At 47.0% G+C, this 57,671-nt stretch carries 52 protein-coding genes (2 of these 52 only partly in view); 17 read left to right on the top strand and 35 right to left on the bottom strand.

The genetic code is table 11. The features are described 5' to 3' along the window. The 3 genes from ABD744_RS20990 to ABD744_RS20980 form a co-directional block, all read right to left on the bottom strand. Positions 1-589: the 5' portion of an RT0821/Lpp0805 family surface protein gene (locus tag ABD744_RS20990; protein ID WP_344800561.1), read on the bottom strand. It extends 314 nt beyond the left edge of the window; 589 of the gene's 903 nt are visible here — the first part of the coding sequence; its start codon is at positions 587-589; its stop codon lies off the left edge, out of view. Between the two features lie 149 nt (positions 590-738). Next, the gene (locus ABD744_RS20985; RefSeq protein ID WP_344800560.1) at positions 739-1,650 is read right to left on the bottom strand and encodes a DMT family transporter; all 912 of its coding nucleotides are present in this window, start codon (positions 1,648-1,650) and stop codon (positions 739-741) included. Between the two features lie 133 nt (positions 1,651-1,783). Then, entirely contained in the window at positions 1,784-2,734 is a 951-nt protein-coding gene (locus tag ABD744_RS20980; protein WP_344800559.1) for a DUF4382 domain-containing protein, read from the bottom strand. Between the two features lie 333 nt (positions 2,735-3,067). On the opposite strand from ABD744_RS20980, the gene ABD744_RS20975 reads away from it, so the two are divergent. Together ABD744_RS20975 and ABD744_RS20970 are read left to right on the top strand one after the other, a co-directional pair. Next, positions 3,068-3,982 carry a helix-turn-helix transcriptional regulator gene (locus tag ABD744_RS20975; protein ID WP_344800558.1) on the top strand — a complete coding sequence of 305 codons (915 nt, stop codon included), beginning with the start codon at positions 3,068-3,070 and terminating at the stop codon, positions 3,980-3,982. A gap of 35 nt (positions 3,983-4,017) precedes the next feature. After that, the gene (locus tag ABD744_RS20970) at positions 4,018-4,269 is read left to right on the top strand and encodes a DUF2442 domain-containing protein (protein ID WP_344800557.1); all 252 of its coding nucleotides are present in this window, start codon (positions 4,018-4,020) and stop codon (positions 4,267-4,269) included. Between the two features lie 62 nt (positions 4,270-4,331). Here the strand turns inward: ABD744_RS20970 and ABD744_RS20965 are convergent, their stop codons facing one another. After that, positions 4,332-4,976 carry an arylesterase gene (locus ABD744_RS20965; RefSeq protein ID WP_344800556.1) on the bottom strand — a complete coding sequence of 215 codons (645 nt, stop codon included), beginning with the start codon at positions 4,974-4,976 and terminating at the stop codon, positions 4,332-4,334. 411 nt (positions 4,977-5,387) lie between these two features. Here ABD744_RS20965 and ABD744_RS20960 point away from each other — a divergent pair, with 411 nt between their 5' ends. The 4 genes from ABD744_RS20960 (at position 5,388) to ABD744_RS20945 (ending at position 9,917) form a co-directional block, all read left to right on the top strand. After that, on the top strand, positions 5,388-6,107 hold the full coding sequence (locus ABD744_RS20960) for an ABC transporter ATP-binding protein (RefSeq protein WP_344800555.1): 720 nt from the start codon (positions 5,388-5,390) through the stop codon (positions 6,105-6,107). A gap of 2 nt (positions 6,108-6,109) precedes the next feature. Next, positions 6,110-8,695 (top strand): ABC transporter permease, encoded by a 2,586-nt coding sequence (locus ABD744_RS20955; RefSeq protein WP_344800554.1) that lies wholly within the window; start codon positions 6,110-6,112, stop codon positions 8,693-8,695. 58 nt (positions 8,696-8,753) lie between these two features. Next, on the top strand, positions 8,754-9,059 hold the full coding sequence (locus ABD744_RS20950; RefSeq protein WP_344800553.1) for an NIPSNAP family protein: 306 nt from the start codon (positions 8,754-8,756) through the stop codon (positions 9,057-9,059). Positions 9,060-9,122: 63 nt separating this feature from the next. After that, positions 9,123-9,917 carry a hypothetical protein gene (locus tag ABD744_RS20945; RefSeq protein ID WP_344800552.1) on the top strand — a complete coding sequence of 265 codons (795 nt, stop codon included), beginning with the start codon at positions 9,123-9,125 and terminating at the stop codon, positions 9,915-9,917. Between the two features lie 58 nt (positions 9,918-9,975). On the opposite strand, the gene ABD744_RS20940 is transcribed toward ABD744_RS20945, so the two are convergent. The 5 genes from ABD744_RS20940 to ABD744_RS20920 form a co-directional block, all read right to left on the bottom strand. Beyond that, on the bottom strand, positions 9,976-10,875 hold the full coding sequence (locus ABD744_RS20940; protein ID WP_344800551.1) for an immunity 49 family protein: 900 nt from the start codon (positions 10,873-10,875) through the stop codon (positions 9,976-9,978). A 27-nt stretch (positions 10,876-10,902) separates the two neighbouring features. Further along, a complete protein-coding gene (locus ABD744_RS20935; RefSeq protein WP_344800550.1) occupies positions 10,903-11,934 on the bottom strand; it encodes a hypothetical protein in 1,032 nt (343 codons plus the stop codon). 108 nt (positions 11,935-12,042) lie between these two features. After that, the gene (locus ABD744_RS20930; RefSeq protein ID WP_344800549.1) at positions 12,043-13,050 is read right to left on the bottom strand and encodes an LPP20 family lipoprotein; all 1,008 of its coding nucleotides are present in this window, start codon (positions 13,048-13,050) and stop codon (positions 12,043-12,045) included. Between the two features lie 92 nt (positions 13,051-13,142). Further along, a complete protein-coding gene (locus ABD744_RS20925) occupies positions 13,143-14,999 on the bottom strand; it encodes a methyl-accepting chemotaxis protein (RefSeq protein ID WP_344800548.1) in 1,857 nt (618 codons plus the stop codon). Between the two features lie 213 nt (positions 15,000-15,212). Further along, entirely contained in the window at positions 15,213-16,115 is a 903-nt protein-coding gene (locus ABD744_RS20920; protein ID WP_344800547.1) for a permease, read from the bottom strand. A gap of 141 nt (positions 16,116-16,256) precedes the next feature. On the opposite strand from ABD744_RS20920, the gene ABD744_RS20915 reads away from it, so the two are divergent. The 5 genes from ABD744_RS20915 to ABD744_RS20895 all read left to right on the top strand — a co-directional run bounded on the left by ABD744_RS20915 (position 16,257) and on the right by ABD744_RS20895 (position 18,553). After that, the gene (locus ABD744_RS20915; RefSeq protein WP_344800546.1) at positions 16,257-16,559 is read left to right on the top strand and encodes an ArsR/SmtB family transcription factor; all 303 of its coding nucleotides are present in this window, start codon (positions 16,257-16,259) and stop codon (positions 16,557-16,559) included. An 81-nt stretch (positions 16,560-16,640) separates the two neighbouring features. Then, on the top strand, positions 16,641-17,309 hold the full coding sequence (locus ABD744_RS20910) for a LysE family translocator (protein ID WP_344800545.1): 669 nt from the start codon (positions 16,641-16,643) through the stop codon (positions 17,307-17,309). A gap of 33 nt (positions 17,310-17,342) precedes the next feature. Next, the gene (locus tag ABD744_RS20905) at positions 17,343-17,666 is read left to right on the top strand and encodes a low molecular weight protein tyrosine phosphatase family protein (RefSeq protein WP_344800544.1); all 324 of its coding nucleotides are present in this window, start codon (positions 17,343-17,345) and stop codon (positions 17,664-17,666) included. 171 nt (positions 17,667-17,837) lie between these two features. Next, complete coding sequence (locus ABD744_RS20900; protein WP_344800543.1) at positions 17,838-18,170, top strand: hypothetical protein; 333 nt, start codon at positions 17,838-17,840, stop codon at positions 18,168-18,170. A gap of 50 nt (positions 18,171-18,220) precedes the next feature. After that, positions 18,221-18,553: a hypothetical protein gene (locus ABD744_RS20895; RefSeq protein ID WP_344800542.1), complete on the top strand. Its 333-nt coding sequence runs from the start codon at positions 18,221-18,223 to the stop codon at positions 18,551-18,553. Between the two features lie 271 nt (positions 18,554-18,824). On the opposite strand, the gene ABD744_RS20890 is transcribed toward ABD744_RS20895, so the two are convergent. The 4 genes from ABD744_RS20890 to ABD744_RS20875 form a co-directional block, all read right to left on the bottom strand. Beyond that, complete coding sequence (locus ABD744_RS20890; protein WP_344800541.1) at positions 18,825-19,787, bottom strand: sterol desaturase family protein; 963 nt, start codon at positions 19,785-19,787, stop codon at positions 18,825-18,827. Between the two features lie 63 nt (positions 19,788-19,850). Next, the gene (locus tag ABD744_RS20885) at positions 19,851-22,103 is read right to left on the bottom strand and encodes a TonB-dependent receptor family protein (protein WP_344800540.1); all 2,253 of its coding nucleotides are present in this window, start codon (positions 22,101-22,103) and stop codon (positions 19,851-19,853) included. Positions 22,104-22,129: 26 nt separating this feature from the next. Further along, entirely contained in the window at positions 22,130-23,425 is a 1,296-nt protein-coding gene (locus tag ABD744_RS20880; RefSeq protein WP_344800539.1) for an imelysin family protein, read from the bottom strand. A gap of 97 nt (positions 23,426-23,522) precedes the next feature. Then, positions 23,523-24,971 carry a DUF4856 domain-containing protein gene (locus tag ABD744_RS20875; protein WP_344800538.1) on the bottom strand — a complete coding sequence of 483 codons (1,449 nt, stop codon included), beginning with the start codon at positions 24,969-24,971 and terminating at the stop codon, positions 23,523-23,525. A 341-nt stretch (positions 24,972-25,312) separates the two neighbouring features. On the opposite strand from ABD744_RS20875, the gene ABD744_RS20870 reads away from it, so the two are divergent. The 3 genes from ABD744_RS20870 to ABD744_RS20860 all read left to right on the top strand — a co-directional run bounded on the left by ABD744_RS20870 (position 25,313) and on the right by ABD744_RS20860 (position 28,912). Continuing rightward, positions 25,313-26,092 carry a substrate-binding periplasmic protein gene (locus ABD744_RS20870; RefSeq protein ID WP_344800537.1) on the top strand — a complete coding sequence of 260 codons (780 nt, stop codon included), beginning with the start codon at positions 25,313-25,315 and terminating at the stop codon, positions 26,090-26,092. 61 nt (positions 26,093-26,153) lie between these two features. Next, positions 26,154-26,762 (top strand): MarC family protein, encoded by a 609-nt coding sequence (locus ABD744_RS20865; protein WP_344800535.1) that lies wholly within the window; start codon positions 26,154-26,156, stop codon positions 26,760-26,762. A 206-nt stretch (positions 26,763-26,968) separates the two neighbouring features. Next, on the top strand, positions 26,969-28,912 hold the full coding sequence (locus tag ABD744_RS20860) for a methyl-accepting chemotaxis protein (RefSeq protein WP_344800534.1): 1,944 nt from the start codon (positions 26,969-26,971) through the stop codon (positions 28,910-28,912). Between the two features lie 137 nt (positions 28,913-29,049). On the opposite strand, the gene ABD744_RS20855 is transcribed toward ABD744_RS20860, so the two are convergent. From ABD744_RS20855 to ABD744_RS20845, 3 genes are all read right to left on the bottom strand, one after another. Then, the gene (locus tag ABD744_RS20855) at positions 29,050-29,898 is read right to left on the bottom strand and encodes a hypothetical protein (protein WP_344800533.1); all 849 of its coding nucleotides are present in this window, start codon (positions 29,896-29,898) and stop codon (positions 29,050-29,052) included. A gap of 262 nt (positions 29,899-30,160) precedes the next feature. Further along, positions 30,161-30,550: a hypothetical protein gene (locus ABD744_RS20850; RefSeq protein ID WP_344800532.1), complete on the bottom strand. Its 390-nt coding sequence runs from the start codon at positions 30,548-30,550 to the stop codon at positions 30,161-30,163. Positions 30,551-30,835: 285 nt separating this feature from the next. After that, positions 30,836-31,447: a hypothetical protein gene (locus ABD744_RS20845; protein ID WP_344800531.1), complete on the bottom strand. Its 612-nt coding sequence runs from the start codon at positions 31,445-31,447 to the stop codon at positions 30,836-30,838. Between the two features lie 233 nt (positions 31,448-31,680). Here ABD744_RS20845 and ABD744_RS20840 point away from each other — a divergent pair, with 233 nt between their 5' ends. Beyond that, complete coding sequence (locus ABD744_RS20840; RefSeq protein WP_344800530.1) at positions 31,681-31,896, top strand: LexA family protein; 216 nt, start codon at positions 31,681-31,683, stop codon at positions 31,894-31,896. Positions 31,897-32,005: 109 nt separating this feature from the next. Here the strand turns inward: ABD744_RS20840 and ABD744_RS20835 are convergent, their stop codons facing one another. The 17 genes from ABD744_RS20835 to ABD744_RS20755 form a co-directional block, all read right to left on the bottom strand. Beyond that, on the bottom strand, positions 32,006-32,983 hold the full coding sequence (locus ABD744_RS20835; protein ID WP_344800529.1) for an energy transducer TonB: 978 nt from the start codon (positions 32,981-32,983) through the stop codon (positions 32,006-32,008). Next, on the bottom strand, positions 32,980-33,408 hold the full coding sequence (gene exbD / locus ABD744_RS20830; protein WP_344800528.1) for a TonB system transport protein ExbD: 429 nt from the start codon (positions 33,406-33,408) through the stop codon (positions 32,980-32,982). Before exbD ends, ABD744_RS20835 begins: the two co-directional genes overlap by 4 nt. Positions 33,409-33,418: 10 nt before the next feature. Then, entirely contained in the window at positions 33,419-34,339 is a 921-nt protein-coding gene (gene exbB, locus ABD744_RS20825; protein ID WP_344800527.1) for a tonB-system energizer ExbB, read from the bottom strand. Positions 34,340-34,342: 3 nt separating this feature from the next. Beyond that, positions 34,343-34,849 carry a YbaN family protein gene (locus ABD744_RS20820; RefSeq protein WP_344800526.1) on the bottom strand — a complete coding sequence of 169 codons (507 nt, stop codon included), beginning with the start codon at positions 34,847-34,849 and terminating at the stop codon, positions 34,343-34,345. After that, the gene (locus tag ABD744_RS20815) at positions 34,846-35,490 is read right to left on the bottom strand and encodes a biliverdin-producing heme oxygenase (RefSeq protein ID WP_344800525.1); all 645 of its coding nucleotides are present in this window, start codon (positions 35,488-35,490) and stop codon (positions 34,846-34,848) included. Before ABD744_RS20815 ends, ABD744_RS20820 begins: the two co-directional genes overlap by 4 nt. Positions 35,491-35,566: 76 nt before the next feature. Further along, positions 35,567-36,958, bottom strand: a complete 1,392-nt coding sequence (locus tag ABD744_RS20810; protein ID WP_344800524.1) for a TolC family outer membrane protein — start codon at positions 36,956-36,958, stop codon at positions 35,567-35,569. After that, positions 36,959-38,416: an HlyD family type I secretion periplasmic adaptor subunit gene (locus tag ABD744_RS20805; RefSeq protein ID WP_344800523.1), complete on the bottom strand. Its 1,458-nt coding sequence runs from the start codon at positions 38,414-38,416 to the stop codon at positions 36,959-36,961. After that, positions 38,413-40,218: a type I secretion system permease/ATPase gene (locus tag ABD744_RS20800; protein WP_344800522.1), complete on the bottom strand. Its 1,806-nt coding sequence runs from the start codon at positions 40,216-40,218 to the stop codon at positions 38,413-38,415. Before ABD744_RS20800 ends, ABD744_RS20805 begins: the two co-directional genes overlap by 4 nt. A 1-nt stretch (position 40,219) precedes the next feature. Further along, positions 40,220-42,190, bottom strand: coding sequence for a choice-of-anchor tandem repeat GloVer-containing protein (locus ABD744_RS20795; protein WP_344800521.1), 1,971 nt, complete (start codon positions 42,188-42,190; stop codon positions 40,220-40,222). Between the two features lie 116 nt (positions 42,191-42,306). Continuing rightward, entirely contained in the window at positions 42,307-42,957 is a 651-nt protein-coding gene (locus ABD744_RS20790) for a heme acquisition protein HasA (protein ID WP_344800520.1), read from the bottom strand. A gap of 90 nt (positions 42,958-43,047) precedes the next feature. After that, positions 43,048-44,940, bottom strand: coding sequence for a choice-of-anchor tandem repeat GloVer-containing protein (locus tag ABD744_RS20785; RefSeq protein WP_344800519.1), 1,893 nt, complete (start codon positions 44,938-44,940; stop codon positions 43,048-43,050). Positions 44,941-45,010: 70 nt separating this feature from the next. Then, positions 45,011-47,560: a TonB-dependent receptor gene (locus tag ABD744_RS20780; protein ID WP_344800518.1), complete on the bottom strand. Its 2,550-nt coding sequence runs from the start codon at positions 47,558-47,560 to the stop codon at positions 45,011-45,013. A 221-nt stretch (positions 47,561-47,781) separates the two neighbouring features. After that, a complete protein-coding gene (locus ABD744_RS20775) occupies positions 47,782-48,774 on the bottom strand; it encodes a FecR family protein (protein WP_344800517.1) in 993 nt (330 codons plus the stop codon). An 87-nt stretch (positions 48,775-48,861) separates the two neighbouring features. Next, positions 48,862-49,371: a sigma-70 family RNA polymerase sigma factor gene (locus ABD744_RS20770; protein ID WP_344800516.1), complete on the bottom strand. Its 510-nt coding sequence runs from the start codon at positions 49,369-49,371 to the stop codon at positions 48,862-48,864. 139 nt (positions 49,372-49,510) lie between these two features. Further along, complete coding sequence (gene greB / locus ABD744_RS20765; RefSeq protein ID WP_344800515.1) at positions 49,511-49,993, bottom strand: transcription elongation factor GreB; 483 nt, start codon at positions 49,991-49,993, stop codon at positions 49,511-49,513. Between the two features lie 109 nt (positions 49,994-50,102). Further along, on the bottom strand, positions 50,103-50,855 hold the full coding sequence (locus ABD744_RS20760) for a helix-turn-helix domain-containing protein (protein WP_344800514.1): 753 nt from the start codon (positions 50,853-50,855) through the stop codon (positions 50,103-50,105). 144 nt (positions 50,856-50,999) lie between these two features. Beyond that, positions 51,000-52,859, bottom strand: a complete 1,860-nt coding sequence (locus ABD744_RS20755) for an endo alpha-1,4 polygalactosaminidase (RefSeq protein ID WP_344800513.1) — start codon at positions 52,857-52,859, stop codon at positions 51,000-51,002. A gap of 346 nt (positions 52,860-53,205) precedes the next feature. Between ABD744_RS20755 and ABD744_RS20750 the strand changes: the two genes are divergently transcribed. Next, positions 53,206-54,651 carry a rhomboid family intramembrane serine protease gene (locus tag ABD744_RS20750; RefSeq protein WP_344800512.1) on the top strand — a complete coding sequence of 482 codons (1,446 nt, stop codon included), beginning with the start codon at positions 53,206-53,208 and terminating at the stop codon, positions 54,649-54,651. Beyond that, positions 54,651-56,159 (top strand): hypothetical protein, encoded by a 1,509-nt coding sequence (locus tag ABD744_RS20745; protein WP_344800511.1) that lies wholly within the window; start codon positions 54,651-54,653, stop codon positions 56,157-56,159. The genes ABD744_RS20750 and ABD744_RS20745 overlap by 1 nt, the downstream gene beginning before the upstream one ends. Before the next feature lie 157 nt (positions 56,160-56,316). Here ABD744_RS20745 and ABD744_RS20740 read toward each other — a convergent pair whose 3' ends face one another. Together ABD744_RS20740 and ABD744_RS20735 are read right to left on the bottom strand one after the other, a co-directional pair. Then, positions 56,317-57,456 (bottom strand): DNA alkylation repair protein, encoded by a 1,140-nt coding sequence (locus tag ABD744_RS20740; RefSeq protein ID WP_344800510.1) that lies wholly within the window; start codon positions 57,454-57,456, stop codon positions 56,317-56,319. An 89-nt stretch (positions 57,457-57,545) separates the two neighbouring features. Continuing rightward, positions 57,546-57,671 carry the 3' portion of a hypothetical protein gene (locus ABD744_RS20735; protein WP_344800509.1) on the bottom strand. The gene runs 258 nt beyond the window's last position, so 126 of the gene's 384 nt are visible here — the last part of the coding sequence; its start codon lies beyond the right edge, outside the window; it ends in the stop codon at positions 57,546-57,548.

Genomic DNA, 57,671 nt, shown 5'->3' with positions numbered 1-57,671 from the left:
ACGGCGATGTAATCACCCCTTTTAAAACACCGGTAATCGCGCCTTGACCAATTTGCTCCGAAATCTCTTTGGAGTTATCCACAATCACATCAACTCTGTCCAAATAACCGGGGATCACCTTGCGGGTCTCCTCCACCTGATTCAACACCTCAGGCACCAACGGCAGAGCCTTATTAACCGTTTGATTGGTTTCATTAATCGCCGTAACCGCATCCCCTGACACCTTGAGCACTTGCGGTAAGGCTGCTTGCAGCTGATCGATCTGATCCTGCATGCGGTCGACCCGTTGATAAACCGCTGGTAATGATTCCCGTGTAGCTTTCACTTCCGACAAAATCAGAGGCAAGGTATTACGGACGGCCGCCACCTCACTCACCACCACAGGCACCGAATCATTGACCCGCTCAACGGTTTGAAGGATGTTCGGTACCTGAGCGATCAGCGGTTTAATCGCCGCTTCAGTGCCTTCAATACCCTTATTGATCGATTCAACCTGACCCAAAATACCGGGAATCTGATTCACCACCTGAATCAGTGCATAAGCAAAATACGTAATTGCCCCAGCCAAAAGGCAAAGAGCAAAAGACATAAACAGGTTCTTTGGAGAGGGAGACGTTGATTCAACCATGATGCTTAAGCGTGATCTCTTTCAATAAAAGGATGAAGCCACTACCATAATCATCTGAGCGCCCCCCTTCAAGCGCCACCAGCCAAAGATATCAAGAACCTAGCAAGATGCTAGGCTGCAACCTGCTTTTTAGAAAAGTAGCGGGCAATCCCTTCCGAGTTCATGATCACATTTCCAAGCATCGTCAGGCCCAAGCCAACAAAGCTGGTCACTTGCCATTGATAACCCTCAAACCAACTCGACAATAACAGCGCCACCACAGGAAACATCACCGTTGCATAAGCAGCTTTATTCGCCCCTAGCCTCGCCACCAATGTTAAGTACGTGGTAAAACCCACAATCGAGCCAAACACACTCAAATAAAATAACGCGCCTAAATACTCAGGCCGGGTATCCAGTACAAGCGGTTGCTGAGTCGCCAACAAAATCAACGCAAGAATCACGGTTCCGTATGTCATCCCATAGGCGTTGGTGGTAATGGGCGACAAACCTTTCAGACTGTTCCGCTTAGACACCATATTCCCCAAAGAGAAGAAATACGTGCCCAAACAAGCCAGCGCCAAACCTTTCAGGGTATCCAGCGATACCCCGTTTTGTCCGCTGTTCTGCAGCTCAGGCAAAAACAGTAACACCAGGCCAGAAGTACCTACTACACCGGCAAACACCACTTTGGCAGGTATCGATTCTTTCCAGAAAAAACGGTTGTTGACCGCATTAAACAAGGTAGCCAAGGAGAACACCACCGCCACCAGCCCACTGGTAACGTACTGTGTCGCGGTATAAAAACAAATGAAATTAAATGAGAACAAACAGGCGCCCTGTAAGATCATAAAGCGATGATCCGACGCATCGGCTTTCTGCAATTTTCCGGTCAACCACAACCAAGGCAACAGCAAAATGGCCGCCAAAGCAAAACGATAAAATACCGAAACGTTCACCGGCACTTCACCCAACTGAAAATAAATGGCCAGCCAGGTACTTCCCCAAATTAATACTGTGGCAGCGTACAAAAATGCATTCATATTGACCTCATGTCTTTTGAATAACGAGAATATGAACGCAGCTTAAAAGAAAAGAACACAGCAAGATTGCACGATCTTGCTGGTTTTCTGACACGAAAGAAGCAAACAGTGACTGTTCAGCAATGAACAGCAACTAAGAAGCCGGAATGGCTGCCTGTGTAGTCTCTCCCTCCGTAACCGTTACATTTTGGATGTCATCAAACGTCAGATCATCATCGTCTTCAGGGTCGTCCACCCCATCCTGACAGTGAAACGCCAGGGTATAATCCCCACCTTCCAGAAACGCAATACTGAACTCATAGGCTGCATCGTCGTCATCAAACTCAACAGGTGCCGTTACCAAGGGCTCATCATTACTGCCTAAGTCATCCGGGGTTTGATCCGCGCCTTCAAACAGATAAACAAACCCGGCAAACGTTTGCACATCCGCACACCATCCACTCAACGAGGTTGAATTCACTGTCCCGGAGACCACGCCGACCTGATCGTCTTGCACCATTCTTAATACCGGCTTTAACCTAAGATCGTTATTGTTTCCTCTGCGCACCAAAGATTTACGCAAATCAAAATCCAGAGTCACCGACAGATTTCCGGATTGAGGCACCGTAAAACCACGAACCACTTTCAAACCGGTTTGAGCGTTACTGGGAATGGTCAACGGTACTTGAGAGCTGTCATCCAACACCGCATAAGTATCAGTACCACCTTCAATCACACGCAGCCTGAGCCAGTCGTACTCACCAGCCTCCAACGATTGATCCTCTAACAATGGCTCCACATTTTCTCCCGTCAAGGCGGTTAACTCGACCTGTATGGGCGCATCCAGGGTAATTGTCTCGGCCTCACCTTCCTCTTCATCTGCACGTTTAAATGTGATGGCATCAAAGGTAACAAACACCTGAGTGACGTCCTCCACCGGCGCATCTGTAATGGACACAGTCACCTCACCGCTGGACGAACCGGAACTGGACGTACCTCCTGACGAACTGCCACCATCACCTCCGCACGCAGAAACCAAAGCACTTGCAAATATCAAAACCAGGGGCTTTCTATAATTGAAATTAAGATTTCTATAACAAAACATGAGGACTTCCTCTGACGTTGTTTTTTCATCACGCTTAACAAACAGCAGTTCTTTACAAACAGTTACTCTTTACAAAAGTATAGAGATCAAGCCAACAAACAGCGTCGGGGTTATTGGCTCAAACTGACGACTGGTTTCGAATTTACTGTCCCATTGTTCGACCCAATCCTGCTCTGTTTCTACAAACCTCCGCTCGTTTTGCACGATCTTGCGGTTATTTATCAGCGAAATATTGAGCAATCGAGAACCAGCGGTTAATCTTCATGCATTGATCACTGTCAATTTTCAACGCGCAGATTCAACATCATCACTCGTACATTAAGGAGGCCAGGCATGAAACACCAAGAATCAGTTTTTGACACGCTTGACCGTTCCAACGCGAGTTTATTGGCCGATCATCAGATCAACCAACACTTCAGAACCGCTCACTGGACCAATGACCTCGACCGGGTCAGCTACCATGCGGACAAAGTCCATACGCTGAGTTTTTATGTAAAAGGCGGTGAAGGCTCCCGGCGTATCGACGTTAACAAAGGCAATGGCCATACCGGCAGTTTGTGTATTTTTCCTCAGTTTCACGAATCCCAATGGGAAATCACCTCCGAATTTCGCTTTGCCCATCTATATTTCAGCGACGAGTCCATCAAACAATATGCTTCCACGACACTCGACATCGAACCCCGTTTGATTGAAATTCCAGACCTGACCTTTCATGAAGACGAACGATTAATGAACCTGGCTCAACAGCTATTTCTTTCAGAATTAATAGCTTCAGAGTTAATAGCTCAGGAATTAACAGCGCCCGAGTTAGCCTGTAACCCCACTGCGTTAGCAAAAGAGCAGCAAATCCAACAGATTTTTGAGCACATCCTCTCGGATCAACGCTATTGCCTGAATCACAGCGCAAAAATCATTGGAGGCTTAAGCCCTGCAGCGCTCATCAAGACCAAAGAATACATCCACGCCCATTACCAGCAGAATATCCATTTGGCTGAATTAGCAGCGCTGGTTGATTTGAGTGAATTTCATTTCTTACGCATGTTCAAGGCCAGTACCGGGTTTACTCCCAATGACTACCTGATGCATGTTCGTATCGAAGCCGCCAAACAAGCCATCAAATCAAATGACCCTCTGGTAAATGTGGCGTTAAATTGTGGCTTCAGTAATCAAAGCCATATGAACAGGACGTTCAAGAAATGGGTGGGTGTAACGCCAGGGGTGTTTAGAAAGCTCACAAAAAGCTCATAGTCACCATATTGACTCAACCATTGAATACATCGGTTATGTCGGAACTTGCAATTAAATCAGCCAAATACATAAAGTCTCATATTCTGGAAATCCAGTTTTCAGATGACCATATTAAGCTCGTCGACTTTGCGCCTTTCATTTTCTCTAACGGTCATCCTGACTACGAGATCTATAAATCAGAAAGCGAGTTTCTCAAGTTTGATTTGATTGACGGAAATCTGAACTGGGATGACTATACAATGATCTTTCCAGTAGAAGATCTTTATAAGAACAAGCTCACAAAATAGTTTGATCTATTGGCTCCAAATGCGGAGCCACTCCACCAACCATTCATATTTTCCCTACGAATTCATTCAGCTGATGATTCAATACGACTCAACAAATACTCCAAAATAATCGGCTGTGCTTCCGCTGTCGGGTGCAAACCGTCCGGCTGGATTAACTTGGGTTGTGTGGCTACGGTTTCCAACATAAACGGAACTAACCCTGTCTTGTGTTCTTCCGCCAGTTGTTGAAATGCGCTGTGGAACATCCGGGAATAGCGTTTACCGTAGTTTTGCGGAACATGCATCCCCAACAACAGAACTTTGGCACCCGCTTTTTGAGAGGATTGAATGATGTCAGCTAGGTTCTTTTTCATTTCTGCTACGGAAAGGCCACGCAAACCATCATTGGCCCCGAGTTCCAGAACCACTAAATCCGGCTCAGTCAGTTGAAGTAATTTTAAAATTTGCGCTGCGCCTTCGGCAGAGGTCTGGCCGCTGATGCTGGCATTATGCACCTTGATATTTTTACCCAGTTGATCAAAATGATTCTGAAGCAACGAAGGCCAGGTTTGCTCAACCTTAATGCCATAACCCGCGCTGAGGCTGTCACCCACAATGAGGATGGACGTCTTAGCTTCACTAAGTGATTGGGCCACACTCTGCGAACTTATAAAAAAGAACGCTTGAAATAACACAAGCACCCAAACATTTTTTTGCATTTTCTTCATTCAGTGCTGACCTATTTTGTTATTGTATTTTCTTCTGTTTGGCTTAATTTCAATTCGTCTTCGTCAAGACCTAAATACTGAGTTTCTAATCAATATCACCATTCGATAAGTTCAGGGAAGCAAAAGTTCCCAGTTTACCTCTGCGATTAAAGTGTCCCCCTGCTACGCTCACCCAAGAACCATTGCAGGAACATGGCAGAAACTCAGAACATTCAGCAAGCACTTGAGTAGTAAATCGGTTAAGTTTATGGGTGCGATCGTTGCGAACCTTTTTAGCTGGCAAACAACTACTGACCTCTATAGGGGTATTATGTCCATAGGTCATGATGTTGCCCTGAACGATTTAGCCTTATGATAGTCAAACACAGAATCAAAAATCACATATCTCATTGTCACGGAATCATGAACCTTATGGCGGTTATCAAAGCTGAAAATCTGAGTAAAGAAGTCTCTTTGGGCAATCAAACACTGAGCATCTTATCAGCCCTGAATCTTGAGGTGAATGCGAGAGAGAGTTTGGCCATCATTGGCCGTTCCGGTTCAGGTAAGTCAACGCTGTTAAGCTTGCTCGCGGGTCTCGATTCTGCCACTTCAGGCAAGATAGCACTGAACGGCAATGAGTTAACCAAACTGGACGAAGACGGCCGTGCGGCGGTCAGAAATCAACACGTTGGCTTTATTTTTCAATCTTTCCAATTGCTGCCTCATTTAACTGCATTGGATAATGTCATGCTGCCTCTGGAACTCGCCGGCGACAAACAGGCACAGCGCAAAGCCGAAGCCTGGTTGGATAAAGTCGGGTTAGGTGGCCGGATGCACCACCAGCCTAATCAGCTTTCCGGCGGCGAACAACAACGTGTCGCTATCGCCCGTGCTTTTGTGACTGAGCCGGAAATTCTGTTCGCCGATGAACCCACCGGTAATCTCGACCCGACCACCGGCCAGAATATCGTCGATTTATTATTTGAGTTGAACGCCGAACATGGCACAACTCTGGTGTTAGTGACTCACGATCATCAACTTGCTCACCTATGCCAGCGTTACGTCATCTTAGAAAACGGCGCGCTTATTGAAGGGCAGGCGGAAGATACTGTGTCACCACAAAACTCGTCATTAGTGAGGAATGGCTGATCATGGGTCATATTTTAAGACTTGGATTCAAACACTGGCGCAGTGATTTCTCCAGTGCTGAAATGCGTTTGCTGCTGATTGCGACCTTAGTCGCGGCCATGAGCATGACCATGATCACCACCTTCACTGACCGCCTGACCCGTACCATGGAATACCGGGCCAGTGAATTAATCGCGGGCGATTTAATTCTTCAAGGTCAGAATTCAATGAACCCGGAGTGGATCGACGAAGCCAAACGCAGAGGGCTAAATCATACCCCTGCCATTGTTTTCTCAACCATGGCTTACGCCAATGACGCGCTGGAGTTGTCCCGTGTCCGGGCGGTAGGCAAAGGTTACCCCCTCAAAGGTGAGAACCAAGTTACCGACCAACCTTACGGCAAAAGTAAAATCATTGATGGAGCCCCCGCACCAGGACATGTTTGGGTGGATCAACGAGTGATTCAGGCACTCAATATCTCCGTGGGGGACACCATCGAATTAGGAGATTCAGAATTTCTGGTGGAGTACATTCTGGTTCAGGACGCCGACCGCAGTGGTAATTTCTACAGCCCTTTTGGTGCCATCATGATGAACCTTGATGATCTGGAAGCCACAGGCGTACTTGGCCCAGGCAGTCGCGTAACCCAAAAACATTATTTCACGGCGCCTTCTGCATCCAACGCTGGCAGCGCTCACCAAGGTAAACATGATAACAACGCCGACCTGCAACAAATCATTCAATTCGCCGACTGGTTAAAACCGCAACTGACCGAGCACGAACGCCTCAGTGGCGCCATCGACTCCGACACCAGCATGGGCACTGCCGTACAAAGAGCACAACAATACCTCAGCCTTGCCAGCTTAGTGGCCGTGTTATTGGCGGGTGTGGCCATCGCCATGGCGAGTCAACGCTTCAGTGAACGCCACTACGAAACCGCTGCCCTGCTCCGCTGCCTGGGAGCCCAACAAAAAGACATCTCCCGTATATTTATTCTGAAATTATTGATCACGGGCATCGTAGCTTCAGTCTTAGGCTCCGCTTTGGGTTTTCTTGCCCATTATGGGTTATTTCAACTGATGCAGGGCTTATTACCAACAGACGTCATGCCTGCGCAATGGAGTCCTGTGATCATCAGTATGTTGTCCAGTTTGGTGGTATTACTGGCCTTTGCCTTTGCGCCAATCCAGCAATTGAAGTCGGTTTCTCCTGTGCGGGTTCTGCGCCGTGAACTTAACCCAAAACCCGTTCGGCTGAATGTGTTTTATTTGCTTGCCATTTTAGCCATTGGTGGGCTTGCTTACGTACTGACCGGCAACTTCAAACTGACCTTAATTTTCGTTGTGGGTTTAAGCGCATTATCCTTGCTGTATGGTGGCTTAGCCGCTGGCTTTTTGGTCTTGATCCATCGTATTTCAAACCGATTACCCAGACGCATTCAGACCGGTTTCAACCAACTTTATCGCCATCGTTATTACGCCATCTCACAGTTAGGCGCATTTGCGTTCATTTTTACTGCAATCACTTTAATCATCGTTGTTCGAACCGATTTATTCTCTCGTTGGCAGGCATCCATTCCAGCCGATACTCCGAATCATTTTGCCATTAACGTTCTGCCAGACACCAAAAACGAGTTTGAAGGTTTTCTGAAGCAAAACGGCGTTAACGCCAGCGATTTTTACCCAATCGTTCGTGGTCGTCTTATTGAAATCAACGGTCAAGAGGTCAAGCAGGCGGTCTCTAAAGAAGACAATGTCAGAGCCGTACAACGGGAATTAAGCCTGACGTGGAGTGATCACCTCAGTGAAGATTCTGAAATCATTGATGGCGACTGGTGGCCAATCACGAACGAAGTAAACTCTGTCGAGCAGTCTCCCTCCATTATTCCCCCCGAAGTTAACCGGGTATCCATCGAAAGTGAATTGGCGCAAAAGCTCAACATTAAGGTGGGCGATGAACTGACCTTCACCATCGTCGGTCAGCCACTTAGCGCCACAGTACATAACATCCGTCAAGTGAAATGGGACAACTTCAAACCTAACTTTTATATGGTGTTTGAGCCTGGTGTGCTGAATGACTTCCACCATACTTACATCAACAGTTTCTACCTGAAAAACCAAAACACCGAACTGTTACTCGACATCAACCGAAACTTCAAAGCGGTAACCATTATCCCGACTGAAAAAGTAATCAAACAGGTAAGGGAGATTCTTGAACAAACCACCGTCGCGGTAGAGTATATCCTCATGCTGGTATTGCTGGCAGGAATTGTATTGCTGTTCGCCACCCTACTCAGCACCTTATCGTTACGTCGCCACGAAGCGGCCATTTACCGAACCCTCGGAGCGTCCGGCAATTACATTCGAAATCTAATTGTTTACGAATATTTATGGCTGGGGTTATTGGCCGGCGGCCTGGCCATGCTCTCCACTGAATTACTCAGCTGGGCACTGTACAGCAACGTGTTTGATGCGGACTGGAAACCTCACCCATTGCTTTGGGTCTTTACTCCGCTATTCGCCATGGCTGTGATTGTGATCAGTGGCTGGCTGGCAAGCCGGCCTGTGATGACGGCATCGCCCAATCGATTATTAAGGGAAGTTGGGTAAGCCAAAGACATTACAAATACAAAAGCTAGACCACTAACATTTAAGGCAAGAGCAAATTATGATCACATGTCACATTAAATACAAAATTGATCCCAATAAAGTTGCTGAGTTTGAAACCTACGCCAAAATGTGGATTCCTTTAGTGAATAAATTCGGCGGCAATCACCACGGTTACTACTTACCTCACGAAGGAAAAAACTACGAAGCCATCGCATTATTCAGTTTTCCCAGCCTTGCCGCTTATGAAGTTTACCGAGAAAAAGTAAAAGACGACCCCGATTTTAAAGTGGCTAACGATCACAAAGAAAAAACCGGATGTACCCTTCGAGTTGAACGACAGTTCATGCGGCCCGTGTTTGAGTAAGATTCGTCATCTCTAAATATGTGCTCGCTAAAACATAACCTGAACCCTTACAGAGAATCAAAATTGAAAATTAGCACCAAAACCTCCCACAGTGAAATCGTCTTTGAAATAGAAGTGGACGATCTTAATTCTTTTGAAAGCTTAAATGCCTTGGCTGATGTCTACCTTGATCTGTCCTATCGCATTGATGAAAATTTAGACAAACATAATATAGAGGTTGAATTCAGTACGCTGACTTATTCCATTGATGTGTTCACTCCAGATGGCAGAGTGGAAGAAGAGGAGGTGTTTTCAAAATTTGTCGGGAATCCGATTTTAGAATCGAAAGCTGCCAACTTCATTAGTAATGTAAACATTTGGAGTCGCGCAAACGAGGCGCACATTTGGCAGGATGATGAAAACCCACTGGCGGAGTGCACAGCTTATGTTCTCTGCCTGCAAGATTTGAAATATATCCCTCTTTATATTGAATTATTGGTGCAAAATGATTTGGATCACGAGGTGTATCAGAATGAGCATATTGAAGCATTAATCGAAAAACACGGCCTATGTAAGAGCTTACTTACCTTGTTGGCCCATAGAGTCGGCGGCGCTTGTGGCCAATGGGGCATGGATCAGGTGGGAGAATACAAGCCGCAGTTGCTTGAGTACTTCAATGAACACCCGGAACAGAGGTCTCTGTTTTTAAAGACCGGCTTTAAATCCATACTGGATCAACATATGGGCCACCAGTTGTGGTTTGAACCAATCCGTTTTTTGGCTGGTTTCATTCAAAATGAACAAGAAAGAGACGATTGGTTAAAGGATCAACAAGAATACGCTGAAGTGTATTTTGGGGATGGTATTGATTTTGACTAAGCTTCTGAAGGCAACTGGGCAAAATAGAACAGCCTAACCTGTGGTTAGGCTGTTCTATTCACTCAATCTCACCTTCATAAAAATCAGTTGCGACAGAAGGTGGCTGCTCAAACTCGCCATACACCAACCATTCAGGGACATAAGGGGATTTCTTCGGTAGCTTAAACCCTTTTTGATCGTACATAAGAGACGATACCGCAGTAATAGGGAATGAAATCCAGCCGTCATGTTCATCTCTTAAACGTTTGCAAGAGTTCCAATATTCTTTATGGCTTTTTACTGCATCCAACCAGGCTTCACGGTACTCATCTTCATCAGCATTCGTCACCGTCAATATCATTAACTTAACGAAAGGAAATAAAATCAACAGGGCATAATCCTTAACATCCTGGGATTTAAATTCAATCCCGGATTTTTCAAGAGCTGCCATGATGGTGGTTCTTAAACTAGTACCTTCTTCGGCGTCACCAAGAACTGCTCCAAGGAAATCCATGATGGAATCAGTGTATTCGTTATTTCCCATAGGGACATTACGAAAGTGTTCTTTGGTAATCTGGCACAACCGAACAATAGCAGCATTATCTTTCAATAAGATTGCGACACAAAGGTGCCGTAACCAATAATAAAACCGGAAATCATCCGAACAGTACTCACCTACTGTTTTATACGCTTTGCCATCAATCGTAAACCGAATTTCTTTCCCTTCGCTGGTCACAAAACGGTAATAAGAAACACCTGTCTGATGAATAAGGTTCAAATAACCTGCTAATTTATTACAGTCCTGCTCAATTTGAACCTCATAGCAAAAAAGTTCTACCGCTACATTATTAGCACTACGAAGATAAATTTTTGGAGCTTCAACTAAACCACCTGAAGTATAAATACCCCAAGATCGCTGAAACATATTTCTGTTATTGTCAAAAACAAAACTTTGTTTGGTTGGTGGATGTTTAGCCATTCTGTCTTTCCTTAAATGTCTTACCCATCAAAGCCGACTGATCTTCCCAGTACAGCTCACATCACTGATGATGTCACTTCTGATGACTTTGACCTGATCGTATTTTCGGATTTTTTCCACCAAACTGAGTTCGGTCACTTCAATGATGGCTCGGGTCGGTTCCACCAGCGAAGCGACTTTGGCTTCACCAATGGGTGCAACATCGTGACGGCCTAAGGCACCTACTCGGCCCAGCTGTACAGTTTGGCCAGCAACGAAGCCAGCGGCTGTGCCGCCTGAGATTTCAAAATAATGCACCTTGCCATCGCTGTAGTAATTCAACACATACGCTGTGGGTGTCAAATAGGTTGCTAACGCATGACCACCGCAGTCGGCAATGTCTTCGATGATGTCTCGACGAAGGTTCTGGTACATCATGCTGGATTTACTTTGCGAAGTAGTTGGGCAACGGAAGGTATCAAAGTCATCGTTTTCTGAGCTTTCCAACCAAAAACTTTTCAACGTTCGATATTCAGGAAGAGGTTTCAGTTTTAAATCGAAGTGGGCTTCTAAGGTGTATTCACAACTGCCTGGGCGTTTTTCTTCACACACGGGGCACCAGATGGGGTCGGAATAGGTTTGACTGAAATCCGAGCGATTCATGTTCACTTCAAGAATGTAATCCACAATCGATTGGCCAGCGTATTCGCCGGAACGATTCAATTCTGCGGTTTCAATAAAATCCTGAAGGGCTTTGCGGTTCGGGTTGTTAGTGCCGAACAAACGGTTCATGTGGCCTTTGGCCGCTGCGGGGGGTTGTTTAAGTTGAATGCCCGCTTTGCGAAGTTTCTCTTTCCAGCGCTGAAGAATGTCCGACTCGACTTTTAAATCATCCCGGCCATCATTTTTGGCCAGAAGCCATAGGGTAATGGGGTCACCTTTCAACTCAGCCGGCAGTGGCTTATGCTCTGCAACCGGCAGAGGCCGTTCTGTGGGAATCTGTTGTCGGGTGAGCGTTGAGCAGCCTGCAACAAACAGCATCAACCCCCACAGGGTGACTAAACCTAAAATCCTTTTCATTTGTACCATCAGCCTCTAGCAGTCTGTTAATTCTATCCTTCAAATTCAGGTGACACCCGTTTGCCACCTGAATTTAAACACCGATGCTGACCAGAAAATCGTAAGAAATTAAGACTGGCGCTTGGTAAAGATGACAGTGACGTTGGAGTCGCTGAGGGATTTTAACAGCTTTTCATTGGCTTTTTTCTCTGCATCTTTATATGAGCTGATAGAAACCGCACTCTCTGTCAATTGACGGCTTGCCAAAATGGCACCTGATGCCTTCTTTAACAACACAACCAAAGTCACTTCGCTATGATAATCGCCTTGCAATTTTTTGCGTTTCACATTGGAGTTGAATTCAATTTCACTGTATTTGGAACGACGCTTGGACTTCACCACATCAATGTTCGCGGCAGTCAGTTGTTGCTGAGTCAAAGCCGTTAAACCACGAATCGGTGTGTTATCGTCAATTTTTAATTTCAGCGTTTTCTTAACTCGATCCAAAGCGTTGTCGTAACGAGTCAATAATTGCTGGCTTTCAATGATGGTTTCATTGTTTTTATTTTCGGCGGTCGCACTGGCCAGCAACCAGTTGTCCGACAAACGATTTGCCAGTTCAGCCTGAGAGTGCAAAATCCACCAGTAATCAAAAGCATTGCCGGTATTTCGGCCGGATTTTATTGTGTTGCTCAGACGAGGATTCATCGCGGCCAGTTCTTTCATCAAGTATTCAGTTAAATCTGTCTTTTTTAACTTAACTTGCACGTAATGGTTTAGACCCACTTTTGCTTGCTGAATAGTAGTTAAGTTCGGCAAGGCAATGTCTTTAAAGTGCGCATTGCTGGATTTTTCCACATACAGGCGATGAAAGTCTTCGTCGGTGACTTCCATAGTTTTAACTTCACTTGATACATGGCTGAGCAATTGTGAAGCCAAGGACTCTTTGGCGTTTAGTTGCGCTTCACGCAAACTGACGCCTTCACCTACCGCATAATAGTGATAATTATCAATCGTTGGGTTTGATACCCAGGATGGGAGTGTCTCTCCAGTTGATTGACAACCAACAAGAGCGACAAATAAAACGAGCACGAACCATTGGCGTGTTGTGCTCACAAATTCGAATACCTTTTCCATGTGAGAGCGTCCATTCCTTTAAAAAGATACAAAATATCATACTTTTGTTTCGATTTGAGGAAGATAGATCTCACAATTTCATTAAAATTGCCTTAAATTGCAAAAGCAGAGGCAGATTGATTGATATTTTCCACCACCTCTCCTAACCGAATCGTTGCTTTGGACGTCTCCCGGCTGTGTTCACGCACCGACTTTGAAGACTCGAAAATATCGTGAATGTACAAATTCAACTCATTGGCCGCAGCCGTCTGTTCTTCCACACTGGTTGCGATTTGGATGTTCATCATGCTGATCTCTGCGACTTTTTGAGTCATCTCCCGCATCATGGCAATCGCATGATTCGCCTGGTTTTGCCCTTGCTCACCCTTTGAGCTGGATGCTTCAACACTTTCGACCACATGATTAATGACAGATTTAAATTGATTGAGAGTACTCCGCACTTCTTCAGTGGCTTGATGAGTCCGGGCAGAAAGCGTTCGTACTTCATCGGCCACGACGGCAAAACCTCGGCCGTGATCTCCCGCCCGAGCCGCTTCAATGGCTGCATTTAATGCCAACATGTTAGTCTGATCGGCAATGTCCTGAATGGAGTCCAGTAAAGATTCAATGTCGGTACTGGTCGTTTGCAGAGCACCTATCGCCTGCACTGACTGCTTCAGTTCATCCTGTAACGTACCGATGGCATCCTGCGCTTTGCCGCTGATCACGGTGGTTTCGTTCAATCGATCCGTCACGTTCGCCACAAAAGTCGCGGTATCACCGGCATTATTGGCAACCTCCTCAATGGCTTTTGACATTTCCTCCATTGCCGTAGCTGACTGCTCTACCTTGCAATGCTGCTCTTCGGTAGATTGGTTCACCTGCTCGGTCATCACCGCCATTTCAGTGGCAACGTCTGAAATACTGCCCGCTGATGTTTTAATCTCGGTAATGGCTTTGGTCAGGTTCTGATTCAGTGAATCAAACGCCGACTCCAGTACATCCAGTTCATTATCATGACGTTTGGCCTGCGCAATGGCTTTAGGGTCATTAATTAACGACAAGACATGACGTATCAGACGATCCAGTGACGACGAAATTGTTTTTGAAATCAAAAATACAGCCACAACCGACGCCAGCGCCAAAAGTACCAGTGCAGCGTATAGCACAATGCTCAACTGCTGAGTTTTGTCGGCAATCATTCGGGTTAGAATTTCTTTTTCAGAATCAAACAAGGTTTCCAGCTGATGGGCTGCGCTTCTAAGGGTTCCATGTAGCCCTTGCTCGTGCGTCAACCCAATGAATTTTTCCGCCTCATACAACGCCATGAATTTTTTCTGATAGTCGGCCAGTTTAGGCGCCACCAAAGCATGTAAGCCTGCCGGAATATTGCCTTCCATCACGGCAAGGTTCTTATCAAACTTTTGAATGTATTTTGCGTCCCGACGCAACATAAAGTCTTTTTCATTACGGCGAAGCATCAACATGTTCGCCGTCAATAACGAGTTGCCATCAATGATGGTTTCCACATCATGAATGCTGGCTCGTAAGGAACCATACAAACCACTTTTATGGTCTGTCCCTATCTCAGTTTGATAGGCAGCCAACTGTTCGAAGCTTTTAATGTATTCCGTTAAGTTATGCTCTACCTGAACAATCTGTGTTTGTTCCCCCAGATACTCGTTCAGAAATGGTTTTAAGTGGCTCAATGTAGTTAATGTCTGCTCTCCCGTGCCCTTAAACCGAGCCAGGTACTTAGCATCCTTTCGGTTTAGAAAGTCTTTCTCATTTCGCCGGAGTGTCATCATCCCCTGCTCCAGCTCGTCGACCCCCAGGTTGATCTGGTGAAGCGTTTGTAATTGGCTGCTGGAATAATGACTCAACCAACCTGTCAGAAAGAAACCAACAGCAACGACCACAATAATCAACAGATGCCGTGATCGAATAGAAAGACTCTTGATTGAAACCATCTCTTTTGCTCCTTAAGCTTTTATTCTTATTCACAAAACATCTCTTTTAAACGGGCGCCGTTTTATGAATTACTACAAAAAGATTAGTCACAAAAATGAAATACCTTTAAATGAAAAGTCTGAAAGCCTTGTGGGAAGATGCTGAGACTCGACTATCCAGGGAGCCTCAGAATGAGTTTCAGCATCCACCCTTTTGGATGATTTTGTCGATTGTTATAAGTTAGTCAGAGCCAAAATAACGCCGGACAACACCGCCATACCCAAAACGACCATCAAAAACGCAAGAATCATTCTGTTCTTAAACATGGACTTGAGCAAAATCACTTCCGTTAAACTGGCACCTCCGCTACCAATGATCAGGGCCATAATCGCACCTAAACCCATACCTTTTGCAGCCAGCGCAGCACTCAAAGGAATGATGGCTTCAGACCGAATGTAAAGCGGAATACCAATCACCGCTGCCACAGGAATGGCAAACAAGTTTTCTTCGCTGGCGTATTTTGCAATCAGATCTGTCGGTACAACGCCGTATATCAAAGAACCAATACTGATACCAAGCAGCAAGTAAGGCAGTGCCTTTTTGAAGTCGGTCCAGGTCTGATCCCAGATACGACGCCATTTGCTTATTTCTGGCGCTGGGCCGGAGCCGCCACTACCACACTTTGGTTTTGGTGCTTCATACGCCTCTGCTTTTACATATTGCTCAAAGCCAAGTTTCTCCAATAAATAGCCGGCCGTGATTGAGACAACCAAAGCCATCCCGGCGTAATACAGAGCGATCCCCCACCCAAACGTCAGAATCATGAGCCCGATAATAATCGGGTTCAGCAACGGGCTGGCGAATAAAAACACCATCATAGTGCCGAACCCAGCCCGCGCTCGCAGTAACCCTTTCAGGAAGGGGATCGTTGAACAAGAACAAAACGGCGTAATTGCTCCCAGAAAGGCAGCAAACACATAACCCTTACCATTTTTTGAACTCAGAATATGCTGAATCCGGCTGGGTGGAACGTACTCCTGAAGCACGCCAACAAAATAACTGATGATTAAAAATAACGCCGTCAATTCGACGGCAAGAATGACAAACATTTCAAACGTTTGTTGCCAATTTTCCATCACTGCACCTCTTATATTTATCAAAACAACCATATTTCTAGTTTTATCGAAATATATACTCAGAATTTTCACCCGTCAATATATTTCTGGTAATATAGAAATATCATTAATTGTTAAATTCATTCATTTCAGGGGAAGCACATGGAACTCGAATCAGCAGCAAAAGCGTTCAAAGAGCTTGGCCACCCATCACGACTGGCCATCTTCAAGCATTTGGTCAAAGCGGGGCATCAAGGTGCGCCTGTCGGAGAGTTACAGCAGGCACTGGAAATTCCCAACTCAACGTTGTCCCACCATGTTTCAGCATTAGTCGCTTCCGGGCTGGTCAAGCAACACCGCGACGGAAGAACGCTCTATTGCATTCCTCAATTCGAAGCCCTTAGAGGTTTGATTGATTTCTTAATGAACGAATGCTGTGCCAGCGATCAAATTTCAACCAACTAGACAATTTATGATATCCTGCCACCGGGCTATGCAGTGTATTTGGCTGCGTACTTGAACAATACACAGCAAGGATGAGTACAAATGAGTGAGTTGATTGCGTTTACCCTGATTGCTTTTCTATTAGTGGCTTCACCTGGCCCAAACGGCGTACTCATACTTAAAACAGTTTCCAGCCACGGAAAATCTTCAGGCATTGCCAATATTTTGGGCTTAACTTCCGCTACTTTTTTACACGGCGCATTTTCAATATTTGGCTTATCCGCCCTATTATTACAATCTGCAGAGCTATTTTTAGTTGTAAAAATCATCGGTGCAGCTTATCTGTTTTACATCGGTTTTAAAGCCATTAAAGGTTCTTTCTCTACGCCCCAAAATAAAGGCGCAACTTCAACCGCCACGCCATTAAAACAACAAGAACAACGTTCGCCGTTGTATTTCTTTTCCGAAGGTTTCATAACTCAGCTATTAAACCCTAAAGTATCCATGTTTTACTTAGCGGCATTTCCCCAGTTCATCGCCTTTGACAACACCAACTACGTCGATGCTTTTTTACTTGTCGCGATTCACGCAGGCATCATATTTTTCTGGTTTTTGGGAATGACGCAACTGGTCGGTAAAATAAAACAAGTGGCACAAACGTCAAATGCAGGCCGATGGGTACAACGAACATCTGGCACCCTATTAATGTACTTCGGTGGCGCCTTATTAACCCAAGAAGGCCATGTCCAACCGATCAGACTCTCTGAGTAATACTCAGACACCTCGTTTAATGGTCAGACAAAAATGAAGAAAATTCTGTTCCTTTGCAGCAAAAATAAACTTAGAAGCCCAACCGCCGAATCCATATTTGCCAACGTAGAAGGCTGGGAAGTCGCTTCCGCAGGTATCAGCCATGATGCCGAAGTGCATGTCAGTCTGGAAGACATAGAGTGGGCCGATTACATTTTTGTGATGGAAAAAAACCACAAAAAGAAACTGTCCAACCAGTTCGGGAAGGCACTGAACCGACAAACACTCATCTCATTGGATATACCGGATGACTACGAATACATGGATGACGCCTTAATCAAAATCCTGAAAAACAAAGTTCCGAGCCTTGTCCGCTAGGCAACCTCGTATCTCCTCCGGCCCTTCAAAACCCAGCCTGAGCACCCATGGCTCACAAAAGAAAAAGCTGGGCTCACAAAAGAAAAAGCTGACCACGGTATAACTAGACGTCACAGCCATGTATATTCAACCAAGTAATCAACTATTTAAAAATTCACACAAGGAATGGTCATGAAATTTTTGAAAGGGCTTGTTTTCTCGACGGTCTTGGCATCCGGTTTAACTTCCGCAGCGCAAATGGAAATCTCTTCTCAACAACAGTTTGTTTCTGAGAACAGTAAAATTCACACCTACAGCGGCGATGTTCAAATTAACTTTGGAGACGGCCAAAAACCGGAAACACTCGCGGATACAATCAGCGTAGAAAACGGTAAAACCATCATGGAAGGCAACGTAAAAATTAGACTCGACAACGCCGTAGCCATCGCCGATAAAGTGGTTTATTTCACGTCAGAAAAGGGTTTGATTGCTCAGACAGATAAAGTAACGTTAACCTTCGAATAAATCATAGGCCCGAAGACCATTCGGGCCATATCACCACGGAAGGTGCACTAATGTTTGAGGTCTTAATAGCAGGTTCAATTTTAAGCCTGCTCATTACCACCGCACTGTTGATCCCCTTGTTAAAATACTTGGGAGTCACTCAAGAACTCTGGCAAAGAAGTTTCATACTGGCTTTCGCCATCATCGGCTTAAGCACATTAACAAAGCTCTTTATTCCCGCGTTGTCGACCCTGATCACGATCCTTATTTCTGGCTTAATCCTGCGAAAAGTGTTGATCATTGATTACCTGAAAGCCTTCGCCATCCCATGCATTTCATTATCCGTTAGCTGGCTGGTCGTCAGCGGGTTAACAGCCACTCTATTAGTGTCGTTCAGGGTTTAATAATCAAACGCGTCCCCAATGGCAATCTGTTTCCCTGAAAGCCCAACGCTCTGTACAACTGAGTTTCAGACCCCTTTGAGATTAAAAACAAAAATCTAAAGAACCACGAATGATCGCTATCCTAAAAAATCGACTGGCACCAACCTGGGAGATATTCATGGATTACTTTGAAGGATTACTTTGAAGGATTACTTTGAAGGATTTGTGGCCGCCGTGCCCACGGAGAACAAGGCAAAAACCATTCGGCACGCAAAAGATGCAACCTCTGTATTTACTTTCTGAACGGCATTAAATAGTGGTGGATCAACCTCGTTGAAGATTCACCTTCCACACCAAATTTACATTGCTCGTGATCCGCCGGCTGGTAATACGTGCGCCAGAGCCGATCCCATATCGATAAACACGACCCAAAGTTCTTATCGTAATGGTGTCTGGCCCGGCTGTGATGAACCTGATGCATACGGGGGCTGATAAAGATGGATTCGAAGCCACCAAATGAAAGCCGAATATGTGAGTGTCTCAGATTTGCAGCCGCTAAATTAAATAACATGCCTAACAAGTCGACCCCGAGCACTTCCCAGGTACTGATCTGACCTTCAAATAAAAACAAAAACACCCCGCTGACGCCACCAACCACCAACAGGTTACGCCATGCGGCCAACAACAATTCCAACGGATGAGATCGATAAAGCGTCACCGGAGTCAGCACTTCTGCCGTATGGTGGACTTTATGAATGTTCCACAAACAAGGAACACGGTGCATACACCAATGCAATAAAAAACGGCTGAAGTCTTCTGCCACAAATAAGCAGATGCTGAACAGAGCAATTACCACGGGCGTGGGAAGCTGAATATTCAAATTGCTGCCCTGAAGAACCCCACCAAACATGTCTCGCAAACCGGCTGCAACGCCGACAGCAACCACCAACTTAGCAACCAGCAACGGCGTTATAAAAACAACCTTGATGCCTGCATTAAGAAACCACAATTGATAGTCCAACCGAGCGGATGGATGCCACCAATATTGCCTGCCACCAACATATCGTTTCAACAATGATAAATTGAATTTACCGTGCCTTTGCCAAACGAAAAAAACGATACACAACAGAGCGCTGATGATCGCGCCCCAATACAGCCTCCGGGCAGGATCAAACGGAAAAGAAAACGGGCTGAGCACTCCGTTGGTAAAGTCCTGAAGCCATTGAAAGAGCCACTGAATGTCAGATTCAATCATCTGCTATCCTATGTTCTGCATGAACAGAGATTGCTTTCGTGCAACCTCTGTTCAAGAACACGCCTAAAAGTTATAAGCAACTGAAGCAATGACCGTTCTCGGTTTATTCGGCCTTGCACCTAATGGTCTGCGAGCGACTAAAGCCTCTTCATCCATTAAGTTTTCAACCGTTGCCTGGAAGTGCCAGTTTTCCTGAAAATAATAATTAGCCGCCAGGTCAATGACCGTTAACGCGTCGGTGACTTCACTGTCATCCGTGTTGCCCTGACCGGCTTTTTCACGCATTTCGCTGGTGTATTTTAACGCGACCAGGAAATCCCAATTATCACCGGTTAAACCACTTTCCAAACGCACCTGATGCTCAGGCGTATATGGCAGTTCATCCCCTTTGGTAACATCCCCCCACTGAGAAAAGCTGGAATTAAACGAACTCTGAAAAATGGCCTCGGTATAGGTATAAGTGACATTTACAGGCACTCGAAGTGCTACGCCTGCAATGTTGGCCTGAGGATTCCAGCGGCTGACAAACTCCAACCCGGAAATTTCCGCTTCACCACCGTTAAAGCCATCACCTGCATCACAGCCTGTATCACTGGTTCTGCATCGCCCCGTCAGGTTTGAATAATCACTGAAGAAACCAATGGCTTCCAGACTGTAATCTTCAATATTGAAGCGCAGCCCGTATTCCCAGTTGATGCTTTCTTCCGGGTCCAAATCATCGCTGCCCGAGGTAGGGCCGCTGGGCGTAAACCCTTTATTCACGCCCACCAAGAAACCAAGTGAATCGGTAAGTTGATAAAATGCCCCCAAGCCAGGAATCAGAATTTTATCGGAAGAATCGTTACTTTCGTTGTCGTCCAATTTATCCGTAAACTCATAGTCGATCATTTCACCCCGCAATCCTGCGGTAATCGTCCAGTCCTGATAAGTCAATTCATCTTTCACGAACGCAGCAAACGCCGTGGATTCACCTTTGTTCACCAGACGATCAGGACGGTTAATACCGTCAAACACCATCTCACCATCAATCATGTTATAGGCTTTCACCGAATGATCCCGCTCGACATAATCGTTATGCAAACGTAAACCGGCTTCGATGGCGTGATCAACGTCGCCCGTGATCCAATCAAAAGACGCACTGAAGTCGATGCCTTGCGAAATATAATCGCGTTTGTTGGTGCTGACATCCAGACGCTGGTTCTCTTGGGTAGCATCCACTTCGCCCGTCAGTATCTGATAATACAGCTGTTCAATATCGCCCGTTGGGTTGGTCAACACATCGGTAATCGACACAGGAGCATTCAGCCAGGGGTCATTCGGGTCTGAAGTATTTTTACGAAAATCTTCCAGCTTTTCCCAGGCCCGCGTAAAGTCATTCCGATAGACCCGCGTGGTCAGATCCAACCCGTTATCAAAACTCATCACGTGCGATAAGTTCATCTGCTTGTGATCCCAATCCATATTATCCAACTGACTGCCGGAATAACGACGATACGGATCTTGATCAAAATCTTGGTCAGTCAACCCCAGGTAAGTTTCATTGGAATGTTCATTACTGTAACCCAAGGTTAAATCCAGACGATGATACACAGCGGCTGACGGATCGGAGTTGATCCGAAATTTCATCTTGAGATCGTTGCGCTCAAAACCGGTGTCCTGGTGGTTATCAAGCTCTTTAAAACCATCCGCCGCCAGTGTTAAACCTTCCACCAAAAAGCCGTAGTTTTCCTGGCTATCGCCTGCGTAGGCGTGCAACTTTCGATAATTGTCCGAACCATAAGAGGCGCTGACCCGCCCGCCCTGCTCTTCCGGTATCTGGGTAGACACCATATTAAGTGCACCACCCACCGTGTTTGGGCCGTATTTAATGGCCACCGGGCCTTTAAACACCTCGACACTTTCCATGCGGGATACATTAGGGAAGTAATACGCCGAAGGTGCGGAGTACGGTGCCGGAGCGATAAGAATGCCGTCTTCCATGACCGTGATTTTCTGGCTGCGCTCTGCCGGCGCTCCACGCATTCCGATATTCGGACGAAGACCGTAGCCATCTTCATTACGAACGTAAACGCCAGGTGTGCTGGAAAGCACCTGATGAATGTCGCTGTAGTTGAATTTTTCTAATTCCTGCTGATCCAGGATATGCGCCGACCCCGGCAAAGTCTTGATGTCGTCTTTGCCTCCGGTGATCAGCACCTCATTCATTTCCACCACATGAATGTGGTCTTCGTTGGATTCCGTTTCAACGGTTTGTGCGTTTGATATTGCTGGCAGTAACACCAACAAACTGCTCATTAATGGATTCGGATATTTCACAAGCAACCCCTGGCTTTTCATAATCATTAGTCGTTATCAGATTCTGCCCGTTCAGGCAGCCTGATATTGATGACGTCGGCAAAGGTGCCTTTCAAAATGTCTGTAATTTGACGAATCTGACCGTGAATTTGGCAGGCTTCGTGAGAAGTAGCAGTGCTGGGATCATCCGATGCGTTCTGACAAATTTGAGCTTGGGTCGCATTGGCGATGTTTTGAACTTCATCCACCAACGTCTGGTCATTGGCCACAAACGCCTCAAGGCTGACAATGCCTGCATCGGTTTTGGCCAACAAATCATCAACCGTGGACGCAAATCCCCGAACTCTTAAAATGTCATCAAAGCCATTCACCGCGCCCAATGACTCGCCCGACTCTGCCGCCTGATCCGAAAAGCCTCCCACCAACAAAGCTTTGAACCCCTGAAGGTTGGACAATAAATTGCGAGCACCACTTTCACTCAGGGTAAATTGCAGCTCATCTTCACAAGTAGTGGTAAAACAGTTCTGATGAAGCCCAAACGGCACTCCCAACTTAGTGTCTTTAACTTCGGTATCCAGATAAAACAGCGCTTCAAAGGCAGCGGTCAGCGCATCATCCTGACTGGCAATATCCGAACCGGCGGTTCCTGCGTTGATAAAGTTACTTCGATAATCATCACCACCGCTGATCCAGGCATTATGCAAAGATTGAGCAGTACTGTTGAGATCTGTAGCCAAGGCTTCCGCGTAAGCACAACGTTGAGTTAATCGTTCGTCATCACTGAGTGCATTCCAGTTTTGAGTTTCAACAACCGAGGCCGGGCAGGTATGCGTCAGTGTTGAGTTAAAGAGCAGATACTCCAGCGCATCCGCACCACGACCCGCATCTCTGACCGCATCCACGGTGACTAAGCCATCGTCAAAAGAAACCACGCTGCGATCCACCACACAACGGTTTGCCAGTTCCGGGCTGTTCAGCCGCTTCGCCAACGCCTGATCATTTTCATTGATTGGGCCAAGCTGAAACGCCAAACCAGTTTGAATATCATTCAGCGCCGAACGCCAGCTGGCCTGAGCCTGAGCAAGATTGGCCGCTTCATTCACACCACCGATCGCCGCACAATAATTCTGTACAGACGTTAATAGCTCACCAGTGCTGTTTATTAAATTTGCGTATGCCGGAATGACGACCTCATCCGCAACCACCGTTAATGTTGCTCGATATTCCGAACTGGCAGTGGTCGCTGCCGCCGCTGAGGGTTCACCACTGTCATCGTTGGCACAACCCATTAGCCCTGTAGCCAACAAAAGGCCCAAGGCAGATCGCGTGATTAAAGTATTCAACGCAGACTCCGTTGTTATCAAAGAGAATCAAAATTGGGGATGTTCAGATAATAAAAAGGAGCACGATGAAAATCGTACTCCTTAAACAGGAAGGTGATTACCAACCCGCGATTAGCGCGTCCGAGAATTCGTATACGTCTTTCAGGATAGCCAGGGCTTCATCCAGCTCTGTTTGATACGCCTCAAGAGCAACGGTGCCTGCTTCAACCAATACCGGCGAAGAACGCAATTTTGTCAGCAAGGTTTCAAGTTGCGCTTCACTTGCGGCATTTTCAAGGAAAGGAGAGCTTGAGTTGAACTGAAAGCCCAATGCGAAACCACGCATTTCACTCCAGTGCTTGGCGTAGTCCTTAAACTGGCTCAAAGAAGCATAACCCGTTGTGCTGTTCTTAAAGCCATCGATGTCTGCTTTTACATCGTTGATGTAGTGAACCACAGTGGCAGCAACGCATTTTTCCCACGTCAGAGACGCCGTCTCAATGGCTGTTTCCAACTGAGTTTGGCGCGCTGCCGTCAACTCACCATTTACTGTGGCTTCTGCAATGATGGCACGACCCGTCAGGAACGCATTAAATGCATCTGCCGTATAATCCGTTCCCAAATCGGCGCGATCGCGTTTCGCACAGTTGGTTGAGTTCGCTAAATTCACTTCGCTCATCAGGTCAATGGTGCCAGAACCATTGGCATCGTTATAACCGGAAGCGAAGTCAGCTCGGCCACCTTTGCCTGCAATTTCGTCATCGCTGAATTCGTTGTAGTTACGGGCAGCCCCAAAATAGCCAAATGCTTCATCCCATTTATGCTCGGCGGTGGAATAAGTTTTATCACCACTTTGAGCCAAACCTGCAGCAAAATCGGTCTGTAAGTAGTCGTCCGTACCTTGCGAGTATGCCACCGCGCCCAATAAGAATTTCTGAACCATTTGCTTGTAGTCGATGCCATTAGCGGACACATAGTCCACATCAATGTTTTCGTTCGCACCATTCACTTCTACCGTAGGCGCAGCCACAGAAGATGCAAGGTCAGCGTACTCATCAAATAAAACATTCAACAGATAATCTTCCGGCGACACCGCAGCACCACCACCGATGAAACGGCCCAATGGCAATGCATTATCGTTGCCCGCCATTTTTCCTTTCAGGTTCTTGCCAGAAGAGATGTCATCATAAATCTGCTGATCTAGCACTTCGCCATTCAAGCTGAACAAAATGTTATTTGCGGCGGAGGTAGCATCATTGAAATCGTACAAAGCCATCAACTCTGTCGTAATGGTTGCGGCACTTGAAGTGTCTTTCGTTCCGTCGCCGATGTAAGTCTTCAAATCATCAATCAATACCTGACGAAATGTCTGGCCTGAGTAAGACACACTGCTTTCATTGTCGACAAAATGGCTATCAAAGGTGTAAGTCGTTGGCAAGGTAACAGAGCCTGCGCTACCTCCGGATACGACAGCGTCATTACCACCGCTACTGCCGCTTCCTCCGCCACCACAGCCCGTTAATAAACTGCCCAGAACCAATGAACTTACCAATGCCGAAGACTTCATACTACACCTCAAATACAGATTGAAAGACTTAATGTAACAGTTGTAAAGAACTGTAAAGGCGTGCATCTTATTGAGATAAATAATGATAGTCAATCTCATTTGCATTTAATTTTTCATTTAAATTCATGAATTATCATTAATAAAATTCAACCACTTAGATAATTTTTATTATAAAGTACCCCAAACATCGTCTGGCTTTTTGGGCTGTGTCACCGCGCCCTGAGATCGGGTGGATCAAAATGCCAGCACAACCACAGAACCCGCCCTTATTCGGGTGAAAATGCGAAAAAGATCAATACCATCTAAAGTTAAATAAACTCGTTTGGGCTGAGTAAGGTTTCATGAAGATTTATTATTCTGCGTTGACCATTTCCGTTATTCTTTCAGTACTCTCTTTTCCTTCAAAAGCACAGGATATTCAGCTAGTTACAGAAAACCTTGCGCCGTACAATTATCGAGATAACGATAAACTTAAAGGTATTTCAGCAGAGATCGTGCTAGAAATTCTGAAGCACATACCCAACAAATCTGCCTCCATCAAAACGTACCCTTTCAAGCGTGCTATGGCCATGGCCAAATCAAAACCCAACACCCTGATTTTTTCAATTATTCGTACCAAAGAGAGAGAAGAAGACTTTGTCTGGATCGGGACTCTGGCGCCTATTACCGCCGCTTTATTCAGGCTGGCCAAGCGAAAAGATGTTCACATCAAAAACCTGAACGACCTGAAGAATTTTCAAATCAGCGACATTCAGGGGTCTGCCATCTGGGAGTATCTGAAAGTCCACGGCATCAAAACCCACGAAGTGCCAACAACGCGCCAGAACATCAAACTATTGAAACTGGGAAGAATTGACTTGGTTGGCTCCGCAGAACTGAACTTCTATCACGAGGCCCGAGAAATGGGTTACCCGGACACCGACTTTGAACTGGCTTATGTGTTTCAAAACTTAACCAAAGACTTATGGCTGGCCATGAACGTCGACTCAGACAGGGAGGTCATTAAACAGTTTAAACAATCCATGAAACGCGTAAAAAACAGCGACACTTACAACAAAATATTAATCAAATACCACCAAACCATTTACGCCCCTTCGCAGGAAAACAAAAACCTGAACTGATACGGTTGATACCCTCTTAAAAAACACATACCTTAGCGGAAATTTTCTGGCAGAGATTCATATGACAAATAACCTGGTCGCCGACTTTATCTTCTTTTTTGCTGTCATTGACCCCATTGGCACCATTCCTGTGTTTATTGCCGTCACCCGCCATTATCAGGAAGCCGTAAAAGTAAAAATCGCCCTCAAGGCGACGCTCATTGCCGCGCTGATTTTATTGTTCTTTGTGGTTGCCGGAGAATTGATCCTCAATGCCATTGAAATTCCTTTGGCCGCCTTCCAGATCGCTGGCGGTATTGTCTTATTCTTGTTCGCACTCTCAATGATTTTCGGTGAAAGTAAACCGGATGAAGAAGTGAAGTTAGTGAACAGCGATGAAACGGCCGTCTTCCCCTTAGCCATACCGTCTCTGGCCAGTCCTGGTGCCATGCTGGCCGCAGTGCTGCTGACAAAAAACGGGGATTACACGTTAACAGAGCAGGCGATGACAACGTCCATGATGTTATTGGTGTTGCTGATTGCCATGATATTCATGCTGTTGGCCAGTAAATTATATCGCCTCATCGGCTTCAGCGGGGCAAGCATCATCAGCCGGGTAATGGGACTTATCCTGACCTCGGTGGCGGTGGCCAGTATCCTTGAAGGCATCAAAGTGTACTTCAAACTGTAGCTGCCCCCTCCCCCTTAGACACTGAGGGGGAGCCAGCGCCTCTTGCCCAATCACTAACCGTCATAACCGTCCCTTCACTACCGCCTATTCACAAACGCACGTCCACGTTCCCATATATCCGCTATTGTTCATAAAGTAATCGCTCAAACAGTCGATGAACTATCTTACATAAGCTGTTAAGCATAAAAAGAAGATGAGGACGAAGTGTGAACATTCGCAGTAAATTTATTACCTCGTTGATGGCGGGCGTCATTATTCCGGTACTGATCATCACCGTGATTACCGTCATAAAGCTCGAAGAAAGCGCTGTTGCTACGTTCAAAGAACAAAGCACCGACGAAATACGCCAAATAGACAATGCCTTCACCTTATACCTGACCGGGCTGGCCGAGGACGCCCTGTTTTTCTCTAAAGCGACCGACATTCAGGCGCTGGACAGCTCAGTCACCAAATACATGAATGCCTCTCCCAATGAGATGACCCCACTTCAAAACGGCGAAAAAGAAGCGGCCGCCTTTCAGTTAATGAAAGAATTTGGCGAAGCTCACCCGAATCTGGCTTATGTGTATTTGGGCACCGATGACGGCGGTTACATTCAATGGCCAACCGGTAAAAACGCCGCCAATTACGACCCAAGAACACGCCCCTGGTACACCGCAGCCATCAACAAACCCGGAGAAGCAGTCAGAGCACCCGCCTATGCCGACATGACATCCGGCACACCGCTACTGGACTACCTAGCCGTCTTTGAAGGCGACGGGGTTAAGGGCGTAGTCGGCGTAGATGTAACTTTAGGGCAACTGACCGACATGGTTCAACAAGTCAAATTTGGGGAAGCAGGCTACTTGATGTTGATTGAAGACACCGGTGTCATTTTGGCTGATCCGTCCAATCAGGAAAACAACTTCAAACCTCTGGCAGAGTTGGGAGAAAGTTATGCCACCCTTGCCTCAGAAACCGGTATGGTGGAAATAACACTCAACGACGAAGCCTGGTTCGCCAGTATTTACCTTTCACAAATGGGCTGGAAATTCATCGGCTTAATGCCTAAAGACGAAGTCTTCGCCCCGGCAGACCAATTGAAAAACACCATTGTTCTGGTGAGTTTGCTTATGGTGTTGATATTCGCGGCACTGGGCTACTGGTTGTCCGGCTTAATCACACAACCCATGAAAACCATTACCGAAGGGCTGCAGGAAATCGCCAGCGGCGAAGGCGACTTAACCCGGCGCTTATCCATCAGCGCCAAAGACGAATCCGGAATTATGGCCAACGCCTTTAATTCATTCGTGGATGTCATTCATCGCCTCATTAATGAGATCAAAGACAACGCCTCTCAAGTGGGTGACGAAGCCAACAGTGCCAACCGGGTCTCAGAGCAGGTTCGGGAAATATCGGACCAACAAACCTGCTCCATCGAGCAAGTCTCCACCGCCTTTAATGAAATGGTTGCCACCTCCAACGAAGTCGCACAGAACTGCGGCGAAACCGCCAACGCAGCAGACAACAGCCAACAACAAGTACAGCAAGGCCGCCAATACATTCAGGAAACATCAGAATCGGTGAACTTATTGGAGAACATCATTGTTGACTCGAACGATGCCATGAAAGAACTGGCAGAAGAGTCCAGTAACATCACCTCCATTCTCGACACCATTCGCGGCATCGCCGAACAAACGAACTTATTGGCGCTCAACGCAGCCATTGAAGCCGCCCGCGCCGGAGAGCAAGGCCGGGGTTTTGCCGTCGTTGCGGACGAAGTACGGACACTGGCACAGAAAACAGCGGAATCCACCGAAGAAATCGACACACTCATCTCTTCACTCACCAAAAGAACCGGCATCGTATCTGAAAAGCTCTCCAGCAGTTTAGAGCACTCCATGCAAACGGTGGAGACCACTGAAAAAACCAAAGCTGTTTTTGAAGCCATTCAACAATCCGTCACCACCATTCGTGATATGGCAACTCAAATTGCTGCCGCCGCAGAAGAGCAACACTCCGTGGCAGAAGACATCAACCTGAACATCACCAGCGTGCATAACGAAGCACTCAAAGCCAATGAAGCCTCGGTGCAATCGCAAACCACATCGTCGACTCTGAGCCACTTATCGCAAGAGCTAACCGCCCTGGTTTCTCGCTTCAGAACCTAAGAAAAGACAACCAAGAGCATTTGCGACACTGCGATGCTCTTGGTTTGTAACTAAACCTGAAAACTTCAAACGGATAAATCGTTTAGTCGGCGACGATTTCACAAACCACCGAACAACGTTCCAGCCATACACAACGATTAAATGTTCTCATCCTCAACCAGACTGCGCTTATAAAGACTGAACATTTCAGCCGGTGTTTTGCCGTACACAGATAAAAATGCCTGACCGAAATCCTCCCCTTTTTCCAGCGCACGAATTAATGTATTCCCTCCGCGTGGGTGAAGGAACTCATACAACAGAGAGGCTTGGCGGTAATTCATATGTTGCTGATACCAGGCTTTTGGCCAGTCATCTTTGGAAGCAGTGTAATTCAACGGCCAAATGTCACTTAAAAGGGAACTGCTATCAATCGCAATGATGTGTTTATCTTGAAGAATATACTCTATCGCTTTTTCACGACTGATTTTATTGGCGCCGCCCCCGTTTGAAGCATAGGTTGCTAATCCGTCTTGATACCACTGTGGTATGAAGCTGGTTTTAAAAGCCGAAACCTGCTGGCGGAAATGCAGGTGAGAAAGCTCGTGCGCCAGCCAACGGGAATAATCTTCATGAGTAATAACATAGGACCTCAAGAACAAGCCATTGGATGTTACCGCAGCCAAAATGCTCGCATTAATGCCTGTATACTCTGCAAAGCATTTTCGTGTATCGCACAAATGAACAATCGGTTGATAAAGAAATGGCTTACCATGTGCTTTTTCAATATTACGTATTTGTTCATCCAGAACACTTTGGATCAGTAAGGCCTGCGCCTTCGTCCCCTGCTGATACAGTACCCGATCATCTTCGGCCAACGTGATGAATTCATCTTTTACCGGCGATTGTTTCTCAATAGGGTAGAAATCTGCACAACCGGCTAATGTTGATAAAGCAATAACAAGAATGACATGAGTAAACAGGGAGGATAGGTTTTGAGAATAAGGCATCCTAATGACGTCCTTTTTCTTGCTTAACAGCCATAACCAATGGAATGGCAACTGGCTGGCCCCAAAAGCCCCCCCATAAAAACCCAAAACGGGCCATTTAAATTGCGCTTGTATGCAATGGAAGCACAAATAACCATACTAATTAGAACTAAAATAAATATCAGACTTACCATGTCATATTATCTCCATAAGTAAAAGATCCTACCATTTAACACGCAACTCAGTTGCGTACATTAGCTCGCGCTTTTTGGGCGCGAGGTCTTTATCTGGTTTTCTCCCAAAATAATACCTGAAATCGCTCTTGGGTATTGTTCTTATAGTCAAACTGAACCTTACCTTTACGAGACTCAAGCATAGTCGCAACGCCATTATCAACAGGACCGGTTGAAACACTTGCGTACCCGTTCTTATCTTTAATCTCCAGCACATAACTACCTTTGTATTCTTCAACTTTCGACTGTGGAAAATCGAAATAAAAGCCGACCAAAGCAGCCTCTTTTCCGGAAAGTTCAATACTTCCAACTTCATTTGGATGAAGTTCAAATTGCTTAATCAAGGACTGGCCTTTCTTAAGCTTTGCTTCAAGGTTGTCTGAAGCATTAGTTTGAAAAGAAACGATTAAGGCAAAGAGCAACAGGTTTATGTATTTCATAATGACTCAATGATCAAAGCTAGATTCCAAAACATCATAACGTCAGTCATTGTTAATGACCAAACACAGACAACCACTTTAGCAAACCCTTACAGCTAAACTAAACAAATGGTCGGTGTCCAGGTCTTATTCTCTGCTCTCACACAAATCATTTTGTTTGACACACCACATTACATAATTGGTTTTTTTCACCAGCACGGCAAGTTCCAGTTTCTTTATAGTGAGCAGTACCTTATGAACTTAGATAGCTTTATTTTTAACCTGACAGCTTTTTTGAAAAAAGGATTATATTTTTTCATTGTAATAGGCTTCAGTAATTTTTTCGGGCGTTAACTTAAGAGCCTCATCTCTAATTGCTACAAGTTCGCTTGTTAGTTTTCTTGAAATTTCATCTGCTTGACCGACAGACATGTTTAATTTGTATTTATTTTTGCTCAATAAAAAATCAATCTTAGATTTTGTTTCCATGGCATTAATGTAAAGCCCTTCATTCTTATCAATAATCTCTTTGAAAGAATTATCTTTTTGTTGGTCAAGGACTTCTCTTAATTCATTTATAGATGAGTTGATGCTATTGATATTATTGTAAATGTCAGTAATACAAATTCTTTTGTCTCTTGTAAGGTAAATACAAATTTCATGAAAGTGCTCATCTATCAGAAATTTTTGTAGATGTGTTGGTATTAGATGGTTATTTTTCTTATGTAGAGCCAGCATCATGGAATATCTTGTTGTTTTTTTCATTCTTTCAAGCCATGCAGAAAGGTCTTCTAGTTCAGTATTTATTGCTATGATTTTTCGGTTTCTAATTCTTTTCTCTTTAAAAAAATCAGTTAATTGGCTAAGTACCCAACCAGTAGATATACCGATTAACGTAGCAATAATTCTTTCATCCATAACTTTAATTTCCTACAAGGGTATCTGTTTTAAGCGTGTCAATTTACTAGAATAATATTAAAAGCCATGATATCCATACTGACCGGTATAACTCAATACTGACAGGTTGAGGAGTCATTTTTCTATTACTTGCTACTCTGTGTAAATGCACAGTTTAAGAGTATTCCCATGATCTCAATCTCAGATAATTTAAACATGGACATGCCCTTAGATGAGATTCTGATACCCAACAAGTGTGCACCTATTTTGTGAGGGCTTCGGATGATTCCATAGTTCGTAGTGAAATCGTTAAAGGTAATATCCAGATCGTTGATCGTCCTGTAACCCCAAAGCCCAGAGATATTGTGGTTGCTGCTGTCGATGGTTGGCTGATCTATAAATATTTCGATTTGGAAAATAAAACGCCTAGTCACAGCCATCAAGAATTATCAGCCGATTCAAATTACTAATGAGTAATTTACCAAATTAAACACTCACAAAGAACACGCAGAAGTTAGCCTACTGAATTCATAGGATGATTAAGACTCCATTGCCTCTAAAAAATTAGAAGCTCTCAACTCAAGACCCCAAATAAAACTCGATTGGGATCACCAACTCGACCAGTTCACCTTCGACTTCCTCCGGTGGTGGAGGCAGCGGTGACGCACGTTGAAATAGGTCAAGAGATTCACGATTCAATGCCTGATACCGGGTGCCTTGCACCAACGAAGCCGATTGAACTTCTCCTCGACGATTCATGCTGAAACGTACCACGGCCGTCCCCTCTTCCTGCTTTTTACGAGATAATCTGGGGTAACGTTTTTCATAGGCTAAATACGCCATGAGTTCGCTTTGCCAGCGGTATTGGGCCAGCGCAGCCTGTTGTGGGCTATAGCCTTGCACAGGTGCTGTGATTTCTTCTGAGACTTGTTCGGCTTCCGCATTTATGGATTTGGTTTGAGCCAGCGAAGACTCGCTCGATTTTTCCTCAACGGTTTCAGCTTCAATCTTTTCTGCTTCTTCTATCTTCTGCTCCGGCGGATCAACTGCCGTTGTCTCCGTTGGTTGATCCGTTGATGCAACGTCCTGCGGGGATAGCTCTTCTTGCACCGGAACTTCAACATTTTGCTCCTCCTCTTGAGAGTCCGTCGTCGGCAACAGAACGTCGGCATCATCCATTACCGGGAGATTTTCAGGGCCTGTTTTCTGTGGATGATCACGAAGAACAGGAGACGGGGGTTCGACCTGAATGGGTACGACCTGAAGAGGTTCGGCCTGAATGTGTTCGGCTTGAACAGGTTCGGCCGTTTCTATTTTGGATTCCGCTTGATCTTCCGATTCCAGATCACTATCTGGCTGCTTTGGCGCACTGAATACAGCTGCAACCACCACAGGCACGACATCGGGGTTTAAAGTTTGTTTTGGTTCGGGTTCCCGCCACAGAAAAAACAAAGCGACCGCAAAATGCACAGCCAGCATCAATCCAAAAGCGGTTAACCAGAGTGTGTATTTTGAGCCGGTCAATCGAACCAACAGAGACTTTCGGATGTTCATCATTTCTGACCTGAGTGCGACTCCAGCCCGACTAAAGCAATGTTCAAATAGCCTGCTGCCCGAACTTCATCCAATAAGGCCATCAAATCACCGTAGCCCACGCGTTTGTCCGCCTGAATAAAGATGACCTTTTGAAGGTCTTTGTTGAGCAGTTGATCCAAGGTTGTGGGCAGCTGATTACGTTGAACCGGCGCTTCATTTACAAACAGAGCCAACGAAGCGTCCAACGTTAAAGTGACAGGATCTTCCGGTGTTGCTGTGGGCTGAGAAGTGGAGCCAGGTAGATCCACATTCACAGACACCGTCGATAAAGGCGCAACCACCATAAAAATGATTAACAAAACCAACATCACATCAATGAAGGGGGTAACGTTAATCTCCGAACTTTCAGGAAATTCCTGGTCATCTTTGGGTAACAACACGGCCATGAGATGTCCCTCAGACCGAGTGAATCAAGGTTTGCTTCTCTTGAGCCGGAGAAGTATGGATAGGCGTTGGTAATTGGTCAGCTGCTTTCTTCCTCATTTGAGTAAAGGATTTGTCTTCCAGATACCGGCTTAACAACACCATCAGCTCAGAAGATATGGCAGTTTGTACTCTTCGGTATTCGCTTAACTTTCTCGAAAAATAATTATAAAACAAGGCAGCCGGAATCGCTGCCACCAGCCCTGCAGCTGTGGCTAATAAGGCCTCCGCAATGCCGGGAGCAACCACAGATAAATTCGTGGTATTCGCACTGGCAATGCCAATGAAACTGTTCATAATTCCCCAAACGGTGCCAAACAAACCAATAAAAGGCGCCGTTGAACTGATGGACGCCAACACACCCACGCCTTTACCGAGTTCAGCAGTATAATGGGTTTCAAGACTGATCAGCCGTTGTGCAACCCGCTCTTTAACACCGTCCTGAGAGAGCGAATTCGATGCCCCGATAGTCTTTAGTTTGTGATCAAACTCAGTACATTCTTTTAAAAGCGTTTCAATGATCTGACGGTGCTGACCGTTCTGTCTGTTCTGATGAACAGTCGCCTGAGCCTCTTTAAAAATGGTGGATAACTGCTCTGTTTCGGATAACCGCTTGCGAAATCCATTCGCACGTCGACCAGCGTTCGAGATTTGTACGGTTTTAACCAGCCAAACGGTCCAACTCAAAACCGACGCTAAAATTAAAGACAGCATCACTGCCTGCACGATCCAATCGGCTTTCATGAACATAGAAAGTGCCGATAAATCATGGAGTTCACTGGAAATAACCGTTTCTGCCACCCCGGCCGTCGCCTGGGTTTGATCCGCCCAAACCATTTGCCCAAACGTAAAACAGCCAACAAGAGCCAATGCTCTCAAGAATAATTTGATCATAATTTACTTAACGTTCGTTGGTGAACATGTTGATGAATGTGAGTGTGGAGACGCCGAATTCAGTTGACTGGCAGCGCTACTTTGATCGTTGAAAGGCTCTGGCCGAGTCCACAGCCATACCGAACTGAGCAACATGCAGAAGCCCGCTACCCCGACCAGCATCAGATGCGGCACCCATATCACCATCAGAATAACGCACAAACTCATCATCAAACTGGCGACCACCTTAGTACGACGGCTGACGGTACGGTCACGCTGCCAATCTTGCAGCATAGGGCCAAAGAGTTTGTGATTCAGCAACCACTGGTGCAGCCGGGGCGAACCTTTGGCCGCACACCAGGCGGATAACAGAACAAACTCCGTGGTAGGCAAGCCCGGCGTGATCACCCCGACCACTGCAATCGCTAAAAACAGATAAGCAAACAGACAATAAATCAGCCGCTTCCCTTGGCCAGTAATCGCCGAAAAGCGCTTCGAAAGTTTGCTTACACCAAAACCTGCTAACTTCATGGCAAATGTATTTCCACTTGCTTACGAACAAACACAAAGGCGGCTCTGGCTCCCGTAATCGCCCGAACGACATCCAGCTCGTTCAGTTCAATTGCATCCAGACATTGCTTAAAGTTCTTCCAGTAACGGCCTCGGCCTTCCGGATGACCCGATAAGTGCAGCGCCCCATGGGCCTCAGAAAAGCCCAATTTTTTGGCCAACTTAAATAAAAATGCGGCGCCGAGGTTGGAGCCTTCCAGAGTATATAACCAACCCAACGCCGTTGGGTCATCCGCCTTCACCTTTTGGAGATCCGACACCAACTGCGCCAACTCATCTGAGGTGATGCCCAAGTCCAAACAATCCTGCGTCACTTGCCCCAATCGGCACCCCGAGGACAATTGTGGAATCCAGCGATTCACACCTTGATTACGGTACAGCTCTTCTGTGGCCCAATGAAAACAATACTGCATTTTCAAAAAGCCCCGATATCGATCTTGATCCGAAAACGGTTGTGCCCGCATGATTCTCTGATCCAGGCTTTCATGGGTGCTTGTGGTTTCACTTTTCAATAACACGGAAAGCGGTTTACAAGCACGAACCTGCTCATCAGTGGTTAATTCAATAATACTGTCGTTCGTTGCTGCATCTTGCATCGTCATAATAAAAAGACCTGTTCAGCTATTCTCCCTGTGTATTAGTTATGACGAACCAATTAAATAAAGGGACAGTGAAAGATTAAATATTTTTACTAACCCGACGAAATTGTTCTGACACCAACACTATGTGTGCATCCTGCAGAACACCGGCTTCCACGTGCAGTGCCAACCAAGCCTGAAGGTAATCGTATTGAGTCCGGGCAAGTTCCCTTCTGGCTTGATACCATTGACGCTCCGCATCCAGTACGTCCTGATTCCCCCGTTCCCCGCCCTGAACGCTCATCCGAGTTGCCGTAACCAGCGCCTCAGAAGAAGACAAAGCAAAACGACGGGCTTTCAGACTGGACACACTGCTGATGCACTTTTGAAGATGCCGCCGGACATTAAGTATTACTTCTTGCCGTTTACTGGCCAGTTCATAACTGACCTGAGACTTGATCGCTTGTGCCTCACGAGCCGCCGAAGAAACCCGCCCGCCTAAATACAAAGGCACCTTCAGCTGAATCCCAACACTTTCTGTGTCATAGCGCTGTTCATAGGTATTTTCAGTATCCGACTCGGTTCTGCGACTGCTGGCGTATAAACTCAGCCGAGGATAGTGTCCGGAGTTTTGTACCGATACCTCATACTCAGCCGCTTTCTCTCTATGGGCCAGCGCCAACAGTTCCGGGTTATGCTGCAGCGCCAGCCTCTGCCAATGCGCGAGTTCAGAGGAATCAAGCGGTAAGCTGGCCTGAAACGAAGTCAGTTCAGGCAAATCAGCCAGGCTTACCGGTAGGTCAATCATCTGCGCTAACGTTCTCAACGCTAAGTCCAACGCATCTTGCGCTTCAATCCATTCCGTTTCAGACAAAAACAGCCGGGATTGCGTTTCCAGCACATCGGTCTGAGTGCCTTCGCCTTGTGCTTTTAGACTTTCGTTTTGGTGCAACAACGCTCGATGTGCCGCCAGCTGCTGTTCTGCTAACACCTGTTGATCGCGGGCCAACATGGCCTGGGTATATGACGTCAACACCTGCAACGCCAACTTCGCAGTTTCTCCCAAGAATTGATCGTCCGCCTCCTGGGCTTGTTGATCGGCTTTTTGATAACCAGACCAGGCCTCGTAATCCAACAAAGGCTGCTGAAACATCAAACTGGCATTATGACTTTGATAATCCCGATCCTCCGTGTATCGATTTGCGCCGGATTGTTGTTCAACCTCCGACCAGTTATAAGCCTGACTGTAATTCAGCGACAAGGTAGGCAACAAACCTCCACGGCCTTGCACCCGTTTTTCCTGAACCGCTAAGTGTTGCTGTTGGGTTGCCAAATACGCCGGATTTTTATGCAGCGCACTTCGGTAAGCCGAGATGAAATCGAGCGCAAATGAGCGTAACGGCCATAGCATCATGCAAGCCGTTACCGCAGCCAGACTCACCCATGACAAACCTCTTCGTTGAGAAAATGCCCTTTGTTTAACACCGTACATCTATTGATCCTCCGCCAATGCCATTGGCAAGCGATCTGTAAATGGCTTAAACAAGTAACTCAACAAGGAACGCTCTCCGTTACGAACGAAAGCCTGAACCGGCATACCGGGCAAAACGGTCAGCCCTTGTAATTCATTCATCGCATCAGCAGACACTTCGATACGAAGGCCGTAATAGAGCTGCTGTGTTTGAGCGTCTTTCAGTCGGTCGGCAGAGATCTGAACCACCTGGCCTGCCACTTTCGGCGTTTGACTGCGGTTAAATGCGGTAAACATCAAGTCGACCGCCTGCCCTTCATAAAGGCTGTCGACTGCCTCCAACGGCAATCTGGCATCCACCAGCAGAGGTTGATTATCCGGCAATATCTCCATTAAAGGCTCAGCCGGACTGATCACCCCGCCTTCGGTGAAGATCTTCAAATCCACCACTCGGCCACTGACAGGCGCAACCATTTGGCTTTGAGCCAACCGCTTATAAGCATCGGTTAAGCGCTCCTTCTGGGTTTCAATCTCCAGACGGATGTCGGCCAGCTGACGGTTTACCTCTTGCTGGTAGTTCGCTTTCCGGTTGGCTGAACGGGCTTGGATTTCAGCCTGTTGTCGCCGAATGCTGCCGATGTCAGCGTCGGTTGAAAGCTGCTCGCCCAACAACTGGGCTTGCATCCCCTGCAGCTCCAATACCCGGTTACGAGGAATGTAATCTTGCTCTGCCAATGCTTTCAAGCCATCAATACGCTGAGTCAGTAATGCATACCTTTGTTGTTGGCTGGTCTGCATCCCTTGCAACCCTTTCAGTCTCGCTTCACCGCTGGCCAGATTTTCAGCCAACCCTAGCAACTCAGTGTTTAAACTCTGGCGACGGCTGTGAAACAAGCGTTGTTGAAGCGCCTGAATGTTATCCATGATCGTAAAGTCAAGCGATGCTAAGTCCAGGTTGGGAACATCGGTCAGACTGTCCGTAATTTGCTGGGGTAAGGCCTCCCACGGAATACGGCTTAAGCCTTCACGCTCAGCAATCAATCTCTGTCGAGCCGCCAATGCCATCACATAATGACTTTGTGCCGACATAGCCTGTGCCTGATAAACCGCGTTGTCCAATTCCACCAGGACCTGGCCTTGCTGTACCTGCTCACCTTCGCTTACCAAGATACGATCGACCACCCCACCACTGGGGTGTTGCACCGCTTTGCGATAACCCGCCACTGTCACCGTGCCTTCGACGACTATCCCCCGATCCAAGGGGGCCAACCCGGCCCACAATACAAATCCGACAAAGCCGATCAATACCAACAACCAACCGATACGTGAATAACGGTGAGCCCCCTGTCGGGCAACCTCTGCGTTCGAATGAATTGAATGGATAGGTTTGATGGTGGCGTCATGGCTCATACCATTCTGGTGGGCCTTAGGATTCTGGTGGGCCATACGATTCTGGTAGGCCAAGCTGCTCTGCGTCATACTGCGGCTCCGGACTGGCTTGAACCAAAACTGTAAGACACCCGACTGTTTACGCCATTGGCAGATACTTCCGGGGAACGAGCAAACGATTGCGTGTCAGGCGCAGGCTTCTTCAGCGGCGTTTGGCCGTTTAATGCAGCCAATACAGTGGAAGTTGGGCCAAAGGTTTGAAGCGAACCGGATTTCAGCGCCAACACTTTATCCGTCAGTGCCAAAACCCCCAGTTTGTGAGTAATCAAAACAACCGTCTGACCGGCTTCTTTCATTTGCTTAATGGCTTCGGCTAAGGCTTTTTCACCGTGTTCATCCAGGTTCGCATTGGGTTCATCCAACACCATCAACGCTGGTTGACCGTAGAGAGCTCTGGCCAAACCAATGCGCTGTTTCTGGCCTCCAGATAAACCCATCCCGCCATCGGCCAGCTCGGTATCATAGCCCTTTGGTAGCGACAGTATCAGCTCGTGAACGCCCGCCTGTCTCGCAGCAGCAAAGACCTGTTCAGGGTCGACTGCACCAAACCGGGCTATGTTGTCGGTGATGGAGCCTGCAAACAAAGCCACATCTTGCGGCAAGTAGCCAATGTGAGGTCCCAGAGATTCCTTATCCCAGTTCTGAAGATCCGCGCCGTCCAGCCGAACTTTGCCTAATCTCGGTTTCCAGACTCCAACCAAAGCTTTAGCCAAAGAGGACTTTCCTGAACCAGAAGCCCCTACCACAGCCAGCGTCTCTCCGGCCTCCAAAGAAAACGTCAGGTTCATTAAACACGGTTGTTTAGCCCCCGGAGCAACCACACTCAGGCTTTCCAATAACAGGTGCCCTTCCGGTTTGGCCAGCGGCAGGCCAACCGGTTTGACCGGGTAAGCCGTTAACAAAGTATTTAAGCGATCTCGGGCTATCTGTACGTTGGTCCACTGTCGCCAAGCACCGATCAACTGTTCCACCGGCGCCAGCATACGGCCAACCAGAATGGAACCTGCCACCATCATCCCGGCACTGATCTCCCCCTGAACGGCCAGATAAGCGCCCAATCCCAGCATCAAAGATTGCAGTGCTGTTCGCGAGGTTTTGGTCATTGCATTAATCAACGCACTGCGCTCGCTGGCCAAGCATTGTTGTGCCAGTGATTGACGATGCAACAACAACCAACGTTGCCTAAGCCGAGACAACAGCCCCATGGCTTCAATGACATCGGCATTGCGCAGTTGGGCGGTTGCCATTTGATTCGACTTAGACGCCCACTGACTGGACGCCTCCAACGGTCGTTTTGACCAACGTTCATTAATCAAGGCCAACACCAGTAATATCACGGCCCCTGCCAACGCCAAAGCCCCCAACCAAGGGTGAAACAAAAACAGCACCAGCAAATAAACCGGAAACCAGGGCGCATCAAAAAACGCAAATAACGCGCTGCCAGTCATGAACTGACGAACTTGAGATAAATCCTGAGCGGCCTGAAACGTGCCGGATTGTGCGCCACTCAACTGATGCTCAAAACTTGCGTCGTAAACGCGTTGATTAAGGGCTTCATCCAGTTGATCACCAATACGAATCACCAACAAACTGCGCACCCATTCAAGCGCGCCCATCAAGCCATATAAACCCAGAGCAAGACCGGTCAACATCAATAAGGTGAATTGATTGCCTGATGCCAATACCCGGTCATACACCTGCAGCATATAAATCGCAGGCACCAGCATTAAGATATTAATCACAGCGCTGAACGCCCCGACACTGCGAAAGGCATTTTTATGGAGGGCTAAAGCTTGGCGAATCTCACTTTGATCGGTGGCAACTTGTTTCATTTCAGCCCTCGTTTCTCTTCAAAACCAAGACCAAAGATTTCACCCCACCCAACAGTAAAAGCAATACGAATGAGATCCAACTCAAACTGCCACCGCCGTTACCATAATCAACCTTGTTACCCACCGAGATCACATCATCCTCTTCGACTCGTAAGGTAATCAGATCACTGGTTTGCCCCCCTTTCAGGTCATCATCACAGGTTAAAATATAAAAGTAGGTGCCCGGTTCTGGGGAGACATCAATACTGCCGGCGGTGGCCCGATTACCGCTCCAGCCATCACTTTCTGCACCACCACTGGCAATGCAGTTTGAAGCACTGTTGCTGGACCAGGTTACTTCAACGTTTTCACCTTTTGCTGCCACCCCCGGCGTCACGGTGACAGAAACACTGGCACCCGGAGCGTCGCCTTGAAGATCCACCTCAAAAATGGTTCCCTTGATATCATTCTGCCAAACGATGCCGTTACTTGAGGTATAACCACGGCCTCCATAGACGGTAGAACCATACAAACGCCCATTTGAAGCAGCCAACACGCCGGTAGGTAGCTTGCCATCACTGTCGTCATCAATGCCGCCTTTAAACGAATGCAAGTATTCAAAGCCGCTATTTAATACTGAGCCATCGTTTGCCAGTTCGATTTCAGGCAAGCGTATCCGGTAGAGAGTGCCATCGTACGTTAACGCTTCAGGGTCATTAGGATAAGTCTTAGTTTCACGATAAGACTCAGGTTCGTTTTTATACAAACCGCCACTCATGGTAGTGCCATATAAATACCCATCATCGGCTATGGTTAAGTATCCTCTGGGCTGGCTGCCCTCTTCACCGTTGAATTCATGAATGATTGTAAAGTCACTGCCATCAGCGGCCATCCGGTACACGGCACCATGGGTCATAGGGCCATCGTAATGAGGGTACGGACCAACCATCGCAGACTCACCTGAGCTTAAATAAGGGAAATATTTGCCACTACACAAAGGAGCATCTCTAATCGCTATATCACCACCGTTATAGACACCTGCAGTCCAACAAGTACCTATTGAAGTAGTGCCATAAAAATAACCGTCTGGCGCTTCAATCAAGTGCGCCATTAAAAAACCTTTCAAGGGCAAATAAACCGGCTTCGGCCCATAGGAACGACGTGATAAATCAAACCAGGGAATCTCACCTTCCGCCAAGATAAAGGTGTGTAAAATTTCAAAACTTTGTGGATCACCCGGATTAATGCGATACAGGGTACCCACCGGGGTATCCACTTCGGTCGGTGTGTCCTCTAGGTAAGGGGTACCCCGTCGGTAAGCCGTGACACCGTATAGCCAACCGTTGTTCGCCAAAATCATGCCATTGGGGAACTGCATCTGACCGCTCGGCCCGGCAGAAAACGTGTGTAAAACAGAAAAGGCACCGTCTTTGGTAATTTTAAAAATCCGGCCGTTATTCTCCGGCCCTCGATCCAGGCCATAAAGATTATCGTCATCATCAAGTTGCACTACACCCGTCGGATACGCTACAGCCCCGACGCTGGAAGCAATGACCTCCCCCCCTGTACCATCAGATTCCATTCGAAACACAGCGCCAGCACTTAGTTCGGTATCACGTTGGCCCACATACGCGCTACCATAATAGTGCCCCGTCACTGAACTCTTCACCAACAGGCCAGGGTGAGACACCATGCCTTGTTCTTTGTACAAACTATCATCCACCAAATAATGGGATGGTGTTGGCGGTAGAGAATAAACATCCCCATACGAGTGGGTCATACCAATAAGGCGACCATTTTCGTTAAGTATTGGCGGAGTAGCGGGATTACTGGCTTGTGGCCAACCTTTCAGATCAATATCAGGGCCCGAGCCATGAAACGAGGTCAGATAATTCACCTTTACGTCGTCTGCCGCCTCAACAGCCACAGAAAACAAAACACAAACAGCAAACACGCAACGAAACAGCTGGCGCATCGGAAAATGAAAACTCATGGTATGTCTCAATCTATTGATCTCTCAAACGAATTAAAATAAGGTGCATCACTGGGCAGCGATGCACCTGAGTCATTCAAAGCGCGGAAGTGGGATGCGCTTTGGATGACAACACTTTAAGCGGCAAAGGCCAGTTCAGTGTCCGAAACATCAGAGACGCCCATCAATTCAGCCAACTGATTGACTTCGGTGTAACCGTTTTCATCAAGTATGCGAACTAATTCTGTATGATCCCCATCCTTAAGCGAGTTGATCAGGTTATGGGTGTCATTTTCACCGGTCTTACGGCCGATCACATCACCATTTGCATCGAGTCCACCGTTCAGGCCAATGGTATCTAAGCCATCGATACTGACCAGATCTTCGGTAAAGCTGTACTCACCCGTCGTTGCATCCTGCACCAAACCACTACCGAAAGTAATGGATTCGATTTCTCCGTACATGGTGTGTGACGGGCCGGAGAAGAAGGTGTAATTGAGGTAGCTGCCATCAGCGGCCTCCACAATAAAACCAAGATCCAGCTCCGCACTCTTACTTTCCAACACATATTGAGTACCAGAAAACGGCCCTAGAATGTTGCCCCAGAAGCCGGTATCAACGACTGGATTGGCATCTTCTTCGCCTGCAAACGCACCCGGGTTTTCACTGTGGTCTGCGATTTGAAAATGCGCATTAAAACTAGGAAAAAATGAATCCAAATCATTCCAACCATTTGTAATGTCTGAGTAATTTCCAAAAGTTGCGCCTGTAGTGACTGTAATAGCCATAGTTATTTTTCCTTTTTTATTGAATTGAAGGCAGCTCTTATGAACTGCCGGGGTTTACTCCGGAAACTCCGGAAATCTGAATCATGCAATTCAAGGTTTGAACGAATTTTTGCGACGACGGGCGAACATACCGCCTAGGCTAAGCAAACCAAGCAGCCACCAGTTCATCGAACCACCGCCTGAAGAACCGCCAGAACGTTTCTTGCCGCCATCTCCGGCGGCATTGCCTTGATCTTCAGCCACCTCTAGTTGAACACTGGCGGTGACGTCTGAACCGTGGACGTCCTGACAATTCAGGGTAAAAGTAAGTTGTCCTGCATCTTCAGGCGTCAGTGTTTCTGTGCCTTCGACGGCCTTTTCATCCTGCCAATCACCAGTTGCATTACAGGTTTGAAGGTATTGACTCTGCCAAGTCAAAGTCACGGTTTCGCCCAAGGTAATTTGTGCTTGATCAGAGGCAAGGGTCAGGCTGCCCGGAATCGCCACAGCGACGGAATACACGGCACCCAGGCCATCCACGTCATTGGGGTTAATGGCGTCACCTTCGGAACCACCACGAGCGGTAGCACCAAATAACGTATGAATGCCATCAACGGATGGGCCAGACACCAGCCCCACAGGCCATGCCCCACCTTGTTCGACATTAAATTGGTGTTGCTGCTGATAAGCATCGTCTTCACGGTCGTCCTGTGAACCTATGACAATGCGATAAATTGTGCCCGCACGAGCGGTGCCGTCATTGGCAAAACCGGTGCGGGTGGTGCCATAAATGTTGCCATCTTCGGCCATTACCAGAGGCCCATAGGGCTCGGCTCCGTCTGCATCCGCCTCTACTCCATTACCGCTACCGAACTCGTGTAAGAGCATGAAAGACGCAGGATCGCCTTTTTTTATTCGCCAAACCGCTTTTTCCGACGTTCCGTACAACCAATCCCCTGCTTCAATTAACGCATGCTGAGTATCCACTTCTGCAAGCACAGCACCTTCTGCGTTTCTGGCAAAGGTATGCAATACTTCAACCGGGCTGGAACCGTCGGCTGTAAAGTCTGCCGCGTTGACTCTGAATAATGTGCCTGCTGCTTCATCTCCGTCCGGCACCTCCGTAGGGTCACCTGCACCAGCTGAATTGATCTGAACTGCCAACCCATAAACTGCCTGATCCTGCTCACTGAATACCACAGCCGCCGGGTGTTGACCTTTCAGATAAATCGCCGAGCTACCCGCACCCTGAACGTATTCTTCATTAGAGAAATCCACCAGCTGCTCAAGGGCGCCTGCCGCTGTACGACGAAACAGCGACATACCAATACGACCTGAACCTCCGCCAAAGTAGATATTATTGGTTTCGTCCACAGCAAGTAGGCCACGAGGTTTAAAAGCGTCACCATAATCGGCGTCGGTATTTTCATCCGGAAAGGCATTGGTTAAACCATCTGCGTCAGTCCACTGAAACAACATTCCGGTATCATGAGTAGGGATAGGGAGAGGAAAAGGCAAAGTAAGCGGGTTGGCGCCACCAAACACCGCCCCGGCATCATCCACCACTAAGCCGGTATGAAAGCCGCCCACAACATTAAGGCTGTTAGAAGTCGACTCGTAATCACTGTTTTCAGCCCCAGGCGTAAAACGATACTGAGTACTAAATGCCCCCATTAAGCCCCCTGATGGGGTCACCCCATACAGCTTGCCATCAACCGGGTTGTAAACAGGTGGCGTATGAGGCTTGGCGCCCACCAATTCACCATCGTTGCCCGTGGCCTGTTCCAAACTGAATGTGTGCAAAACGTCCGGCGTTAAATTCGCAAATACCGAGCCACTGGCCAACATAATGGCCAAACCCAGTGAAAGTCGGCCCGAGCGTTGACCAAAGCTACGAGTAGGACCAAAATTACGAGAAGAACCAAAATTACGGGTAGGATCAAAATTACGGGTAGGATCAAAATTACGGGTAGGATCAAAATTACGGGTAGCAAGTTGATTCATTATTATTTCCTTATGTCAGTGCTAAATTAAGTGCTCTGTGCGTTGTAAATTGTTTGAACAAACGGATTGATTAAAATGTCAGCGTTGCGGTACCAGTGGCGGTTCGGCCTGGCGCAATCCAATAAGACAGACCGTTGAGTTCGGCGTAATTCCGATCCGTAAAGTTATCCACAGCCAGGTTGAAGGTTAACCACGAAGCGGCTTTGTAATTGGCCCAGGCGTCGTATATCTGCCAATCGACTGCATCTTGATAACTGCCGCCGCCTCGGCCGTCGTTGTCCTCCATTCGGACTCGAAGCCCAAACGTAAGTGCTTTGTCCATAAAATAAACGCCACCGGACAAAGCCGCTTTTTTAATGGGAGGAAGAACGTACAACACCCCACCACCATTGGCGTCTCCATGATTTGTGGCCGGAAACCCAACCAGACTGCCCAGAGGAAAAGGGTCGTAACCGCCCTGGCCTAAATCGCTGTGGGTACGCGTCCAGCTGAATTCACCAAAGAACACATCGCTGTCGTATTCGGCTTGAATTTCAACCCCGTAAAAACGAACGTCGTCGTCTAAATTCACAAAAGCATTGGACACAGAGTTCTTCTCAACCGCCCCCGGCCCCATGATCGAAGCCTGCGTAATGAAGTGTTCGATACGATTATCAAACCATGCCGCTTTCACATTAAAACGGTCACCAGCGGTGAAGACCTGCTTCGAACGGATGTTGGCACCCACTTCAAAGTTGAATGAACGCTCGGCTTCTAACCCCGGATTAGGAAAGAAAGGAAAGCTGCCACCCACATGCTCGCCCCACATGAGCGTTTCGGTAATGGACGGCGGTCGGACACCCAACCCGTAACTGGAAAATACCTGAAGACTGTCGTTGAGCTGATAAGCCGCCGTCAGCGTCGGAGAAAAATACCCTTTGTGGCGAGAGACACTGAAAGCACTGCGAAGCTCAGTCTCCCGAGGCGTAACCCCAGGGGGGTTGGGCACTGAGCCGACTTTCATTTCACCTTCGCCTTCCAGCGTGAAGTAGTCATAACGCAAGCCTGCAATAAGATCGAGACCACTGGCGTGTGAAAACTCCACCTGTGCAAACACGCTGGTTAACCAGCGATCACCTTCAGGGGTTGGCCCGGAAAACCACTCTTCCCGACCATTACCTGCTGTTTCCTTTTCACTTTCAGGCCGGGTCCAGTCGTAAAAGAATTCTGTACCGTAGGTGAAGTTGATCACCGCCTGCTGTTCCGGTAAATCCACTATTGAATGATTTTGTAACGAACCGCCCAAAGTATTGGTTTCATACAAGATGGTAAACTCACCATAAGGGTCAGCTGGGTTTTGAGATTCCGGACGGAACTGATCATTTTGCGTTCGGGTGTAATACACACTGGCTTTCAGGTCGATCAAATCATTCAACGGCTGCCATTGGTAATTGGTCAGAAAAGTGTCGGTTGTTACTGTATTCTCACTGGTCGCGTTTTCACCACCGGTTTGCTCTTGATTATCAGCCACCGCCGTTCTGCTGCCTTCCTCAAACTCACTCTTGAAACCGATGTAGCTGAACTTAATTTTATGGTCGTCCGCAAAAGACCAACTCCCTTTCAGCAAACCAGACCACTGATCCTGACCGGTAAACTGGCTGCGACCGGTCCAGTAAGAATCAAGCTCCGTATTTTCCCTTTCAGCATTGCCGCCTTTATCACCTTTTTCGAAAGCACCTATGTGTTTACGTCCGATAGCCGCCACGATTTCAACGTTGTCGGACAGTTTGGCCGCAGCCGCCAAATTCCCGGAGAAGTGATAAGCATTGGAACCGGTAGTGAGTTTTAGTCGCCCCCCTTGAGAAGCCCCTTCGGCCATTAAATCATCAAACTCCAATGTTCGAAAGTTCACCACCCCGCCAATGACAGCGGCACCGCCCACACCAGAAGAAGGCCCTTTGGAAACATCCACTCCGGCCAATAATTCCGGGTCCATATAAACCGAACCATTGGAACCGTGGCCACTTTTTTGAAAGTTCTGACGGGTTCCGTCGATCATCGTATTCACCCGGCCAAAGTCCTGAAGGCCTCGGATGTTGATGGAAACACCAGGGTCCTGACGACTTTGAGAGGTATACACGCCGGACGTACTTGCCAACACATCAGAGGTGTTCCTTGCCGGCATACGGGCCATTTGTTCGCGACTCACCGTACTGACGGAAGCAGGCGTTGCATACACTTCGTCCTGTTCGGCTTTGCCATAGACCTTCAACAAGTCCAGAGTCACAATCGAACCATCATTTTGAGCAACGCCCGATAACAATGACTCAATCGCGTAGTGATCCACACCTTTACGTTGAGCGATCAAACCACTGCCACTGAGCAACACCGCAAACCCTTCCGATACCTTGTACTCTCCCTTCAGGCCAATGGTGGTTTTGCCCTGAGCAATGGCCGGATCAAAATACATCACCAACTTCGCAGTCAGCGCAAACCGGTTTAAAGCCGGAGCCAATTCACCTGCCGGAATATCAAATTGATAACGAGGGACACCCCGCTGACCTGTGTCTTCCCCAAATGCCATCCCCACCCAACTCAGTGCCAAGCCCAACATAACCAAAGGCTTCAATACTCGAAACATTAATAATTCTCATTTCTATTTGATTGATTTATAAATAATGACGAGCAAGTTGAAAAAAGGGACAGCGAAAATAAAAAAACTTTCTGATAAAGAGAGACAAATACTGAGAAGGACGAACAAAAGCAGTAAAAAGGAAGGAAAGAAAACAACCCGTCAGGCAACTTAAAGCCTGCCTCGGTACAGGGATCGAAGCATACAGGCTTAATATGGAAAGTTTGAGGCTACTTATTTTTTCGAATCACCGTCAGATAGCGCGTGTAACGGTCCACCTGAATCGGTAAATTTTCACTCAGCAAGGCCAACGCCTGATCGGTGTCATCCAGAGAAAAAACACCCGAAACCTGCAAGCCACTCAAAGCACCTGCATTGTAGTGCAGCACCCCGGGTCGATAACGAGCCACTTCCGCCAACACTTTTTCCAAGGGCCAGTTATCAACGACCAGCCGGCCCTGTTTCCAGGCGGTCAACCCAAGCGTTTCTGCGGCTTTCGGGCCATCCACCCGATCTTTCTGCACCGTCGTTAGCTGACCTTGCTGAGTTGTCACACAAAAAGGAGACAAGGCATCCAATCGCTCTGGCTGGCCATGGCATACCTCAACTTGCGATTCAGTCACCAACACGGCCATAGCATCTCCCGTCTCCCGAACGCTGTATTGCGTTCCCAATGCTCTTGCTGTGCCTGTGTCGGTTTCCACAACGAATGGCCGGTTCGGGTCTTTGGATACGTCCACCCACAACTCCCCTTTTTGAAGCACCAAGCGACGCGTTTCTGCATCAAACTGCACCTCAACCGCACTGTTGGTATTAAGCACCAACTGGCTGCCATCACTTAATGATATGGTTTGTCGCTCACCAACAGCGGTCACGTAGTCCGCTGATAAATGCGTGAACATTCCGGACTGCAAGCCAATGAAGTAAGCCGCGACCAATGAAAAGCCCAACACCAGGTTTGGTGTTCGCAACCTGTTGCGGCTCTTCTCTTCACTCAGGACTTTATTGAGTACGGAACCGGCCGGTTCTCGTAAATCTGGCGTCATAAGGTCAAACCGAGACCACAGAGCATCCAGCTGTTGATAAGCGCTTTGATGATCTGGATGCGCATCATGCCAACGCTCAAAATCTGAACGCTCTTGCTCGGTCACCTCCCCCGAATGGAGAGTTGAATGCCATTGCGCTGCCTGCTCAATCGTTTCGCGACTGGGAGCTGACGTCATTCGAGATGCGGGGTTCGAGCCGGATCGTTTCATAAAACCAACAAATTAATTTAACCAATTCATTCAAGCGGTTAAGCATTTAACAGATCAGGCATTAAACAGATCAAAACAATGCAGCATGGCCTGAGCGACGTATTTTTTAATCATGCTGACGGAAACGCCCAGCCGATCAGAAATTTCACTGTAGGTCAGGCCTTCGAGACGGCTCATTAAAAATGCCTGGCGCGGTTTCTCCGGCAGACCATCTAAAAGATTGGCGACTTCCACCAGCAACTCAACCACTTCAACCAAGTCCTGCGAAGACGGGGCCAGTGCCGACTCTCCATGCAGTGCGGCCCAGTTTTCCAGATAAGATTGCTCAATTTTTTTACGGCGCGCGTTATCAATGATCAAGCGACCCGCAACAGTAGTTAAATAGGCTCTGGGTTCTTTGATGGTACTTAGACTGGGCGCAGAGGTGAGCACACGAATGAAGGTATCCTGTGCCATGTCGGCGGCGTGATGAGAGCATCCCAGTTTTTTACACAACCACCCTTTCAGCCAATCATTATGCTCGCAATACAAGACATTAATGGCTTCATTCTGTTTTGTCATCATCCGCGTAATCCCTGGCTGTACAATAACAATCAGCCAGACATGAAACGCCGAGGTTTACGCCAGACCAATAAGAATGATTGTCATTATCATTAAAACCGAGCGTTTTGCAAGATAATACGTTAATTATCTAACCACACGCTCAATTTTTATCAGACGGATAAGTAATGGACACCACCGACCAATAACGCTCGCCCTCAGGCGAACGAACCATCACCTCATCGTCCACTTCCTTACCGATCAAGGCTCTGGCCATTGGCGTATCCACCGAGATGTAATCCATTCGTTCAAAAATTTCATCGTAGCCGGCAATGCGGAACTTTTTACGTTCACCCTCTTCGTCTTCCACTTCTACCCAGGCACCAAAATACACTTTGCCTTCTTGTTGTGGCGAGTAATCAACGACTTTGAGGTTTTCAATCTGCTTACTTAAATACCGAACACGGCGATCAATCGAACGTAACTTGCGCTTGTTTTCCTGATAATCTGCGTTCTCAGAGCGATCTCCCAAACCGGCAGCCCAGGTGACTTTCTCGGTAATTTCAGGACGCTCCACCCGCCATAGGTAATCCAGCTCCTGCTTTAATTTTAAATAACCTTCGCGGGTGATGATGGCAGTTCGCATAACTAAAGAGCCTCAATATTCAACAAAATTGCGCATAAAATGCGAATAGTAGCGCTTAAAATCAGCGCAACTCAAGTGCTGAACAATAACGCAAACGCTAAAAAACCACTTAAAATCGACGTGTATCCGGGCGGTTACGTTTCTTTTCGAAAAATTCCGGTTCCCAATGCCTGATTGCAATCAACATACTGGAGCCAAATCGCTCCTCAATCGGCAGTTCTTCATCAATCGAATGCCGTTCATTAAACTCATCCACCAGCCGAATGATTTTTTCCTGAAGCAGTCGATTCGAAGAACGGGATATCATGCCATTGACAAAAACCCGCTTCTCACCCGGCTGGTTAAATCGGCTTTGTAAAAACTCGGCCTGCATTCTCTGTTCAAAAAAGCGCTGAATCGGGCCATATTTAATCCAATTGAAGTTACGATCGACAATCAGTTTGATCCGATTTCCGGGCTGAAGCTCAATCAATTTCAGCCGATCCAGCTGCGCCAGATGTTGAATCAACTCATGGTCGGTAAATTGATACACCGCCTGTATAGTTTCAAAATCCCAGCGATTCAACACGCTGTTGGCGACGATGAACAAACCTTCATTCGCCACCAGCTGTTTTTCCTGATCTTCGGTTAACTGTGAAATCCGATGCTGTTGTTTTTTCACTTCGGAAAACAAATCGCTTAACTCCAACTCCATCAGCCCACAAATTGCGTCCAGCCGATCCAGCGAAAAACTGCCTTCGGAAAAAATGCGTTTCACACTGGCTTCACTCAAACCAATGGCATCCGCCACGTCCTTGTAGTTTAACCCTTGCTGTTTTAATAAGCGCTTCAGTGTTTTTACAACCAACTGAACCTGAGCCATAGTTACCTTCCATGATACGTCTGAATTTATGCTGAGTATGACTTAAACTTTAAGACCCTGAATAGTTCCAAAACTGCCCTGTCTGTTATTTAAAGTACTACCTCAGATTTTGCGATAGCTTACCCAATTACAATTCAAAAAACGTTAACGGGTGGCCCAAATACAGCCATTACTGTCGTTTGGATACACGTCATTCAGGTACGTTAAAATTTGATTGTCGGAAGCAAGCCCTTGATCAAAAGCAATCCGGTCAAGGTAGGTGTCCGTCGTTTCCAGGGAAACCACCAGTTGATCACCCACTGCGTCAGACACTTTTATCCATTGCCATAAAGCACTGTATTCAAACTCATGCGGAACATCATTGATGGTAAAACGGTTTTGATATTGTGGATTATCCGTACAGACTCTTAACCAAGCCGTGCTCATATCGGCAGGTACTTGAGCAATTAAGTGGTAGTTTTTACGTGGTCGCCGCTCATCCAGATTTCGCCAGGTCACAACCACGCCTTCGTTGTCCTGTTCGTCATTGCCGTCCAAGCCATTGCCGACGTTCTGATCTTCAGCCTCCACTACCACTGGCTCGATGACGGGGTCAAAGCCTCCGTTTTCGTCCTTGGAAGCCCAGGCACAGTAAGTTGGGGAGTGGAGTACGTTCAACTCCGTTTCTGAAATAAGAGAGTCTGTGTAACCGATCCGGTCAAGATAAGTATTGGTGGTATCAAATGCCACCGTCAATGTCTCCGAGGCAGATACTTTTAGCCACTGCCAGGAGTCGCTGTAAGGAAAAGACAATTCAACGCCATTAACCGTATATTGGTTGTGGCTTCGGTTCGGGTTATCGGTGCAAACCCGCAACCAGACTTGTTCCACCCCTGCCGGAATGTCCGCGCTTAACGTGTAATCTTCAACACCCGAGGTTCGTTCTGTTTTGTCGTCCCAGGAAACCACCACCACTTCATCATATTGAACGTCCGAATTATCCAAAGCGTTGCCCACCAACTGAGCTTCTGCCTGTACGATCTGTGGTGGCGCAGGCGGCACACCGCCCAAGCCGTGTTCATTATAGTGACGATAAGACGTCGCTTGATGACTGCTCAGATATTCCGACTCACAAATCAGAGAAATCAAATCCGACTTTTCTCCGTATTGGCTGATCACCTCTTTACTGTATAAACCGGTGCAGTCATCTTCATGGTAATGGTTGATCAATACCAGCTTCTCTTCATTCAGAAAATCAATCAGGTCCTGCTTGGGCCACCAGTGGTTTCCAATGACGCCGTCATCGTCCCGTTCGTTGCCATAACTCTCAAACGTTACCCCATCCATATGCTGGCCAAATACTCCTCGGGTATTTTTAGACATACACAGCATGCCCTGACCGCGAGTGTGTTCACACAAGGCTTCCATATAAAGATAGCCCTGCACCGGATCGGCGATATAACCGTAAGTGCTGGCGTAGTCCTCGTCTTCCATCCAATCCATGTTGTCGTATTCAACCCAATCACAACCGAACGCAGCGAGCCGATCAATCCGTTGTTTCATAATCGGGAGCGCACCGTCCAGGTCTTTGATGAAGTATTCACCGGCCCATTCACCCCACTGTTTGGTCACGCTAAAAGGTTGCAGTTGGGCAAAGTCTTCCCGCCAATTCTCGGCGGTGCCTACGCTGATATAACAACCCACTTCGTTACGAACACCTTTAATGTCCCATTGAGCTTTGATGGCTGAAACCTGATTGGCCATCTCCGCTTGGCTGCCTTCCAGTTCAAAGGGGTCAATCAATACATAACAACCAGCGGCGTTATCGACGATGTACTGATAACTGTCGTTGTGCCAGTTCTCTTGGTAAGCATGATTGTAAGCACACCGGGAAGCATTCGCGTATTCGCCGTCCTGAGGTGACATAATGGTTTCAACCGCATGAGCCTTGAAGACAAACATCATCAGCAAAACCATCCAACGGTTCAGTAACCACTTATTTAAGGGAATCATTAAGATCTTCATCACGTCACTCCTTTTGACTTTTTTAAAGCATATAAACGGCCGACCATGAAATCGTTTGACGACATCACCTTTTCGCGCATGGATTAATTTTACACCAGATAAATTGAGGCCCTGTTCACAGGAAAATCAGCCACAGCCAGCAATCCATTGATTCCGTTGAATTACTGAACCAAACACAGCTCAGGCTGACACCTCAAAGAGCCGCCGGAGCACGCCAAAAAACAGAGTCGGCCTTAGCCTCAAGTGCTGTTCGTCAAAAGGTGAAATGGCGGATAGAAGCGCAACGCCAAAACATTTAAAATTGCCTCTTACTCCTGTTTTGTCACTCTACGCGCTAGGGATTAGCATGATTGTTTTACCCACTGAAAAACGCTTTGACTGGAAACATGCGCCTATCATGTTATTCAGCATTGCGCTCTTAAATATCCTGGTATTTTTCCTTTACCAATCGGCCGATGACACTAAGTACAACAATGCATTAGAAGCCTACGACCGCAACAACCTGCTTCAATCCGAATGGCCTGCGTTTCAGAATTATTTACTCGAAGAAAATGAAAAAGAGCTGTTAACCGGCTTACGTCAGGCCTATTCCGAAGAATACTACTACGACGTCATTGAATACATTGTGGGCGATGATGCGTTTTATCAATACATTCTGAACCATGAGGAGCAACTGGTTTTCGACCCTTACCGGGTGAACGACGATTTCCCCAACTGGAAACGACGCCGACAAGAAGTGGATGACTACTTCTATTCCATCAGTAGCTTCCAGGGGGGGGTAATTCCTGAGACCTTAAACCCTGTTACCTTAATCAGTTACCAGTTCCTGCATGGCGACTTTTATCACTTACTCGGTAACCTGTTCTTTTTGATCTTTTGTGGGTTTGCCGTTGAGGCCGCACTGGGTGCCTGGCTGTTTCTTGGCCTCTACCTGGCATCCGGTGTTATTGGTGGCCTGTTGTATGCGGTCATAGACTTAAGCAGTCAGGTGCCTTTGGTGGGCGCCTCGGGTTCGATATCCGGAGTCATGGCCATGTACCTGGGTATATTCCGGTTACGCAAAATCGAATTCTTTTATTGGATCTTTGTCTTTGCCGGATATTTCCGGGCACCCGCGCTGTTAATTCTGCCCTTTTACATAGGTAAAGAGTTGTTGGACTTTTATTTTAATCCCAATTCGGGCGTGGCCTTCATGTGTCATACCGGCGGTTTTATCGGGGGCGGCTTACTGATGGCGTTCTGTTATAAATTCAAACCGGATTTAATCAACAACGAGTACGTGGAAGAAGATCAACAGCTGCCCGCAGAGCAGCAGTCACTGGCCAAAATATACGCTCATATTGATCACTTCAGATTCGACCAGGCACTCAAAGCCATAGACCTGCATCAAAAAGAATACGGTGAGGAATTTGAGCTGAGCTTGCTCAGTTACCACATATCACAGGCGCTGGGGAAAACCTCTCGTTTGAATCACTTGTTAGCGCTGATTCAGGTGCGTCCTTTCTCCGCTCAGCAGGTTCAACAGTTAGCCAAAGCCTGGGAAGAAAGCGAACCCCTGCACGAGAACGTCGATGTGAAAAGCAGCGTAAAACTGGCGATCAACATCTTAACACCGGACAACCTTACCCAAGTAGAAACCCTGTTCAACCGGCTACACGACAAACAACCCAATGACCCGGCCTTAATCGGCCTCGCCCAAAAGTTGTCGTTCCTATTTGAGAAGCAGAAAAACAAAGCCAAAGCTAAACACTACCAAGCCATTGCGGATCAAAACACATTGGGGAGTCTGTAATGTCTTACTGTAAATACCACCCTTTAAATGCAGCCCGTTTTTATTGCAACCACTGCGAAAGTCACTTGTGCAAAACCTGCATTGACGAAGGCCGGGACGCCACCAAACACCGTTGTTTGTGCTGTGGCAGTGAAGTGACCTCGGTCGGGGTGACAGCGGATGTGCTTCCTTTCTGGCGACGCATTGATGTAGCGTTTAAATACCCGTTAGCCACCGAAGTGCTGGTGATGATTGGCCTTATATCACTGATGACCACTCTTGCTGCGTATTTATCCTTGCCGTTGATGGTTGCACTAAACCTGATTGGCGCGGCCGTCATCATCAAATACTGCTTCAATTGTTTGTCTGCTACCGCGAAGGGAAAAATGACCCCGCCGGATTTCAGTGAATCTTACGAAGGCAGTATTTTACTGGTGTTTAAGCTGGCCCTGATTATTACCGGGTTAAGTGTCATTGCCATCTCCGCCTACATTTATCTCAACCCGGCGTTTGGCAGTTTACTGGGGTTTCTGTTGATCGCCGTGTTCCCTGCCATCATCATTTTGTATGCCATCACCGAGAACTTATTAGACGCCATTAACCCATTGCAAATCATTGGCTTAATCTCCCGGATAGGCCTGCCTTACTGCTTAATACTCGGAATCATTCTGATCATGATGACGTCGGTGGGTATTTTGAGCGACCTGATTATTTATCAGCAAAACGCTCTGACACTGGTGTTTCAATCCGCAGTGGCCAATTACTATTTTGTGGTCACCTTCCATATCATGGGATATATGATTTTCCAGTATCAGCATGAACTGGGTTATACCGCAGACCTTGAAGACAGTAATGCGACACAGATTCGTCCGGAGGCTGAAAAAATCAGTGCCCGTGTTCATGTGATGATCAAAGAAGGACGCTGGCAGGAAGCCAACAGCACACTCAAAGAATCCATTCTCCGGTTTAAAGACAACAGCCATTTAAACGCAGATTACTTCCGGTTTACTTTGTCACAGCTACCGGCACACCGCTCAGACCCGGCCAAACAAGCGGAAGCACAACTTTGTTTCGAAAATTACTTCAGCTTTTTGGTTCGCAACCACCACACACGAACCCTCTACATCGACTATCAGAAAGTCATCCTTGCCTTGCCGAACTATCAGCCGGAAGCGGCTCGGCTTCGATTTGAACTGGCCAAAGCCTGCTCCAACAATGGCAATGCCAAACAAGCAGTGAAACTGTTATACGGCTTACATAAATCAGACCCGAGTTTTCTGCATTTAATTCCGGCATATGAATTACTTGCGAATGAACTGGACGAGCTGCCAAATATGGAAAAGCAAGCCCATCAGTGCAGGGCCTTAGTACAAGCGCTGAAAGCCCGAAATCCTGAGCCAGAAACAGATCAGGAAGAAACGCTTCAAAAACAAACGGAAGGCTATTCAAGCGGAGCCGTCAATCAAAACAACGAAGATGAGAACGGCTCAGAAAATGGAGAGTTGGCGCCGATTGAATATAAGCCCTAGTAGGCTGTTGATTTTCGTTATCGAGGCAGGCTTAACAAGGCAAAATCAGACGAAAAAGCGGAGTCTGTGTGCCCCTTGGGTATTATAATCATAAATGAGCACTTTGAGCCTGATTTTAACACTGTTAAGGCAACACAGATAGAAAAGCAACAACCTGTTAGGACAAACTCTCCTCAATAGCTTCCAAGGCCATTAACTCGAACTGCCCTAACGGATGTGTGACGCCATTTAAGATCACATCCACTTTATGCACACCCGGATAATGTTTCCGGGTGGTCATCTCAGCCAAAGATACCTTTTTACTCAAAGTTACCTGTTCATTCGGCCCAAGTTGGAGTGATTTCATCTTAAACACTTTCGGGCTGGTTTTACCGTTGGCTTTCACAAAGTGAATGCTGAAATCCGCCATGACCGACTGTTGGAGTGAACCGTTATTTTTCAACGTAAAGCAAACCGTCACCGACTCACCTTTGTTAACTTTCGTCGGCGTTATCTTAACTGAAACCACTTCCAGATTTTCCGATGGTTGATAGCCCAGAATCGCCAACGCTTTGGGCTCCGCGCGTTTCACTGCAGACCTCAGTGCATGCCGAACAATCCACTGTCTCTCAGCCGAGGCTCCGACCATCCAACGTTCAGCCACATCCACCAGCACCTGAGGATTATCTTTGCCAATGTCATTCAAGTTATTTGCCACCGAACGGCGCACGAATAGTTCAGGATCATCCTTTAACAATTCCAATATTTTCAATACAGGCTGTGGATCTTTTTGAAAGATCGGCAAGCGTTGCGCCCAAGGCAATCTGGGTCTCGTCCCTTCTGAGGCCAAACGACGAATGTGCACGTCCGGATCAAGCGCCCATTCTGCCAGCCGCGCCATAGTATCTTCAGGATATTTCTCAATGAATGCCCGAATGCTGAATTCCGCCGAAAAACGTTGAGTTAATTCGTATTGCGCGGCCATGGATTCCTCAAAATGCTCCAAACCGTATTCCGACACAAACAACACGTGAGGAAAGTACACAAATGGGCTCATGCCGAAGTCATCCGTTTTGGTCAGTTTTTCGCCCAACGAATGAACCAAAATCTTTATCGCTTCCGGGTATGAATCAGGCAAAGTCGCTTTAAACCCTTGCGCAATTCGCAATGCACGCGCTTTCAGCTCCAGGGCTTGGTAATCAGAAAGACAAAATTCGAGAAAATCATTCACCGTAAATTCTGGATAAACCTCCACAATCATTGCAGATATTTTTTCGGGAATCTCGGGGCCAAATCGATGTTTAAGGGGCTCTGCCATACGTTGTCTCTTCTGAAGAGTGAAATTAAATATACTAAAGCAATACTCTCAAAAGACACTGACAGTATGTGTCAGTAACAACACACCATTTAATGGCTTACCTCATTAACCAATTCGCAACGACCTTTAATGGAATATAAAATCTGCCAGCTTAAATCGTGGCCATAGGCTTTTTGAATCACATACGTGAACACATGACTTTTTGTCATGTAAAA

The sequence above is a fragment of the Litoribacillus peritrichatus genome, from assembly GCF_039537985.1.
Taxonomy (GTDB): Bacteria; Pseudomonadota; Gammaproteobacteria; order Pseudomonadales; family Litoribrevibacteraceae; genus Litoribacillus; species Litoribacillus peritrichatus.
Note: the sequence above shows the minus strand (reverse complement) of the source record. Positions and strands in the feature narration are given on the sequence as shown.

What these genes read in the sequence shown, in the direction of transcription:
- ABD744_RS20985 (WP_344800560.1), bottom strand. Translation starts at nt 1,650, where the DNA reads ATGAATGCATTTTTGTACGCTGCCACAGTATTAATTTGGGGAAGTACC.
- ABD744_RS20980 (WP_344800559.1), bottom strand. Translation starts at nt 2,734, where the DNA reads ATGTTTTGTTATAGAAATCTTAATTTCAATTATAGAAAGCCCCTGGTT.
- ABD744_RS20975 (WP_344800558.1), top strand. Translation starts at nt 3,068, where the DNA reads ATGAAACACCAAGAATCAGTTTTTGACACGCTTGACCGTTCCAACGCG.
- ABD744_RS20970 (WP_344800557.1), top strand. Translation starts at nt 4,018, where the DNA reads ATGTCGGAACTTGCAATTAAATCAGCCAAATACATAAAGTCTCATATT.
- ABD744_RS20965 (WP_344800556.1), bottom strand. Translation starts at nt 4,976, where the DNA reads ATGAAGAAAATGCAAAAAAATGTTTGGGTGCTTGTGTTATTTCAAGCG.
- ABD744_RS20960 (WP_344800555.1), top strand. Translation starts at nt 5,388, where the DNA reads ATGGCGGTTATCAAAGCTGAAAATCTGAGTAAAGAAGTCTCTTTGGGC.
- ABD744_RS20955 (WP_344800554.1), top strand. Translation starts at nt 6,110, where the DNA reads ATGGGTCATATTTTAAGACTTGGATTCAAACACTGGCGCAGTGATTTC.
- ABD744_RS20950 (WP_344800553.1), top strand. Translation starts at nt 8,754, where the DNA reads ATGATCACATGTCACATTAAATACAAAATTGATCCCAATAAAGTTGCT.
- ABD744_RS20940 (WP_344800551.1), bottom strand. Translation starts at nt 10,875, where the DNA reads ATGGCTAAACATCCACCAACCAAACAAAGTTTTGTTTTTGACAATAAC.
- ABD744_RS20935 (WP_344800550.1), bottom strand. Translation starts at nt 11,934, where the DNA reads ATGAAAAGGATTTTAGGTTTAGTCACCCTGTGGGGGTTGATGCTGTTT.
- ABD744_RS20930 (WP_344800549.1), bottom strand. Translation starts at nt 13,050, where the DNA reads ATGGAAAAGGTATTCGAATTTGTGAGCACAACACGCCAATGGTTCGTG.
- ABD744_RS20925 (WP_344800548.1), bottom strand. Translation starts at nt 14,999, where the DNA reads ATGGTTTCAATCAAGAGTCTTTCTATTCGATCACGGCATCTGTTGATT.
- ABD744_RS20920 (WP_344800547.1), bottom strand. Translation starts at nt 16,115, where the DNA reads ATGGAAAATTGGCAACAAACGTTTGAAATGTTTGTCATTCTTGCCGTC.
- ABD744_RS20915 (WP_344800546.1), top strand. Translation starts at nt 16,257, where the DNA reads ATGGAACTCGAATCAGCAGCAAAAGCGTTCAAAGAGCTTGGCCACCCA.
- ABD744_RS20910 (WP_344800545.1), top strand. Translation starts at nt 16,641, where the DNA reads ATGAGTGAGTTGATTGCGTTTACCCTGATTGCTTTTCTATTAGTGGCT.
- ABD744_RS20905 (WP_344800544.1), top strand. Translation starts at nt 17,343, where the DNA reads ATGAAGAAAATTCTGTTCCTTTGCAGCAAAAATAAACTTAGAAGCCCA.
- ABD744_RS20900 (WP_344800543.1), top strand. Translation starts at nt 17,838, where the DNA reads ATGAAATTTTTGAAAGGGCTTGTTTTCTCGACGGTCTTGGCATCCGGT.
- ABD744_RS20895 (WP_344800542.1), top strand. Translation starts at nt 18,221, where the DNA reads ATGTTTGAGGTCTTAATAGCAGGTTCAATTTTAAGCCTGCTCATTACC.
- ABD744_RS20890 (WP_344800541.1), bottom strand. Translation starts at nt 19,787, where the DNA reads ATGATTGAATCTGACATTCAGTGGCTCTTTCAATGGCTTCAGGACTTT.
- ABD744_RS20875 (WP_344800538.1), bottom strand. Translation starts at nt 24,971, where the DNA reads ATGAAGTCTTCGGCATTGGTAAGTTCATTGGTTCTGGGCAGTTTATTA.
- ABD744_RS20870 (WP_344800537.1), top strand. Translation starts at nt 25,313, where the DNA reads ATGAAGATTTATTATTCTGCGTTGACCATTTCCGTTATTCTTTCAGTA.
- ABD744_RS20865 (WP_344800535.1), top strand. Translation starts at nt 26,154, where the DNA reads ATGACAAATAACCTGGTCGCCGACTTTATCTTCTTTTTTGCTGTCATT.
- ABD744_RS20855 (WP_344800533.1), bottom strand. Translation starts at nt 29,898, where the DNA reads ATGCCTTATTCTCAAAACCTATCCTCCCTGTTTACTCATGTCATTCTT.
- ABD744_RS20850 (WP_344800532.1), bottom strand. Translation starts at nt 30,550, where the DNA reads ATGAAATACATAAACCTGTTGCTCTTTGCCTTAATCGTTTCTTTTCAA.
- ABD744_RS20845 (WP_344800531.1), bottom strand. Translation starts at nt 31,447, where the DNA reads ATGGATGAAAGAATTATTGCTACGTTAATCGGTATATCTACTGGTTGG.
- ABD744_RS20835 (WP_344800529.1), bottom strand. Translation starts at nt 32,983, where the DNA reads ATGATGAACATCCGAAAGTCTCTGTTGGTTCGATTGACCGGCTCAAAA.
- exbD (WP_344800528.1), bottom strand. Translation starts at nt 33,408, where the DNA reads ATGGCCGTGTTGTTACCCAAAGATGACCAGGAATTTCCTGAAAGTTCG.
- exbB (WP_344800527.1), bottom strand. Translation starts at nt 34,339, where the DNA reads ATGATCAAATTATTCTTGAGAGCATTGGCTCTTGTTGGCTGTTTTACG.
- ABD744_RS20820 (WP_344800526.1), bottom strand. Translation starts at nt 34,849, where the DNA reads ATGAAGTTAGCAGGTTTTGGTGTAAGCAAACTTTCGAAGCGCTTTTCG.
- ABD744_RS20815 (WP_344800525.1), bottom strand. Translation starts at nt 35,490, where the DNA reads ATGACGATGCAAGATGCAGCAACGAACGACAGTATTATTGAATTAACC.
- ABD744_RS20810 (WP_344800524.1), bottom strand. Translation starts at nt 36,958, where the DNA reads ATGTACGGTGTTAAACAAAGGGCATTTTCTCAACGAAGAGGTTTGTCA.
- ABD744_RS20805 (WP_344800523.1), bottom strand. Translation starts at nt 38,416, where the DNA reads ATGACGCAGAGCAGCTTGGCCTACCAGAATCGTATGGCCCACCAGAAT.
- ABD744_RS20800 (WP_344800522.1), bottom strand. Translation starts at nt 40,218, where the DNA reads ATGAAACAAGTTGCCACCGATCAAAGTGAGATTCGCCAAGCTTTAGCC.
- ABD744_RS20795 (WP_344800521.1), bottom strand. Translation starts at nt 42,190, where the DNA reads ATGAGTTTTCATTTTCCGATGCGCCAGCTGTTTCGTTGCGTGTTTGCT.
- ABD744_RS20790 (WP_344800520.1), bottom strand. Translation starts at nt 42,957, where the DNA reads ATGGCTATTACAGTCACTACAGGCGCAACTTTTGGAAATTACTCAGAC.
- ABD744_RS20785 (WP_344800519.1), bottom strand. Translation starts at nt 44,940, where the DNA reads ATGAATCAACTTGCTACCCGTAATTTTGATCCTACCCGTAATTTTGAT.
- ABD744_RS20780 (WP_344800518.1), bottom strand. Translation starts at nt 47,560, where the DNA reads ATGTTTCGAGTATTGAAGCCTTTGGTTATGTTGGGCTTGGCACTGAGT.
- ABD744_RS20775 (WP_344800517.1), bottom strand. Translation starts at nt 48,774, where the DNA reads ATGACGTCAGCTCCCAGTCGCGAAACGATTGAGCAGGCAGCGCAATGG.
- ABD744_RS20770 (WP_344800516.1), bottom strand. Translation starts at nt 49,371, where the DNA reads ATGATGACAAAACAGAATGAAGCCATTAATGTCTTGTATTGCGAGCAT.
- greB (WP_344800515.1), bottom strand. Translation starts at nt 49,993, where the DNA reads ATGCGAACTGCCATCATCACCCGCGAAGGTTATTTAAAATTAAAGCAG.
- ABD744_RS20760 (WP_344800514.1), bottom strand. Translation starts at nt 50,855, where the DNA reads ATGGCTCAGGTTCAGTTGGTTGTAAAAACACTGAAGCGCTTATTAAAA.
- ABD744_RS20755 (WP_344800513.1), bottom strand. Translation starts at nt 52,859, where the DNA reads ATGAAGATCTTAATGATTCCCTTAAATAAGTGGTTACTGAACCGTTGG.
- ABD744_RS20750 (WP_344800512.1), top strand. Translation starts at nt 53,206, where the DNA reads ATGATTGTTTTACCCACTGAAAAACGCTTTGACTGGAAACATGCGCCT.
- ABD744_RS20745 (WP_344800511.1), top strand. Translation starts at nt 54,651, where the DNA reads ATGTCTTACTGTAAATACCACCCTTTAAATGCAGCCCGTTTTTATTGC.
- ABD744_RS20740 (WP_344800510.1), bottom strand. Translation starts at nt 57,456, where the DNA reads ATGGCAGAGCCCCTTAAACATCGATTTGGCCCCGAGATTCCCGAAAAA.